The sequence below is a fragment of the Kribbella sp. NPDC048928 genome, assembly GCF_043197975.1.
Taxonomy (GTDB): domain Bacteria; phylum Actinomycetota; class Actinomycetes; order Propionibacteriales; family Kribbellaceae; genus Kribbella.
Genome location: NZ_JBICUC010000002.1, coordinates 114946 through 172036, shown reverse-complemented (window position 1 = coordinate 172036; position 57091 = coordinate 114946). Strand labels below are relative to the sequence as shown.

The window sequence follows — 57091 nt, the reverse complement described above, 5'->3', positions numbered from 1 at the left end:
TGGCGAGCGGGCCCAGACAGGCGCTGCTCGCCGACACGGTCGTCTGCTGGGCGCTGCCGGTCGGCAAGGGCCGGCGCCCGGCGCCGCTGGCCGGTTTCACCACGCAGCGCGAGGACGAGATCGACGGCGTCCTGGTCGACGACCTGGTCGCGGACGTCTTCGGCGACTCCGGCAACCACTACTGCTCGAACCCGGTCTTCGACCGCGGACACGCGCTGGCCGGACGGCAGGAGTGGGCCCGGCGCCGGATCGCCGACGCCGGTGCCGTCGTACTGCGCGGCCCGGACCGCCGCGTACTGGCGCTGGCCGCGATCGACCAGCAGCGCTCCTGGAGCGAGCTCCAACTGGCCGGCGTCGTGCCCGCCGAGCAGGGCCGCGGGCGGTACGGCCACCTGCTGGCCGCCGTCGAGGACGCCTGCTCGACCCGGCGTCTGGTCGTCACCACCCAAGCGCACCAGACCGGAATTCAGCGAATCTGGTCGCGATACGGATTCGAGCCTGTGCATAACCTCATGACGGTGCACCTCGTTGCCGCTACGTAGTGAGTTGACTGCGTAGGGCGTGACTCCTGATCCCACGCCTACTGCGCGGCACTCGGCGGGCACCTCGCCGAGCACCTGCTCGCTACGGCGTGGAATCAGGAGACACACCCTGGCGAGGAGGGCCCACCGGAGTGACGCCGCGGTTGAGCGTTGTGGTGCCCTTCTACGGCGTCGGCGAGTACCTCGGAGACTGCCTGGAGTCGATCGCCCGCCAGGCCTGGCCGGACTTCGAGGCGATCCTCGTCGACGACGGGTCGCCGGACGACAGCGCGGTGGTCGCGAAGCAGTTCTGCGCCCAGGACGCCCGCTTCCGGCTCATCCAGCAGGAGAACGCCGGCCCCGGCCCGGCGCGGGACGCGGGGATCCGGGAGGCGACCGGCGAGTACCTCGCGTTCGTCGACGGCGACGACCTGGTCTCGCGGTACGGGTTCGCCGCCCTGGTCCGGACACTGGACAAGACCGGTTCGGACTTCGCCGGCGGCAACGCGCGGCGGTTCAACAACAGCTTCGGCGTCCGGCCGTCGTGGCTGCACAAGCAGCCGTTCGCCCGGGTCCGGCACGCCACCCATGTCACCGAGTTCCCCGATCTGGTCCTGGACCGGATGCTGTGGAACAAGGTCTACCGGCGCTCGTTCTGGACCGAGTTCGGGTACACCTTCCCCCCGATCCGGTACGAGGACTATCCGGTCGCGCTGAAGGCGCACCTGGACGCGGTCACCGTCGACACGATCCCGCAGGCCGTCTATTACTGGCGCGAGCGCGAGTCCGGCGAGTCGATCACCCAGCAGAAGTTCCAGCTCGGCAACATCCGGGACCGGGTGACCTCGGCCGGCCTGGTCACCGACCTGGTCGCGGACGCCGTCCCGGTGGTCCGCCGGCGCGTGCACGCGCACCTGGCGCAGATCGACGTACTGACCCTGATGTCCGCGTTCGGGTCCGTACCGGCCGAGGACGAGCAGGCGCTGGTCGACCTGTCGCGGGAGCTGCTCGGCCGGCTGGACGAGGACGTCCTGGCCAAGACCCACCGGTACGACCGGATCCAGCACGCGGCGCTCCGGTCCGGGGACGTCGACCTGCTCCGCCGGCTCGCCGTCTTCCGCAACTCGGGCGGTCTGCGCGGCGGCGCACGGGCGGTACCGCGGCCGCGCCGCTCGAAGCAGCTCGAATACAACTACCCGGGCCTCGGCGAATCCGCCGTGCCGCGAGCTCTGTACGGCCTGCGCGAGCAGGATCTGACCCTCGCGACGAGCGTGCGCCAGGTCGGCTGGGTCGACGGCAAGCTGTCGGTCAACGGCACCGCCGAGATCCGCCACCTGGAGACCGGCAGTACGTCTACGCTGGAGATCTCGCTGCTTGTCGGCAAAACCGCGTACCCCCTGGACGTCCGTCGGTACGACGCGCTGGATCTGCACGGGACGAGGACGCTCGTCGGCTTCGAGGTCCTGCTCGACGAGGAGCAGCTCGGCGAGTGCACGGGCGAGCCGGCGCATTTCGAGGTACGGATGCAGTCGGGCCGTCGGGAGCGCAAGGGCATGCTCGGCAGCCAGGGCCCCGGGAGCCCGGGGTGGCCGCCCGGAGCGTGGATCGACGCGACGAACTGGATTCAGCCTGGTCCGGGGAAGCACGGCTGGTTCTCGCTGCGCCGGCTGACGGACCCGTGCCGGCTGACCGCGGTCGAGCAGACCGGCGACGAGCTGGTGCTGCATGGCCGGGCGTCGTTCGACGAGCCGGAGCTGTACCTGAGCCGGCCGATCGTCGGCGGCGAGGAAGCGGTCGCGCTGGCGGTCGACGGGCGCGATTTCACCGCCCGGCTGCCGATCCGGGAGCTGCTCGACGCGGCCAACCCCGACGATCCGTTCGGGCAGCGGACGACCCGGATGTTCCGCGTCCGCGGGCCGCTGCGCCAGGAACGCGTGCTGCTCTGGACCGCCGGCGACGACGCGTTGGCGCGGACCGAGGGCGATCGCGTCCTCACACTGACTCGATCGACCGGCGGGTACGTGAACCTGCACGAGTCGCCGATCCGGACCACGGCTGTCGCGGCAGTTGCTGAGGGCAATCAGTTGGTCGTGCGCGGCTCGGAGGGTGGCGAGCGTACCTTCAGCTGGCGGCGGTACCTGGCCGATTCCGACGACCACCTGGACGTCCCGTGCCGCCGTACGTCGGCCGTGGACGGCTGGTCCGTGACCGTTGATGTGAACGCCCTGATCCCGGTGACCGCAGTACAGGTCTCCGTCGATCCACTGGCCGCGCTGGCCGACTGGATCCTGTTCGCGACCGCCCCCGACGGTACGGCGCATGCCGTGCAGTGCGAGCCGTTCCTGTGCAGCCGGTTGCCCTTGGCAATCACCTCCGGCACCGGAACGCACGCGCTTGCCGTCCGACCCCATGCCGGCACTCTGCACGTCGAGGTGCGCTGATGCATCACCACAACCACTACTACGGCCAGGCGCACATCCTCTCGCGGTACGCCGGCTTCGACTTCGATCACCCGCCGCGGCTGCGCGGGTACCTGCAGCACGGCTGGAACATCGGCTGCGGCTGGAACCCGGTGCACGAGTTCTACGACGGCGCGTGGCGGTTCACCTGGAGCGACGCGCCGCGGCGGCGCGGGCACTCGCTCGGCCGGCGGAACTACCACAGCGTCGGTGCGCCGTTCCTGTACCTGACCGAGCTCGAGCCGGAGCCCACCGTGCAGGACCAAGACGAGCCCGTCGAGCGCGAGGGCACCCTCTGGTTCCTCTTCCATGGTTGGGAGGGCGGCAAGATCCACGGCGACCACCGGCGGCTGATCGACGAGATCCGCGAGACCGAGCCCGGCCCGGTGACGTTCAGCCTGTACTACACCGAGTACGACCGGCCCGAGGTTCGTGGGTTCTACGAGGACGCCGGGTTCCGGGTGGTGTCGTTCGGGCGTCGCGGCTTCTCGTACGAGGGGACCGAGCGGCAGTTCCTGTACCGGCAGCTGGCCGAGCTTCGCAAGCACAAGCGGGTGGCCGCCAACCGGTTGTCGACGGCGATCTTCTACGGCATCGCCGCCGGGTGCGAGCCGGCTGTGTACGGCGACCCGATGGAGATGGACGGCGAGAACCCCCTGTTCGGCGGACAGAGCCGGATCGAGCGGCTCTGGCCGGAGCTGCTCGGCAAATCGATCGACCTCGAGGCCGCCCGGGCGACCACCGACCTCGAGCTCGGCCGCCCCTGGATGATGCCCGCCGCGGAACTCCGCAGCCTGTTCGATTGGAGAGAACGTGTCTGAAGTCCAGGTGGTTCGCGGGGAGATGCAGCCGTGGACGGATCGTACGGTGGCGCGGCCGGCGTTGGCGGCGTTGCTGACCGACGTGATTCCGGCCAATCGGCGGACGTTGGTGCTCGGGCCGCATGCGCCGCAGCTGATCGAGTCCGTGCTTGCGCACTCGGCGGACGTGACGATCCTGGTGCGTTCGGTTGCGGATGCGCAGCAGTTGGGTGACGAGTTCGGTCCGTGTCTGCAGGTGATCGCGGGCGCACTGGACGGGCTGCAGACCTCGCCGTACGACGTGATCATCGCGTCGGACGGTCTGGACCGCGTCCTCGGGTACGACAGCGCGGACCTCTCGTGGACGGAGCGGTTGGCGGCGGTCGGTGCGCTGGCGACTCCGGACGCGGTTGTCGTTCTCGGCCTGGAGAACGAGTTCTCGCTGCTGAACCTGCTCGACAGTCGTCCTGCCGAGGAGCGGCACGGTGACGACGAGTGGCGGCCGGTGCACGACGACCCGACGCGGCCGGTGTCGGTCGACCAGCTCCGTACGGCGCTGCCGTGGGCGGTTGAGGTGTACGCCGACTTCGCGTCGAGCGCCTTCGTTCGCGCGGACGTGGCCGCGGCCGGCCGTCCTGGCGAGCTGCCGACGCGGCTCGCGGTCGGTGCGCTGGAGCCTGCTGACGTACCTCTACTCTCCCCGTCACATGAGGGCATCGACACCGCCGCCCGCGCCGGGCTGCTCGCCGCGGTCCCCACCGGATGGCTGGCGATCGCAGGAGCACCACCCGCACACGACATCTACGCCGAGACCGCCGGCGCAGTCCTCACTGCCAACCAAACCCTCACCGGCTGGGACACCACCATCACCGGCGACCCCACCCCGAACGAGGCGCCCGCCTCCGAGCCCGCGACGGACTCCGCGTCCGAGCCGACGCGTGGGCACTCACTCTCCTTTGACCCCGGCGTTGTTCCTGGTGCGATCTCGTCGGGTGTGGCGGTTGAGAGTGTGTTGTTCCGGCTCGCTGCGGCCGAGGACGTGCCTGGGTTCCGCAAGCTGGCGGCCGACCTCGGTGACTGGGTGAGCGAGACACGGGTGATCGTCCGCTGGGACGACATCATCTACGACGGCGACACCTTCAGCTACGGCGTCTCAGGCTGGACGACCCAGGCGCCCGTACAGAAGGAAGATTTACTGGCGGCAGCCTGGGTACGGTTCCACGACCGCCTGATCGGCCAGCACCGCCGGCACCCCTGGCCGCCGTGGATGCTGGGCGACGATCTCGTCTCCGCCTGGCTCGGGATGTCCGGAGTCGAGCCGCCGGAGCAGATCCAGGCAACCGACCCCGACACTCTCCCCGCCACCTCACAACAAGTTGCCCGTGGCAAAGAACTCGCCACCGCGCTCGCCGCTGTACTGGGAACCGGCCCCGGCACCGTCGACGTCCGGACGGCGCTCGCCGACGCCGAGGCCGCCAAGCACGAGCTGTTCGAGCTGAAGGGCCACGTCTACGGCCTCGAGCGCACGCTCGGGTTCCGCAACAAGGCGATGAAGACCCGCGAGCACCGGATCCGCGAGCTCCGCGGCCAGCTCCAGCGGGTGACCGCCGCGCACGACCGGATCCGCGACTCCCGCACGTACGCCGTCTCCCGCGTGATCTTCCACGCCGCCCAGGTCCGCAAACCGAAGGTGGTCGCCCGGAAGCTGGCCCGCAAGCTTGACCGCCGATTGCGAAGGCGGTGACGGCGCCACGCCTCAGCGTGGTAGTGCCGTTCTACAACGTGGGGGCTTACATCGGGGACTGTCTCGACTCGATCGCGCGGCAGACGTTCGCCGACTTCGAGGCGATCCTGGTCGACGACGGTTCGCCGGACGACAGCGCCGTGGTGGCGAAGGAGTTCTGTGACACCGACGCGCGGTTCCGGATCGTCGAGCAGCAGAACGCCGGGCTCGGTCCGGCGCGCAACACAGGCGTCGAGCACGCCACGGGGGAGTACGTCACGTTCGTCGACAGCGACGACCTGGTCACGCGGCACGGGTTCGGCCTGCTGATCAACTCGCTGGACCGGACCGGGTCGGACTTCGCGGGCGGGAACGCACGGCGGTTCAACAACAGCTACGGCGTACGGCAATCGTGGCTGCACGGGCAGGCGTTCACCGCGGATCGGCCGGCCACGCACATCTCCGAGACGCCGCAGCTCGTGCTGGACCGCATGGTGTGGAACAAGGTCTACCGCCGTTCCTTCTGGGACGAGTACGGCTACCGGTTCCCCGCGATCCGGTACGAGGACTACCCGGTCACGCTGAAGGCCCACCTCGACGCGGTCACCGTCGACACCGTCGCGGCGCCGGTGTACTTCTGGCGCGAGCGTGAGTCCGGCGACTCGATCACGCAGCAGAAGTTCCAGCTCGCGAATATCCGCGACCGCGTGGTCTCGGCCGGCCTGGTGCTGGACGAGATCGAGGACGCGCTGCCGGCGATCCGGCACCGGGTGCACGCGCACTTCCGGCAGATCGACCTGCACGCGATCCTCTCGGCGTTCGGCACCGTCCCGCCGGAGGAGGAGCAGCATCTGGTCGAGCTCACCACGGGGCTCCTGGACCGGCTCGACGAGGAGGTCCTGGCGAACTCGCCGCGCCTCGCCCAGCTCCAGTTCGCGGCTGTGCGCGCGGGCGATCTCGAGCTCCTGCACAAGGTCGCGGTCGATCCGGACGCGGCGGAGAAGCACCTCCCGCGGACGACGGCCGACAGCACCCTTGCGACCAGCGTCCGCGAGGTCTCGTGGATCGACGGTGACCTCTCGATCCGCGGCACCGCCGAACTCCGGCACCTGCAGTCCGAGCCGTCCAGTCTCCGCATCGGCCTGGTGATTGCCGGCCGCAACCATCGTCTCCCGGTACGGCGGTACCCGGCTCCGGACCTCCGCGGCGAGCCGAACCTCGTCGGGTTCGAGGTCCGCGTCCGTCGGGAGCTGCTCGCGAAATGCCCGGCCGGGCCGTCGCACTTCGACGTCCGGCTCCGTGCCGGTGGGATCCGCCGACGCGAGCTGCTGCGGGGGCAGAAGGCAGGCAGTCCCGGCTGGCCGCCGGGGGCATGGATCGACGACCTCAACTGGATCCAGCCCGGTCCGGGCAAGGACGGTGCGTTCGCCGTCCGGCGGCTGTCCGATCCGTGCCGGTTGACGTCGATCGAGCAGACCCCGGACGCGCTGGTGCTGCACGGGCGGTCGGCGTTCGACGAGCCGACGCTGTTCGTGAGCCGGCCGTTGTCTGGTGGGGAGGTGGCGCTGCCGCTCGAGGTGCATGGCCGCGACTTCACCGCCCGGCTGCCGATCCGGCCGATTCTCGAGGAGATCAACCCGGACGACCCGTTCAGCCAGCGCACCACGCGCGCGTTCCGGATGCGTGATCCGGAAGGGCGCGAACAGGTGCTGCTGTGGACGGCGGGCGAGCGCCTCGTCTCCCACGCGGAAGGCGGACGGGTCGTGATGCTGACCCGCTCGACCGGCGGCTATGTGAACCTGCACGAGTCGCCGATCCGCACGACCGCGACGGCTGCCGTTGCTGCGGGCAACATGCTGGTGGTGCGCGGACCGGACTGGGGCGATGTCGACTTCAGCTGGCGGCGGTACCTGCCCGACTCCGACGACCACGTGGACGTCGAGTGCCGCCGTACCGTCTCGGACGACGGCTGGGCGGCCGTGGTCGACCTGGCAGCCCTGGAACCGGCCGACTGGATCCTGTTCGCAACCCTCCCGGACAGCACCTCATTCGCAGTCCAATGCGAACCCTTCCTCTCCAGCCGTCTTCCGTTGACGCTCACCCGAGACGGGCAGACCTTCGCCGTACGCCCACTAGCCGGAACCCTCCACCTAAAGGCCACGTAACCACCCCACCCACCCAGGCCCAGCCCCCCACCCCCGAGCCCGCCCCGAGCGCGCCCCGAGCCACCGCGCATCTGAGGCTCTTGTGTCCGATGTGTGGGTGCCGACCACTCCATACTGAGCTGTGCACCGGGATCGGGCAGCGGGATGGGGTCGGTTCGGTGATGCGGCACGCGAGCCGCGACACCCTTGTCCTACCCTCCAGGCGGGCTCGCGCCGAGTCGTGGCGTCCGGCTGGCCCCCAGGACACCGAGTCGTGGATCGAGGCTGCATTTGCCCCGTATTTCACTACCAAGATTCACGACTCGACGAAACCTGGCGCTCGCGTTGAGGGTTCTCGACCGGTGTGCGAGCAGAGAACCCACACCACGAGTAGATGACCGGCCCTCCTACCTTCTGCGTGTGGTCGGGGGTGGCGGGGCGGACAGTTCGACAGGACATGTCGGTCGGTGGCTGGCCGGTGGGTAGTGCACCTGAGCGTGAAAGTGCGCTGCGCGTACGGTGTCTCAGGGTGCACTACCTGTCGAAATGTCCATGCCGGCCGGTCGGTTGGTCGGTTGGCTGGTGAACTGGGCGGCGTGCGACGGCGGTGGCGGAGGGTTCGGACAAGCAACGGTGGGTTCGGACAAGCAGTGGTGGGGGTGGACAGGCAGCCTGGGGCGTGGAGAGGTCGTGGCCTGTGGGCGGCGCCGGTTACCTGTGCCAGCCCTCCAGTTCCGTCCCGGAATCGCCACGCCCGTCCGCCCTCGGTCCACCCACTCATGCGACAGGAGAGCCGCATTTGATGGGTGAGCCAGGCAAATTGGGAGTTCGGTGTGGTCGGGTCAGGGCCGCATGTGAGCACAGCGTGCGTTAACGGCGCGTCTGTTAGCGGCGGGCAATCAGGAGTTGGTGGGTGACTGGCCAGTCGATCGGTGTGCCATCGCGGGTGGTGATCGAGGCGACCGGCGCGATGCGGTTGTCGATGACCCAGTCGTTGCGCCAGGCCTTCGATGACGGGTCGATGATGAAGCCGGCGCGCTCGGCGACCGCGGACCAGCCGGCGAAGCTGAGGCCGCAGAACTGTTCGTGAGTCTCGCTCAGCCAGTTGTCGACGTAGTCCTTGCGGGTCAGGAAGTCCATCGCGTCGGCCAGCCTGATCACGATCCCGTCGCCGTCCACGGTGTACTCGAACGGCACCTTCGCGTTCCGCCGGAAGTCATGGGCGAACTGGAAGAACCGCGCCCGCGTCGACAACTTCCCGACGTACGCCGCGGGATCGTCGAGCACCTCCAACGAGGACACCTCGTTCGGGTTGATGCCGTCGCTGTCGTCCAGTTGCAGTACGACGGGGTAGTCGGGCTCGTCCGGACCACAGACGTCGGAGTTGATCCAGACGCCGTTCGGGGCCGTATGCGCGTACAGGGCGTCGGCGAATCGCTGGACCGTCTCCGGTCGCGATCCGTTGGCGTACGACCAGATCTCATGCGTGAGCGCGAGCGTCAGCGTGGTGTCGATCGATCGCTTGGGAAAGACCGAGGAGCCCAGCATGTTGCGCTGGTAGAAGTAGACGTTCGGGTTGCTGAAGAGGCCCTGCTCCTTCTTGTGCACGCACTCGGCGTACAGGTGCCGGGCGACCTCGACACCGATCAGATCCGACTCGTGGAAGCGCGGGTCGCGGTCGACGAGCTGCAGCGTCGCGCCGGTCGCGCAACCGATGTCGAGGATGCGTCCGGGACGTACGAAATCCTTGATCTGCAACCACTTCCGGTCCGCGGCGGTCTCGAACGCATCCGCGTACGTCTTGTAGTCGCGGGTCGTGGTCAGCCCGCCGTCGTCGCCGACCACCGGGTCGTTCACGCAGCGCGCGACGTGCGCATCCAGCGCGTACCGTTCGAACACGTCGACGGTCGCCGGGTGCGCGAGCTCCTTCCACTGATCGTTGCCCGCAGCAATCATCAGCAGGACGTCCCACGGCCGCGCCGTACCCTCGGGCTCGACGTCGATCACCTCGTACCCGAGCCGCTCGTAGAGCTTGCTCACCTCAGGCGTGGAACACGCGACGATCGTGTTCGCCGGCGTCAACCGGACGAGATCGTCGGTCCCCGCCTCGATCGCCTTCACCGTCACCTCGGCGAACTCGTCCGTCGGCGGCGTGTCCACCACCCCCACCACCAGCGACCGGATCCCCGTCGCCACACTGAACCGCTCGATCGCCGCCTCCCGCCGATCGAACCCCACCGGATTCCGCTTCGTCGTCCGGTGATTCGCCGACGTCACCGCCCACACCACGGTCCGCTCCGCATGCCGCCGCAGAAATTCCCCCTGAAACCGAGTCAACACATGATGCCGCCCCGGAAACAACAAGTACTCGGTCACTGCAGCCAACCTTTCCTGCGTAGCATGCATCAGACAGGACATGATCCCAGGGGGAGGGGTTCGGTGACTCGCCGGCCGTTGGCGGTCGGCTGCCTGGTGCTGGTGCTCGCCGGTTGTACGACGCGGACCGTCGACATCGCCGTCACCGAGCGCCAGGAAGTCAGTGTGGCCGTCGTCGAGCTGGATCCTGCGCTCGGTGACCGGCTCATCGATCAGCGTCTGCCGACTCCACCCGAGTGTGCGCACATTCTGCTCGACGGCCGGGAGCGCGCCTCGGTGGTCGAGCACGCGCTCCCCGGGTACGGCGTCCGGGCGCGCTACCTCGTCCGCACGTTCCCGGTCGGCGACCAGATCTGCACCGAGCGCACGCTGCAGTACCGCACCGATCGGTACGTCGTAGTTATCCGCCTGGACGCCTTCGCCAACCCGGAGCCCGCGTTCCTCGCCTTCGCGGCGAAAACGCGGGACGGACTCAGATCGCTCTAGAGCAGGTCCCAGGTGAGGGCAGTGCCGGCCTTGGCGGCGATGCGGAACGGCCGACCTTCGACCTGGGTGAACATGTCCGGGGCGAGGCCGCCGGCTGGGCGGATGGAGCGGACGTTCTCGAAGGTGATGAGGTCGCCGGCCTCGACGTCCTGGGTGACGTAGAGGGAACGGCGGAAGCGCAGGACGTTCTGCTCGGCCTGCTTCGGGCCGATCACCGGCTCGCCCAGCGAGAGCTGCGCGACGCGGGTGCTCTCGACGAGCATCTCCAGCTCCCACGGCTCCAGCGAGAACGCCGAGTCGACGCCGCCGTCGATGCGCTTCAGCGTCACGTGCTTCTCGATCACGGTCGCACCGAGCGCGACTGCGGCCACGGCGGCACCGATGCCCATCGTGTGGTCCGAGAGCCCGATCTGTACGCCGAGGGCGTCCCGGAGCACCGGGATGCCGCGGAGGTTCGACTGCTCCGGCGGCGCCGGGTAGCTGGCCGTACAGGACAGCACGATGATCTGCTCGTTGCCTGTGGACCGGGCGGCCCGGACCGCGGCGTCGATGTCCATCAGCGTCGCGGAACCGGTCGAGATGATGATCGGCTTGCCGGTCGCGGCCATCCCGCGGACCAGCGGCAGGTCACCGATCTCGTTCGACGCGACCTTGTACGCGGGGACGTTGAGCTTCTCCAGGAAGTCGATCGCGGTGGCGTCGAACGCGGACGAGAACGCGACCATGCCGAGCGACTTGGCCAGCTCGAAGATCGGCTCGTGCCACGCCCACGGCGTGTGTGCCTCCTCGTAAAGGTCGTAGAGGCGCGCCTCGCTCCACAGCTCGTGCTCGGCCGGCAGCCGGAACGCCGGCAGGTCGAGGTCGAGCGTCATCGTGTCCGCGGTGTACGTCTGCAGCTTGAGCGCCTGCGCGCCCGTCTCCGCGACCGCGCGGACGATGTCGAGCGCCCGCTCCAGGTCGCCGTTGTGGTTCCCGGACATCTCGGCGATCACGAACGGCTGGTGGTCCGGCCCGACCGGCACCCCGCCGATCTCGATAGTGCTCATGCCATGCCTTTCGATTCGCTTCGTTGCTTGCGGCGGTCCTGTTTGCGCAGGCTGATCGGTATCACGATGATCTCGCGCCCGTCGACGGACCGAGTCTCCGGTGTCCCCTCGGCGAACCGGAAGCGCCGGTTCATCTGCCGGACGACGGCGTTGTGCTCGAGCACCTCACCGGTCAGTACGTCGAGACCGAGCTCGTCGAACGCGTATGTGGTGGCCTCGCGCATGATCTCGATCCAGGCCGGCAGCGTCTCGCCGCGCTCGGCCAGCCCGTCCGCGTCCAGGAAGAACCCCCAGGCGCCGGACCTGGCGTCGAGGTCGAAGAAGTTCACCACGCCGGCGGTCGCGCCGTCGCGGGTGTAGATCAGCACCCGCCGGGACGGATCGACCGACGTCTTCGCCCACCACGCTGCGTGTTCGTCCGCGGTGATCTCGTGCGCGGTGATGCTCACGTCCCGGTTCGCCTGCTGATTCCGCAGTTGCCGGATGAGGTCCAGGTCGTCTTCGGTCGCGGCGCGCAGCATGCACCTAACCTAGGTCATGGCTGATAATCCAGCGCCTACTGCGGGGCACTCGGCACGGCACCTCGCCGCACGGGTGCAAAGGCCACGATGCTCCGCATCGAGACCTTCGCCCCCGCACACCGAGCTACCGCACCGAGCACCTCCTCGCTACGGCGCTGGATTATCAGCCATGACCTAGCTCCAACCGATTGAGTGCTGTTCTTCAAGCACCTGGATGTGTAAACATCTTTCGACTTCACCTTGAACGACGGTCGGAGAGTGACATGAGAGTCTGGCGAACCATGGGTGTTCTGGGCGTGACCGCGGGATTGTTGCTGGCCGGGCTCGCGGGTCCGGCGTCCGCCGCGCCCACCCGGTCGGAGCAGCAGTCGGAGCAGCAGCGCTGCGCGCCGAGTACGACCACGCCGCTGCGGCAGTTCCGGGCGAGCTGGATCTCGTCGGTGGTGAACATCGACTGGCCGTCGAAGACCGGGCTGAGCGCCGCGCAGCAGCAGGCCGAGCTGATCGGCTGGCTCGACGACGCGGTCCGCCAGCACCACAACGCGGTCGTCCTCCAGGTACGTCCGACCGCGGACGCGTTCTGGCCGTCGAAGGTGGAGCCCTGGTCGCAGTACCTGACTGGCCACCAGGGCGGCGACCCCGGCTACGACCCGCTGAAGTTCGCGGTCGCCGAGGCGCACAAGCGGAACCTCGAGCTGCACGCCTGGTTCAACCCGTACCGGCTCTCGATGGGCACCGACATCAACGCGCTCGTCCCGACGCACCCGGCGCGCCAGCACCCGGACTGGGTCGTGACGTACGGCGGGAAGCTCTACTACAACCCCGGCATCCCGGCCGCCCGCAAGCTGGTCGAGGACGCGATCATGGACGCGGTCGCGAACTACGACATCGACGGCGTGCACTTCGACGACTACTTCTACCCGTACCCGGTGGCGGGCCAGACGTTCGACGATGCGGCGACGTTCGCGCAGTACGCCGACGGCTACACCGACCTGCAGGCGTGGCGGCGGCACAACATCGACCTGCTGATCCACGAGCTGAGCCAGAAGATGCACGCGATCAAGCCGTGGATCAAGTTCGGCATCTCGCCGTTCGCGGTCTGGCGGAACAAGGCGACCGACCCGGAGGGCACCGACACGACGGCCGGCGTGCAGACGTACGACGACCTCGCGGCCGACACCCGCAAGTGGGTCCGCGACGAATGGATCGACTACATCGTCCCGCAGGTGTACTGGGCCGGCGGGTTCGCACCGGCCGACTACAACAAGATCGTGCCGTGGTGGGCCGACCAGGTCCGCGGGACGCACGTGCACCTCTACATCGGCGAGGCGACCTACAAGGTCGGTACGTCGACGCAGTCGCCGGACTGGGCGGACCCGAAGGAACTGAGCGACCACCTGGCGTTCGACAGCACGATCCCCGAGGTGAAGGGCAACATCTACTTCTCCGCGAAGGACGTCCGCGCTGACCGTCTCGGTGCGACCACGCTGCTCAACGACACCTGGTACACGCGGCCCGCGCTGATCCCGGCGATGCCGGCGCTCGACTCCCGCGCACCGCTGCCGGCGCACGCGGTGCACGCGTCCCGGACCGCGAACGGCGTCCAGGTGAAGTGGTCGCGGACCTCGAAGGACACCACCTCGTACGCGATCTACCGGCGCGAACTCCTGGGCGGCGACCACTGCCCCGACAACGACGCGCGCAACCTGATCGCCACCGTCCGCTCGACCGGCGCGGCCCAGTCGTACGTCGACACCACCGCAACCCCGGGCAAGGCGTACATCTACTCCGTCACCGCCCTGGACCGCCTCGCCAACCAGAGCGTCGCGATCCCGGCCGTCTCGCTCCGCTGAACCTCTACGGGCTCCTGAGTCCCGGCGTGGTCGTCACCTGCGTCGGGACCGGGCCCGTGGGGTAGGTCGGGGACGTCGGGATGCTGGTCGGGAAGGATCCGGTCGGGAACGGCTGCGTCGGCTGGGTCCCGGTCGGGATGCTCGGGGTCGGGAAGCTCTGGGTGGAGCCGCCCGGGGTCGGGAAGCTTGCGGACGGCCCGGTGGGGAACCCGGTCGCCGACGAGGTCGGAAAGGGCGTCGACGGACTCTGTGCGGACGGGTTCTGGGTCGGGAACGTCGGCGTCGGCGACTTCGTCGGGTACGGGTTCGCCGGCGGCGGCGGGTAGATCTGGTACACACGGACCGTCCCGAGCTGGAACCGGAGCTCGGTCAGCTTGTCCAGGTTCTTCGGCGGTGCACTGACCCGTTCGTCGAGCAGCAGCCACTGCACGTCGTACTGCGTCCGCAGGGTCTCGATCGTCTGCCGGGTCGGGTTGCTGAACACCTCGTCGTTCAGCCGGAGCAGGTCCTGGTTCCAGTACGGTCCCTGAACGGCGGCGGGGTACGTGTCGTCGACCCGCGCCTGGTACGACCAGCCCTCGACGAGCACGCGCCGCTCGGCGTACCCGGAGATCCAGTACGAGCCGGCTTGGCAGTGCGACGCCCGCGCCTGATGGCAGTGCACGTTGGTGGCGATCCGGTCGTCCGACCCGGAGTTCCGGCGGATGAAGCCGGCCGCTTCGATGCCGCCCGGCGCGATCGAGTCGTACGAGGTCAGCGGCGGGTTCGCGAACCGCCGGATCGACGCGACCGTCGGCGACACCGTCGTACCGACGAGCACCGCGACCGCGATCAGCGCCCAAGTACGCCGGGAACCGCGCAGAACCAGCCCGAACACACCGATCCCGAGCGCCGCGATCACCAGCGCCACCGCGACGCCCTGACCGAAGCAGGTGGTCGACGTGCACGAGCGCGGCGTCTGGTGCCGGCCCCAGTAGATCGCGGCGACGCCGATCGCGATCGCGACGCCGGCGATCCAGTACTGCCGCCGCTCGAGCGACCCGAGACCCCAGGTCGCGAGCAGTACGCCGAGCACAAAGCCCGTACGGACGAAGAACAATTGGGTGTCCCCACGATCGGCGAGCAGCGTCGCGCCGAGCACCGCGGCCGCGAAGCCGGCCAGCAGGAACAACACCATCGGATCACGGGGGATCCGCCGCTTGATCAGCAGCGCGCCGACCAGCGGCATCGCCCAGCCGGCCACGACCACCGCAGCGATCACGGTGACCGCGGACCCGCCACCCATCCGGTCCGCCAGGCTCCGGAACGTCGCTCCGGGGTCGATGCGCACGGTCGACGCCGCGCCCCGCAGCACCAGGAAGAAGACCAACGCGTAGGCGGCCGCGACGCCGACGCCGAGCACCAGGGCGCGCAGGTTCAGCCGCCCGCGCCGCACCGTCAGGTAGATCCAGGCGACCGCGAGACCCGTCGCGTACACAGGCAGCGTCGTCGACTTGGTCAGCGCCAGCGCGGCGACCAGGACCCCTGCCACGACGAAGAGCCGGAACAGTTGGCTGCGTGTCGTCCCCGGCTTCCGCCGCAGCAGCAAGGCGGTGACCGCGATCAGCGGAAGTAGCAAGACCGTCGAGAACGCCTGCGGCGGGTTCGTCAGCTCGCCGAGCGAGAACGGCCCGTCCGCGAAGACGCGGTCCGAGACCGCCCACGGCCAAGCGACCAGGTCGCCGCCGGCCACCACGAGCCCGGCGCCGATCGGAGCGGCCACCGCGCGACCCGTCAGCACCATTCCCACCGCGGCCGCGCCGAGCACGGTCAGCAGGATCCAGGCGAACGGCACCATGCGGTGCGTCAGGACGTCGAGCGGCACGCTGGTGATCCAGTGCGCGGACGCGATGTGCTCGTACGCCGCCCAGTGGCTCGTGAGCCACTTGCCGTCGGCGTACGGGATCCGCGGCGGCACATGGTGAGTCAGCTCACCTGCCAGCGCGAGATTGTGCGGGGCGTCCGAGCCCGGCCGGAGCGCGTCCGGGCCGTTGAGTGGGATCAGTTGCGAGCCGACGCGGACGAACCAGGCCGCCGCAACCCCGACCGCGACCATCGCTCCGGCCATCGACCACCACGGGGTCGGCCGTTCGACCGGTCGGTGCCGCGGGAGCGTCCGCCACACCCCGAACGCCAGCGCGGGCATCAGGAGCGCCGCGAACGGCATCTTGAAGAGCATCCCGATCGGGTAGAGCAGCGCCTCGACGGCCATTCCGAACGCCGTACCGAGGACGACGTCCGCGGACAGCCACCCCACGCCGCCGGTCAGCCGCCGCCAGAACATGGTGCCTGGTACGACGATCACGACCAGCAGATAGCCGAGATAGGCGGCCGGCATCCACGGCGGATGCTCCTGCAACGCCACGAACCAGGCGAGCGGAAGGACCGGAAGACTGACCAGCGCTGCGGCCCGCTTGCCACGCGCCGTGCGGGCTCCTGCGGCTACGCGCTGTCCCCGGCCCGCTCTGATCATCGGGGAAGTCTATGGGTCGGGCCGGGTGGCGTGACGAGGTCGGTGTGGGAACCATTGGTGAGTGGTGGGGGTCCGAGGCTAGGCTTCGGGACTATGAGTTCGGTGGATCGGAGTCGGGTCAGGGAGTTGATGGGTGAGGTGATGACGGCCCAGGGCCGTGCATTGCCCGCCGAGGACACGGCGGATCTCCGCGAGATCGGGTTCCGCTCGCTGGACTTCTCCGAGCTGGCTCTCCGGGTGGAGGACGAGCTCGGTGACGAGTTGAACTTCGATGCCCCTGGGCTGCGCCGGATCGCGACGGTCGGCGACGTACTGGACTTCATCGAGCAACTCCAGTCGGCGTGAGCGGCCGCCGCAGCACCGCGCTGATCGGCGACGACAACACCGTCGTCGTCGCCGGGCAGCGCCTGACCTGGCGGACCCTGCGTAAGCTGCCCCAGCTGCCGTCCCCCGCGGCCGTGCTCGTCGGCAACGGCGCGGACGCGCTCGCGGCGGTCCGGCACCATGCCGTCCACGGCACCGAGCTGCTCGTCGCGACCGAGGCTCGCGTCGACGAGCTGATGCGCGAGGAGCTCGGCGAGTCCGGGTTCGCGATCGTTCTGCCCGACGGAACGGTCACACCGGCCCGGCTGAAGCGCGTCGAGGAGTCCGGCCGCGCCTGGCTGCTCACCTCCGGCTCCACCGGCCGTCCGAAGCGCATCGGTCACACCCTGGAGTCGCTGACCACCGTCACTGCCGACCAGCCCCCGCGCACCTGGCTGCTGCCGTACTCGCCCGGGACGTACGCCTGGTGGCAGGTCGTCACGCTCTCACTGACCCAGGCCGACCAGGGTCTGGTCGTCATCGAGCCGCACGAGCTGGAGGACTGGCCCGCGATCGCCACCGAGCACGGCGTCACGGCCGCCTCCGGTACGCCGACGTTCTGGCGGCAGGCGATCTACCGCGACGCCGAGGCGCTGGCCGGCGTTCCGCTGGAGCAGATCACGCTCGGCGGCGAGCCGGTCGACCAGGCGATCCTCGACCAGCTGCGGGAGATCTTCCCGGCCGCGCGGATCTCCTGGATCTACGCCTCCTCCGAGGTCGGCGCGTCGATCGTGGTGCACGACGGCAAGGCGGGCTTCCCGAAGGCCTGGCTGGACCGGCCGGCCGAGCCCGAGCGTCCGGCGCTGAGCGTCGAGGGCGATGAGCTGGTGATCCGCTCTCCGCATCACGGCGCCGGCCAGATCGGTGCGGTCCGCACCGGCGACCGGGTCGAGTACGACGGCGATCGCGTCCTGATCACCGGCCGCCTGGACAGCGACGAGATCAACGTCGGCGGGTCCAAGGTGTCGGCCGGTGTGGTCCGCAACGTACTGATGGGCCATCCGGGCGTCTCGTGGGCCCGGGTGTTCGCCCGCAAGGCGCCGCTGGTCGGCCGGATGGTCGCGGCCGAAGTGGTGCCGAACCGTTCGCTCGGCCCGATCACCGACGCCGACCTGGTCCAATGGTGCTCGAACCGGCTGCCGGACTACGGCGTTCCGCGGCGGATCAAGTTCCTCGACGAGATCCCGCAGAAGGAAAGCCTGAAGAGTGATGTCTGAGACTCCCGCTGTCGTCCCGCCCGCGTCGGTCGTCCTGGTCTCGGGCGGGTCTCGCGGCCTCGGCCTGGCGATCGTCACCGACCTGCTCGCCGCGGGCGTGAAGGTCGCCGCGTTCGCCCGTACTGTCACACCTGAACTCGGCGCCCTCGCGGAGAAGTACCCGGACCACCTGCACCACGGCTCCGTCGACATCAACGACAGCGCCGCCACGCAGGCGTTCGTCAAGGCGGTCGAGGCGAAGCTCGGCCCGATCGATGCCCTGGTCAACAATGCGGCGATCGGTCAGGACTCGTTGCACGTCCATACCTCCGCGGAGCACCTGGCCGAGATCATCCAGACCAACCTGACGGCGCCGCTGGTGCTGACCCGGTACGTGCTGCGCCGGATGCTCGCGAAGGGCTTGAAGGGCCGGATCGTCAACATCACCTCGATCTGCGCCCAGCGCGGCTACCCGGGCCTGGTCGCGTACTCCGCCACCAAGGGCGGCATGGACGCGGCCACCCGTTCGCTCGCCCGCGAACTCGGCGGCCGCATCCTCGCCAACGCCATCGCCCCCGGCTTCTTCGCCTCCGAGATGTCCGCGGTCCTGGGCCAGACCCAACTCGACCAGATCACCCGCCGGACCCCCACCGGCCGCCTGACCGAACCCGAAGACGTACTACCCCTGGTCCGCCTGCTCCTCCTGGAGAACACCAACCTCAACGGCCAGGTCCTGGTCGTCGACGGCGCCGCCTCGATCTAGGGCGTGCGCCGCACGGTGACAAAGAAGTCGGTGGCGGCCTCGGTCGCGGCTTCGTTGGTGTCTTCGTCGACCATGGCGGCCACGTGCAGCCCGGCCTCCGCGCACAGGCGGCGGAACGAAGCCGGGGTGTGCCAGTGGATGATCCACTCCCGGTCGGCAACCTCCGTACCGTCGGGAGTGATTCGCTCGTACCGCGAAGTGGTGATGCGCGTGCGCTGCTCCCGGTCGTAGCTCTCCGACAGCGGCGTGTACCGGAGCTCGACACCCGGTCCGTCGTCCGTCGTGCGGCTGACCCCGAGCTCGTCGGCCGGCGTGGGGTCGGGCACCCAGAGCGGGATCAGCGCTGCGCCGTCGTCCGTGAGCTGTGCGCGGATCGCGACCAGCGCCCGCAAGGCAGTCTCGTCGTCCGCCAGGAGGTTGAAGGTCGGTCCGGCGAGGTAGATCGACGCGTACCGCCGGTCCAGACTCAGGTCTTCCATCCGCTGATGGAAGACCTGGGTCCGAACCCCGCGTTCGGTGGCATTGCGGCGGCACCGCTCGACCATGTCGAGGGACGAGTCGACTCCGTCCACGTCGAGCCCGGCCGCGCACAGCTCGAGCAGCGGCACCCCGTCGCCGCAGCCGATCTCCAGCCCGGGCTCGCCCTGCGCCCGGACGAACTCCAGGTACGGCCCGGCCTCGAAGGTCTCCGATTTCAACTTGCTGTACGCGTCGACCACGATGCCGGAGTAGAAGTCAGCAGGATCCATGCGTCGCACCGTTTCACGCCGAGCAGGCCGGCTGCGAGGCAATTATCCGCGGCTCCTGACGGCCGCGGATCCGGTGCGGAACCAGGTCCAGGGGCGGACGGTGAGGGTGATGATGGTGAGGCTCACGGCCGCGTAGATCAGGGAACCGACGAAGGCTGCGTGGACGCCGTCGGCGAGGACCTCGCGCGGGACGGTCGAGGTGGAGTTGCGGCTTGCGGTGCCGAAGATGGTGACCAGGATGCCCAGGCCCAGCGCGCCGCCGACCTGTTGTACGACGTTCAGCATGCCGGAGGCTGCGCCCGAGTCTTCCGGTGCGACGCCGGCGATGGCGCGGCCGACGAGCGGGATGAAGATCATCCCGGCGCCCGCTCCGAACAGCAGCAGCGGACCGACCACGTCGTGCAGGTAAGTGCTGTCCGGCCCCAGCCGAGTCAGCCAGATCGTGCCGAGCGTGACCAGGGTCGATCCGGCCAGCAGCAGCTTGCCGCCGTCGATCCGGGCGATCAGCTTCGGTACGACGCGCGACGCGGTGAACAGCAGCCCCGTCATCGGCAGGAACGCGAGCCCGGCCGCCAGCGGGTTGAGCGCAAGCACACCCTGCAGGTACTGCGTGAGGAAGAAGAACATCCCGAACATCGTCCCGACCACGAGCAGCATCGTCAGGTACGACGCCGAGCGCACCGGTGACCGGAACAGCCGCAGCGGAACGATCGGGTGGCTCACCCGCCGCTCGACCAGCACGAACGTGACGAGCAGCGCCACCCCGACGGCGAACGAGACGAGCACCTCGGGTGACGACCAGCCCTTCTCGGCGACCCGGATGAACCCGAACACCAGCGACGTGATGCCGAGTGTCGAGGTGAACGCGCCGGCCAGGTCGAACCGGCCGGTCTCCCGCTCGGTCTCGGTCAGCACGCGGCGCGCGGTGATCACCAGCGCGATCCCGATCGGGACGTTGATGAACAGGCCCCAGCGCCACGACGCCCAGTCGGTGAGCATGCCGCCGAGCACCAGGCCGAGGCTGCCACCACCGGACGACACCAGGCTGTAGTACCCGAGGGCCTTCATCCGGTCGGGACCTTCGCGGTACGTGAGCATCAGCAGCGTCAGCGCCGCCGGAGCCGCGATCGCACCACCGATGCCCTGCAGGACGCGGGCGGCGAGCAGCAGCTCGGCGTTCGGTGCGAGACCGCCGAGCAGCGAGGCGAGCGTGAAGATGCTGATCCCGGTGACGAACACCCGGCGGCGGCCGAGCAGGTCGCCGGCCCGCGCGCCGAGCAGCAGCAGACCGCCGAACGCGAGCGCGTAGGCGTTCTGTACCCAGGACAGGCTGGACGGGCTGAAGTGCAACGCCTGCTGGATGTGTGGCATCGCGATGTTCACCACGGTGCCGTCCAGGATCACCATCAGCTGGGTGACCAGGATGACTGCGAGTACTACCCCCGGGCGCCGGGCAGGCGTGGCCGGAGCGGCGCCGGGCGGCGCCGTGGATGTTGCCGACATAGTGCTCCTCAGCCCAACGGGCTACAGTTGTGAGAGAAAGCGGAGAGTTCCTCCGGATACGATACGGAGGCATCCTCCGCTTTGCAAGGGATATTCTGGGCCGACCCGCGAGGAGGGCTGGATGGCGCCACAACCACTGCCGTGTACGCGGCCGACCCGCGCGGACGCGGCCCGGAACTACGACCGCCTGGTGACGGCCGCCCGGGAGACGTTCGCCGAGCACGGGACCGACACCTCCCTGGAGGAGATCGCCCGCCGGGCCGGCGTCGGCATCGGCACGCTCTACCGCCGCTTCCCGCACCGGACCGCGCTGCTCGAGGCCGTCTACGTCGACGAGATCCAGACCGTCGTGGACCGTGCCTACGAGTTCGACCGCGAGCTGGAGCCGTTCGACGCGCTGGCCACCTGGTTGCGCAGCTTCGTCGGGTACGGGCTGTCCAAGAAGAGCCTGTCCCACGAGTTGACGCTTGCCATCGGCGCGGAGTCGCCGTTCTTCCAGGCCTGCAAGACGAACGTACAGGCAGCCGGGAATCTCCTGCTGGACAAGGCGAAAGCGGCCGGTGCGGTGCGACCCGAGCTGGAGCTGATGGACGTGTTGCGGCTGGTCGGGGGCATCACGCACTCACCGGACACCCCGCCTGAGCAGGCGCACCGCCTGCTCGACATCGTGCTCTGCGGACTCAGGCCGGCCGGCGCACCCGCGCAAGCGAAGGGTTAGCCGCGTCCCGCTCGGTGTACTTCAGCTGCTCGACCGGCCACTCGATCGCCAGCTCCGGGTCGAACAGGTCGACAGCGACCCGCTCCGGCGACCAGTGCTCGTTCACCAGGAAGTTGTACGTCGTGTGCGGCGTCAGCGTGCAGAACGAGTTCCCCACGCCGCGCGGTACGTAGAGCGCGTCCGACGTACCGAGCTCGAAGGTCTCGACGCGGCCGAACTCGGCGGTGTCGCGCAGCTCCACGAGCGCGACGAACACCCGTCCCGACGACGGCGACAGGTACTTGTCCCACGGCTCCGCGTGGATCCCGCGGACGACGCCCGCATCCTCGAAGTACAAGACGTTGTGCTGGACGACGTCCATCCCGAGGTCGGCGAGCTTCGCGCGGTGGAAGTTCTCCTTGAACCAGCCGTCGTCGTTCGGCTTGACCTCGAGCTCGATCCGCAGCACGCCGTCGATCGACGTCGGGTGGGCCCTCACCGGCGGACCTGCCGACGGGCGTCGAGCTGGGCCTGGTCCGCGGCGGTCAGGCCCGCCTCCCAGCCTTCGCCGTTGGTGATCCGTGTCCGCCGGGTCGTCGTGTTCGGGAACAGCCTGGTGTACAAGGCCTCGACCTGCTCCTCGCGTTTCGCCAGCACCGGCAACAACCGCTGCGCATCGGACTCCGGTACGGCGGCCTCGGCTGCGGAGGCGGTCGCCTGCAGCCGCTCACCGATCCGCATCGCGTACGCCATCAGGAACGACTGCCGGAACGATCGGGTCCGGGACTCCCCGCGCCGCCCGATCTGCTTGCCCGAGGCAAGCATCGCCCGGTTCGCCTGCACCAGCAGGGAGGTGCTGAGGATCTCGGTGTGTTGCAGATCCAGCTCGGCGCCCACGATCGTCACGACAGCCAGCGTCTCGATCACGACCGTACGGCACCGGTTCGCGGCGGCGACCGCACCGACGAGCTGCGCCTTGGCCGACACGTACGGCGTCTCCACCCACAGGCGTCGCGCGGCCGAGTCGTCCGGGATTTCCACGTCCGCCTCGACCAGCGCGCTGTCGAGGGAGAACTTGGCCATCAGCTCCTGCGCCTTGCCCGACAGGGCTTCGGCCTCGTCCGGGAACTCGGTCGCCTCCGCCTTCGCGAGCAGCGCCCGGATCCGCGCGAGCATCTTCCCGTTCGCCGGTGCGACGGCGTGCTGCTGACGGGCCGGCGCACCGGGCAGCGGGAACAGCTTGGCCATGATCGGCAACGTCTGCAGGAATCCCGCGACGGCGAGCGCGTGATGCAGAACAAGGTAACGGCCGACCCGGGCGCCGGCGGCCCAGGAAGTGAGGCTCAGGGGTGTGAAAGGCTGCGCGACGCCGACGTCGGTGAGCTGGTCGAGCCAGCGCGGATCGATCGTCCCGGCGGGATAGGTCTGATGCTCCGCGGAGATCGCCGCGAGCAGCAGCGGCTCGGTTGCGGCGTCCAGCTCGCGACGACCGTACTGAACGACGTCGGCCGGCGCCCAACCACGCTCCCAGGCGCCGCGGATCAGCCCGCCGAGGAACCCCTGCACACAACGATCCACCTGCGCCCGGTCGCGCTCGTCATACGCACCGAGGCGCGCCAGGGCAGCGTCTGCCCGATCGTCGCTGCCGGCAACGCTCGCAGCCGCAATCGGTAACAAATGCAGGATTTCCTCGTCACTCACGCGGCAGAGTCTGGCACCGGGAGTATTTCCCACCAAACCAGGACTCCGTTCCCTTGTGGATAACCGACCGGCTCTGGATGCTGTTGCGCGGGGATCAGGCATTCGGCCTGATGGCAACACATCGGGGAGGGCCAGTCATGACGCAGCTTGCGGAGGGATTCGACGGCCTGCGGGCGGGACTGCGAGGAGCAGTACTTGCACCAGGCGACGAGGGGTACGACAACGCGCGGCGATTGTGGAACGCCGAGCACGTCAAGGAACCGGCGGTGATCGTCCAGGTACGGTCGGCCGGGGACGTCCAGGCCGCACTCCGGTACGCGGTCGCCGAGGGGCTCGAGATCGCGGTTCGCGGCGGCGCACACCACATCGCCGGGCTGTCGTCGGTGGACGGCGGACTGATGATCGACCTGAGCCGGCTGAACCAGGTCACGGTCGATCCGGAGGCGCGGCGCGCGCGGGTCGGTGGCGGCGCGCTGCTCCGGGACCTCGACGCGGCCACCCAGGAGCACGGCCTCGCGGTTCCGGCCGGCATCGTCAGCCACACCGGCGTCGGCGGTCTGACCCTCGGCGGCGGGATGGGACTACTGACCCGGTTGCACGGCCTCAGCATCGACAACCTGGAGTCGGTCCAGGTGGTCACCGCGGACGGCAGCATCCTGCGCGCCGCCGAGGACGAGAACACCGACCTGTTCTGGGCGATCCGCGGTGGTGGCGGCAACTTCGGTGTGGTCACCGAGTTCGAGTTCCGCCTGCACCAGGTCAGCCCGATGGTGAACTACGGCATCGTGTTCTGGGGACAGGAGCAGGGCGCGCAGATGCTCCGCGCGGCCCGGGAACTGATCCCGGCGTTGCCGCGCGAGGTCAACGTGGTGATCGCCTGCCTGAACGCGCCGCCGGCGCCGTTCGTCCCGCCGGAGCACCACTTCAAGCTCGGCTACGCGCTGCTGATCGTGGGCTTCGGGTCCGCCGAGCAGCACGCCGAGGCGATGGCACAGGTCCGGGGCCTGCTGCCACCGCTGTTCGAGTTCGCCACGCCGATGCCGTACGTCGCCGTACAGCAACTGCAGGACGAGCCGAACGCGTGGGGGACGTACCACTACGAGAAGGGGACGTACCTCGACGACCTGTCCGACGAGGCGATCGACACGATCACGGAGTACCTGCCGCGCAAGACGTCACCGCTGTCGGTCGCGATGTTCTACCACCTCGACCACGGCTACCTCGAGACCGCGGACGACGCGACCGCGTTCAGCGGGCAGCGCACCGAGCGGTACATGATGTTCGTCATCGCGACCACGCCGGTCCTGGAGGCGCTGGACGCCGAACGCGTCTGGGTGCGGTCGTTCTGGGACGCCCTGCAGCCGCACGCGGCGAACATCGGCAGCTACGTGAACGGCATGGCCGACGCGGACGAGGTGCGGCTGCGGGCGTCGTACGGCGACAAGTACGACCGGCTCGCTCAGATCAAGCGGAGGTACGACCCGGACAACGTGTTCCACCGCAATCTGAACATCAAGCCAGCGGCCGCTGGTAGTTGACGAACTTCTGATGGGTGGTGAAGCCGAGGCTCTCGTACAGGCCGAGCGCACCGGTCGGGTTCTCGGCGTCGACGCCGAGCGACACCCGCTGGTAGCCGGCCTGTGCAGCCGCGGCGAGGACCTTCGCCAGCGCCGCACGGGCGAGCCCGCGGCCGCGGTACGCGCGCCGGGAGCCGACCTGGCCGACGTACAGCTCCCGGATGCCGGTCGCCTCGGTGTCGGCCGGGTACTCGTACCCGTTCACGTACGCCGCCACGGTCCCGCCGTCGAGGACCACGTACGACTGTGAGCCGCGGAACGCCCGCGACCCGACGTTGCGGGCGCGCCACGTCTCCACGGTGGGACGCGTCCACCCCCAGTGGTCGGAGAACGCCTCGAAATGCGCCTCGCGCAGCTCGTCCTCGTAGGACGGGTCGTACGCGCTCAGCTGGAGCCCGTCTGCCAGCGGTGTATCTGGCACCGGCTCGTCGAGCGGGCGGCGCATGTCGAAGAAGTACCGCACCTCCTCGAAGCCGAGGCTCCGCATCAGGGCGGTCGCACCGTCGTTCGTACTTACCGCGCCGGAGCTCACGTACCCGGGGGCCTCGGGGTGCTTGGCAGCGTGCAGCTCGCCGGCCCGGTTGATGAGCCACTGCATCAGCTGCGTTCCGAGACCACGCCGACGCCACTCGGGGTCGATGGTTCCCTCGGTCCGCACCCGGTCGACGTCGACGACCGAGTGCGAGACCTGCGTGAAGCCGTACCCGATCAGCCGGCTGTCGACCCACAGACCCATGCTGTCCGTGGAGAGGTCGACGCCGGGCACCTGCATGTCCTCGGCAAGATCCCCGGCGTCGAAGTTCTCGCCCTCCTGGTCGACCTTCTCCTTGGCGGCCAGCAGGGCCACCAATGCGTCGACGTCGTCCAGCGTCAGCGGACGCGCCTCGATCCCATCCGGCCAGTTCATGGGTCGAAGGTACGACGTCCGCCCGGACACCGGCACGTCAATTTGCGGTGAGTTGCTCCGCGAGCCACTTCACCGCCATCGGGTAGCGGTACTCGATCCCGCCGTGCGTCCCCTCGAACAGCTCGAAATGCAGCCGCGCGTCCGGCACGCCGGCCTGCTGCGCCGCCTGGTGGAACGCCGTCGCGCCCAGATCGAGGTAGTACTCGTCCTGCCGTCCGGCGTCTATCCACACCGCGCGCAGGGAGCCCAGCGCGTCGGCGTACTGCGGTTGCTTGGCCATCTCGACCGGGTCGCGGGACATCCAGCGCGCCCAGATGTCCGGGATGATCGACCCGAGCTCGTCGAACGGCAGCAGCACAGTGCCGTCGGGCTCCGCGGAGTACGCCGACGCGTACCCGTAGATCTCCAGCAGGTGCAGGTCCTCCATCGTTGTCCGCCCGGCCTTGGTCTCCAGCACCTCGAAGTACTTCTCGTAGCTGCCCTCGTACTTGTCCCGCAGCGTCCGCGCCCGCTCCGGGAACTCCGGCCGGTAACAGACGTCGAACAGCGCGTCACCCGCGTGCGTAGCAAGCGCCCCGAACACGTCCGGCCGCATCAGCGGCGTCACCATCGCCGTGTAGCCACCACTCGACTTGCCGGTGACGGCGCGGTGGTCGCGGTCGGCGATGGTCCGGTACGTCGCGTCAACCCACGGCACGATCTCGTCGCACAGGTACGACTGGTACTGCCCGGTGCCCGGGGAGTCGAGGCACTGGCTGCCGCCGTACCGCGTCCAGGAGTCGACGAACACCACGATCGCCCGCGGCACGCTCTCGTCTTGGAACATCGCGTCCAGCAACTCCGGGTACGGCTGACGGAACGGGGCCCGGTTGAACCACATGCCGAGGTGACCGGTGTACCCCATCGTCACGTAGATCGACGGGTAGCGGTCCGTCGAGTCGTCGTAGCCGGGTGGCACGTAGACCAGCACAGGGCGCTCATGCGGGTCGCCGAGCGGGTTGCCGCGCAGCAGTTCGCTTGTGTACGTCGTCTGATCCAGGCGTCCCTTGTACTCGGCCGACCACGGCAGCATGCGGTACCTCCAGGTGAGTCACATCGCGTCGGGGGCCTCGAGACCCAGCAGGCCGAGTCCATCCTGCAACACCTTCCGCGTTGCTGTGCAGAGGGCAACCCGGCTTGCCCTGGTCGCACCTGTACTGCTCAGCACCGGACACTGCTCGTAGAACGTGGAGAGGGCGGATGCGACGTCGTACAGGTAGGTACAGAGCCGGTGCGGTTGCAGCGTCTCTGCGACCTGCTCCACGGTGGCGGCGAAGCCGGTGAGGAGGAGCGCGAGCCGCTGCTCGGCCGGGTCGCGGAGCTCAGTCACCTTGCCGCTCGGTTCCCCGGCCTTGGTGAGCAGCCGGGTGAGCCGGGCGTGCGCGTACTGCAGGTACGGTCCGGTGTTGCCCGTCATCGCGACCATCCGGTCCAGGTCGAACATGTAGTCGTTGCCGCGGTCGCCGGCCAGGTCGGCGTACTTGACCGCGCCGATTCCGACCGCCCGCGCGGTCGCCTCCCTGTCGACGCCCTCCCGTCCGGCCAGCAACGCGTCCGCCCGTGCGACCGCGCTGTCGAGCAGCTCGACAAGCTTGACCGTGCCGCCTTCCCTTGTTTTGAAGGGCTTTCCGTTCGGCCCGAGTACGGTGCCGAACGAGACGTGTTCTGCCGGTACGTCCTCGGGCAGCCAGCCGGCAGCCCGCGCGAGCGTGAAGATCATGTCGAAGTGCAGCGCCTGCCGGTGGTCGACCACGTACACGATCCGGTCGGCATGCAACGTGCCCACCCGATGACGTACGGCGGCCAGATCCGTTGCGCTGTAGCCGAAACCACCGTCCGACTTCCGCACGATCACGGGCAGCGGCGCGCCGTCCCGTCCCGCGTACCCGGGCAGGAACGCACACATCGCGCCGTCCGACTCGGTCAGCAGTCCCTGCTGCTCGAGCTCGTCGACGACCCGCGGCAGATCGTCGTTGTACGCACTCTCGCCGACCACGTCCGCGCGCTGCAGATTCGTACCGAGCAGCGCGTACACCTTGTCGAAATCGTCCAGCGACACGTCGACCATGTGCCGCCACATCGCCCGCGTCTCCGGATCACCCGACTGCAGCGCGACAACTCTCAACCGGGCCTTGTCCGCAAAGGTGCCATCGGCATCGAAATTCCTCCTGCTCCGCTCGTACAGATGCTGCAATCCCTCCAGATCAAGGGACTCCGCGGCTAGGCCCTCCTCGAGCAGCTGCTCGATCATCATCCCGTACTGGGTGCCCCAGTCGCCGACATGGTTCTGCCGGATCACGTCGTACCCGGCGAATGTCAGTACGTTGCAGACCGCGTCGCCGATCACCGTGGACCGCAGATGGCCGACGTGCATCTGCTTTGCGACGTTGGGTTGCGAGTAGTCGACGACGACCCGTAGACCATTGTTTTCGAACGTCTGCGGCGCATTGACCGCGTCGGCCAATGCCTTGGGCAACAGTGTCAGGTTGATGAAGCCGGGGCCGGCGATCTGTGGCAGCTCGCACAGATCGGCGAGCTGGAGCTCGGCGACCAGGCGTGCGGCAACGGACCGCGGTGATTCGCCGAGTGCGTTGCTGATCCGGAGCGCGACATTGCTCTGGTAGTGGCCGAACTCGGGCTTGGTCGCCGACCGGAGCTCCGGATCGTACGGCGCACCGAAGACGGCCTCCGCGGCAGCGGTGATTCTGGCAGACAGGACAGGCAGCAATGCGGACATGACAGAGTCCTTTTAAGGAGACGCGACTGGAACAGGTTGGGGTGTTCAGACAGTGCGTCGTCGTCGCAGGCTGAAGCGCACGCGAAGGGCGTGGGACGGCTTCAGGCTGATCGACATGTCAGCCATTATGCACGAAGTACGCCGACGGCGCCGGGGTCCGGTCGGCCAGCGGCACGATCGCCGGTACGTCGGTCTCGCCCAGGAACACCCGCCGGACGACCCGTTCGGCCGCGTGCCCGTCGTCGAACTCGCAGAACTTCTCCCGGAACAGCTGCCGGTGCTTGGCCGCCTCGGGAGCGGCGAACGTACCGTTCCGGAGCACGGCGAGCAGCTCCTCGGTGGAGTGCGCGACCACCCCCGGCGGGAACTCGGTGACGTCGAAGTACGTGTTGTGCCGGTCGTGGTCGGGCTGCAGGACGATCGGCCGGTCGAGGTTCGCATAGTCGAAGGTGATCGGCGAGCAGCCGGCGATCAGGACGTCGGCGGCCAGCATCAGCTCCTCGACCGGTGCCTCCGGCAACAGTACGCGCGTGTTGCCGCCCGCCACGGCGGCCAGCTGGCCCGGGTCGGCGCCGCCGTCGTCCGGCGCGACGTACAAGATCACCAGGTGCGAGTCGTCGAACCCCAGGCCGGCGCGGATCGCGCGGACCTGGTCGAGGGTGGTGGTCAGCAGCCGGTCGTTGCGCGGATACCCGTACTCGAGCTCCTCGAAGTAGGCCGGGTAGGTGCGCTCCCAGATCTCCGAGGAGTACCGGTTCGCGGACAGGTTGAAATCCCAGCGGTCGACCTCGCGCATGAACTCGTCCTTGCCCTCTTCGGGAAGGTTCAGCGTGGTCAGCGGCGTACCGTGCTGGGTCTGCAGGTGGATCTGGCCCTCGCGCTTGTCCAGCTCCTTCGGCCAGTTGGTGTTGCTGACGAAGTACGTCGCCTTGCTGAGCAGCTTCTCGTACGCGGGGGACTCGGCGACGACGTACTCGACGCCCTCCGGGATCGCGCTCAGGTGCTCGCCGTCGACGACCCAGACGCCGCGCAGGTGCGGCGCCAGCTCGGCCGCCTTCTCATAGATTGCCCGCGGGTTGCCGGCGTACTGCGTGAACCGGCCGGCCGCGTACGTGACCAGGTTCGGATCGAGCTTGCCGCGACGCAGCAGCTTGCCGACCGTCTTGCGCGGGCTCGGCACCTGCAGCATCCGCTTGCTGAGCTTGAGCGTCGAGTAGGTCGCGTAGTCGTCGTGCATGATCAGCCACCGCTTGAACCCACGGGCCGTCCGGTCGGTGCTGTAGCCGTCGGGCTTCCAGCGCTTGGCGAACGCGTACGCGGCGTGGAAGAACTCGGCCCGGTCGTCGGGGTCGATCCGCTCGGGCTTGGCCAGCACGGCGAGGATGTGGTCCACCGACCGGTCGAACGCGAACCGGCGCCAGCCGGCCAGCTCCGGGTCGGACTGGATGAACGCGTGCACCCGGTCGTACTGGTCGAAGATGTCCCACTGCCGGCGGCCGCTGGTGGCGTGGATGTTGCCGCCGGTGCGGTGCTGGCGGTAGTGCACGACGATCCGGTCGAGCGTCGCGATCCGCTCGGCGGTGAGCATCGTCGAGTACGTCCACGGGGCGTCCTCGTAGAAGCCGCCGGTGAACGCGAACCCGTGCCGGGTCAGGAAGGCCCGCCGGTACGCCTTGTTCCAGACGACCTCGAGGAAGGTCAGGAAGATCGGCCGCTCGGCCGCCGTGAACATCCCGGCGCCCTCGCGCGCGAACGCGTCGTGGCGCTGACTGCCGAGCACCCGGCCGTCCCAGAAGATCCGCTCGTAGTCGAACATCACGATGTCCGGCTGGCCCCGGAAGGTCGTCGCGTCGTCGATCCGGGTGGCGATCGCCTCCAGCGAGCCCTGCGTGTAGCTGTCGTCGGCGTCCAGGAACAGCACGTACTCGCCGCGGCACTCCCTGAGCCCCGCGTTCCGCGCCGGGCCGAGGCCGACGTTCTCGTCCAGGTGCAGCGCCCGCACCCGCGGGTCCGCGGCGGCGTACTCGTCCAGGATCCGGCCGGAGCCGCCCGGGTCGGCGTCGTCCACGCCGATCACCTCGAAGTCGGTGAACGACTGACCGAGCACCGAGTCCAGGCACGGCCGCAGCCACGCCCGCGAGGCATGGCAGGGGACCACGATGCTGAACCTGGGGACGGTGCCGAGCGCCATACCGCGTCATCCTAGGCTGCGGTCATGAGTGATGACGTGTTCGCGCCGTTGGCGGGGCTGGAAGGGGTCGGGTCCGCGGCACAGGCGGCTCGGGACGCGGTCGACGTACTGCTCCGGGATCGTGGCCTGCGGCGGGTCGGTTCGGACATGACTGCCGAGGCGTTGCTGCGCGGTGCGCATGCGTCCGCCGCGCTGGCCGGCAGCACGTCGGCGGTGGAGGACGTACGGGCAGGTAACGCGGACGGACTCGCCTCCGGCGCCGTACGGATCACCGGTGAGCTGATGGCGCTGGCGTCCCAGGTGGACAAGGCGCCGGTGCAGGTCTGGACCAGACTGCACCAGTTGGCCGCCGCCGACCTCGGGCCCGACGCCGAGCTCGGGCACCTGCGAACCGCCGCCGAGCCGATCCCCGACGACATCCCGGGCCTGCCGCCCGCGCCGCCGGCCGGCGAGATGTGGGAGCGGCTGAGCGCGCTCGCGCAGAACCTCACCCGCCCGACGAAGGCACCCGGTCTGGTGGTCGCCGCGATCGTGCACGCCGAGCTGGCCGTACTGCGGCCGTTCCCGACCGCCAACGGACTCGTCGCCCGGGCCGCCGAACGCTGCCTGTTGGTTGCCCGAGGCATCGACCCGGTCGCGGTCACGGTGCCGGAAGGCGGTCACTATGTGTTGCAGGCGACCTATGTGCCGGGGCTCGTCGACTACACAGCGCGAGGTTTGACCGGAGTTCGTGATTGGTTGCTGCGGTCCTGCGAGGTTGTGACAAAAGGTGCCGAGCTGTCGCCGCTCGCCCCCTGAACGTGCGAACGGCGCTCTCACGGGGAGAACGCCGTCGCTGACACGTCACCCTGGTTACCATGCGTGCACCGGTATGCCGCCACAGGACGAAGCCTGGGTCGCGCTGCCCCTTTGGGATGGGCTGGTCGCCGCGTGGGTGCCTGGGTTCTCGTGCAATCTCTACCGGACCCGAAGGTCCTTTGTTGATTCCTTTGTACTCCTGAAACCCCTTTCTGTGAAGGGGATACGCCGTCTTCATGGAGTTGAGAACAATGAAGCTATCTTCAGCTTTCAGTCTTGGTGGGAGCGCCGGCGGGAGGCCAGGAACAGTGCTCCGGCGGCCACGGCGGCGACCGCGACGGCGGCTACAGCGGGTCGCCGTACGGCCGGGAATCCCTTGCGTTCCGAGGGCTCCGCGAACTCCAGCACGGGCCAGCCGCGCTCGATCGCGATCCGGCGCAGCGCCTTGTCCGGGTTGACCGCGTACGGGTGCCCGACCGCCGCCAGCAACGGCTCGTCGGTGATCGAGTCCGAGTAACCGTAGGAGGTCGCCAGGTCGTAACCCTCGGCCGCGGCCAGGGCCTCGATCGCGGTCACCTTGTGCGGACCGTACGCATACTCGGCGATCTCGCCCGTGTACTTGCCATCGGCAACGACCATTCGGGTGGCGATCACCCGGTCGGCACCGAGCATCTCGCCGATCGGCTCCACCACCTCGGCGCCGGACGAGGAGACGATCACCACGTCCCGGCCGGCCCGGTGGTGCTGCTCGATCAGTTCGACGGCCTCGGTGTGGATCATCGGCCGGACGATGTGGTCGAGGGTGTCGGCGACGATCGCCTTCACGGTCGAGACGTCCCAGCCGGTGCACATCGCGGAGATGTACTCGCGCATCCGCTCCATCTGGTCGTGGTCCGCGCCGCCGAGCAGATAGACGAACTGCGCGTACGCGCTCCGCAGTACCGTCCGGCGATTGATCAGTCCGCCGGCGTAGAACGGCCGGGAGAACGCCAGGGTGCTCGAGCGCGCCAAAATGGTCTTGTCCAGATCGAAGAAGGCCGCCGATCGAGGTGTCCCGGAGTGCGCCATGCAGTCGAGGATAGGAGCTACGGCGAAACGCCGGGGGACCCGGGCTTTTGTGTGGGCCGGTATCCCGTTAGACTGGTTCGTAGTGTGACAGTGACACTGGCTCGAAGCGCCCGATCGGGTGTGAACAGCACCCGGGTGACACGCCGTCGGTCGAAATCGAACCGAGATGTGTGAAGCCTGGACTTGGGGGGTACATACCCCCTGACAGTGGCAGACTGTCGCCTCCTGAACGGCCCCCGGCTCCTCCCCCCGAGCCCGTGGCCGAAGACGGCCCCCGGTCACCCCCCCGCCGGGGGCCGTCGCCTTTCTCCCTCCAGCCAAGTAAGCGTAAAGATTTTCGCTTTTCTGTGCGTGGGAGCGTTCCCACTTTATGTAGGGTCTTGACAATGTAATTGCCTGGTCACAGGTTGTAAGGCATGAAACCGCCTGCACACCGCCCCCAGGCAGCGGTCGTCATCAGCCTGCTCGCCGTAGTCATGGCCTTCCTGGTCCCCGGTTCCGCTACCGCATCCACCAATCCCGTCGCCGAAGCCGGCAACCTCGTCACGAACGCCGGCTTCGAGTCCGGCTCGCTCTCCGGATGGTCATGTCCGGCCGGCGGCGTCACCACCTCCGCGCCGCACTCCGGCTCGTACGCCCTGTCGGCGACACCGAGTTCGAGCGACATTGCCCAGTGCTCACAGTCGATTGCGGTCCAGCCCAATACGGCGTACACGCTGTCGGCCTGGGTCAAGGGATCGAACGTGTACCTCGGCGTGGACGGTGGTGGCTCGACGTGGACGACCAGCTCAGGTTGGTCTCAGCTGACCGTCCCGTTCACCACGGGCAACGTCTCGTCGGTGACGATCTACGTGCACAGTTGGTACGCGCTACCGGCGTACCAGGTCGACGACGTCGTACTGGACGGACCGGGCGGGGCTGTGGACACGACACCGCCCTCGACGCCGGGTGGTCTGGCCGTCGGCAACCCGACGTCCAGTTCACTGAAGCTGACCTGGTCGGCCGCGTCGGACGCGAGCGGCATCGACCACTACGACGTCGTCCGGGGAACCGGTGCGGCGCAGAGCGTCGGCAACGTCACCAGTTGGACCGCGACCGGTCTGGCTGCCGCGACGACGTACTCGTTCAAGGTGCGGGCGTGTGATCCGAGCGGCAACTGTTCGCCGTACGGCGCCGCGGTCTCGGGAACCACGTCCGACGGCGGGACGAACCCGCCGGTCAGCAATCTGCCGGCGCACGTGCTCACCGGGTACTGGCAGAACTTCAACAACGGCGCGACGGTCCAGAAGATCTCCGACGTCCCGGCGGCGTACGACCTGATCGCGGTGGCCTTCGCGGACGCCGACGCGTCGAAGCCGGGGGCGATCACGTTCAACCTGGACAGCGCCGGGCTCGGCGGGTACACCGTCGACCAGTTCAAGGCGGACATCGCGGCGAAGCAGGCGGCCGGTAAGAAGGTCATCCTGTCCGTCGGCGGTCAGAACGGCACCGTCTCGGTCGCCGACCCGACGGCCGCGGCCAACTTCGCAGCGAGCGCGCTGTCGGTGCTGCGTACCTACGGGTTCGACGGGATCGACATCGACCTCGAGAACGGGGTCAACGCGCAGTACCTGGGTCAGGCGTTGCAGAGCCTGCAGAGCCAGTTCGGCAGCGGCCTGGTGATCACCATGGCGCCGCAGACGATCGACATGCAGAGCACCTCGACGGAGTACTTCAAGCTGGCGCTGGCGATCAAGGACATCCTGACCATCGTCAACGTGCAGTACTACAACTCCGGTTCCATGAACGGCTGCAACGGACAGGTGTACTCGCAAGGCTCGGTCGACTTCATCACCGCGCAGGCGTGCATCATGCTGCAGGGCGGCCTGCGACCCGACCAGGTCGGACTGGGCCTGCCGGCGTCGTCCCGGGCGGCCGGCAGCGGGTACGTCGACCCGGCCGTCGTCAACAACGCACTCGACTGCCTTACGAAGGCCACCGGGTGCGGCAACTACAAGGCGAGCTCGCCGTGGCCGTCGCTGCGTGGGGCGATGACCTGGTCGACCAACTGGGACGCCGCGAACGGGAACCAGTTCGCCTCACAGGTCGGCGGCCATGTGCACAGTCTGCCCTGATCATGCACAACTATCGTCCGGCTCCCCTTCTGGAGGCGCTCGGTGTCTGCTCGGAGGACGAGCAGCTCTACCGGGTGCTTCTGGCCCGCCCGGAGTCCACTGCGACTGACCTCGCTGCATCCGTCGACTGGCCCGCCAATCGGGTCAGCCGGCACCTACGCTCGCTGTTGTCGCTCGGCCTGGCGTCCCGTACGCCAGGCCGACCGGCCCGCTACCTCCCCGCCGTACCGGAGGCTGCGGTCGAGCTGCTCGCGCTCCGGAAGCAGGCCGCGATCGTGGAGGCCCGGCTGGGCGCTGCGGTGCTGACTGCCGAGTTCCGGCAGCCGGATGCGTTCACGGTGATCCGTGGGACCGAGGCGATCGCGCAGCGGTTCTACCAGGCTCAACAGTGCGCCCAGGACGAAGTACTCGTGCTGGATCAGCTGTTGCTGTCGCGCCGTCCTGGGGTGACCTATCGAACGATCTACGACATGGCGTCGCTGTCGTCGCCGGGCGATCTGGTTGCTGCTCGTTCGGCGGGCTGTTGCCGGATGCTTCGTGACGTACCGCTCAAGCTGGTCGTCGTCGACCGTCGAACTGCGTTGCTGCCGACGGGTACGGATGTCGTCGTGGAGCTAGGTCCTTCGAGCCTGCTGGATGCTCTGCTGCGTTTGTTCGACCTCCTGTGGCAGCAGTCCAGCCCGCTGGCACCGTCTGGCTCTGAGGGGCCGTTGACCGCCGAGGACCAGCAACTGCTGTCGCTGGCGGCCGCGGGGCTCACGGACCAGGCGATCGCTCGCCGGTTGGGAGTGGCTCAACGAACCGTGGAGCGCCGAATGCAGCGCATCCTGAAGACTCTCGACGCCACAACCCGCTTCCAAGCAGGCCTGCGAGCCGGTCAGCAGGGCCTGCTCGTCTAGTCGGTCACGTCCGCAACGGTGGCGCTCAGGGCCTTGGTGAGGGCTTGGGCGTCCACCGTGATGCCGACGCCGTGGTCGCCGCCGCCGATCGAGATGGTGCCGGTGATCCGCTCGTCCGCGATCACCGGCCAGTTGTGCGTACTGCCGAGCGGTGTGATCGTGCCGCGCACGTACCCGGTCACGTCGAACGCGGTGTCCTTGTCGGGCATCGAGATCCGGTTCACGCCGAGCAGCCCCCGCAGCTTCGGCCACGCGATCTCGCGATCGCCCGGCACCAGGACGAACCGGTAGTCGTCGTCCGACAGCCGCACCACGATCGTCTTGATCAGCCGGGACGGCTCGATACCGCGGGCGGCCGCGGCCTCCTCCAGGGAATTCACCCGGCCGTGCTTGGTCACCTCGTAGCTGAGCCCCAGCTGATCGGCGGCATCGGTAGCTTTCGTCACGTGGCTAGTTTGGCACTCTGCTGGGAACGTTCCGCAGGAGCAGAGCGAGAACCAAAGCCACCACGAACAGCACACCGGCCTCTCCTGCCACCCCGATCCATTGCGCGCGGCTCCATGCCGTGCCTGCCAGTCCTCCGAACACCGAGGAGCCCAGGTAGAAGAAGAAGAGATACATGCTCGAGGCCTGGCCGGTTCCGACGCCGCTGGCATGCGCCCGGGCCGGCACCCACCCGCTGGCTACGCCGTGGACCGCGAAGAACCCGGCCGTCATCACAGCCAGCCCCAGCACGATGAGGGGCAGCGGGGCGGCCAGAGTGATCGCGACACCGGCCAGTGTGATCAGGCAGCCGATCGGAACGACGGCCCGCCGCCCGTACCTGTCTGCCAGTGTTCCCGCGGTGGCTGAGCCCGCGGACCCGAGCAGGTAGACACAGAACACCAGTCCGGCGGCTCCTGCGCTCAATGCGTACGGCGAGCCGGACAACCGGAACACTGCGCCGTTGTAGACGGCTACGAAGGCGCCCACCGCCGTCGCGGCGATCCCGTACAGGGCGATCAGCGCAGGGTCCCGCAGTACGCGGAACAGGTCGCGCGGCTGCGCAGCACTCGGGTGGAAGTTGCGCGACTGGGGGAGCAGGAGCCAGACGACGACCGCGCACAGTACGCCGACCACGGCGATCCCGCCGGTGGCGAAGCGCCAGCCGCCGAGGTCTGACAATCCGCCCGCGATCAAGCGGCCCGCCATACCGCCGACCGCCGTACCCGCGATGTAGAGGCCGCTGGCGCGTGCATGGCTGTCCTGGTGCACCTCTTCACGCAGGTAGGCCATGGCCACCGCCGGGAGCCCAGCCATCGCGATCCCCTGCAGACCGCGCAGCGCGAGCAGCAGGTGCCAGGTCGGCGCGAACGCGCTGAGCAGTGCGAAGACAGAGGTCGCCGCCACCGACCAGCGCATCAGGTTGGTCCGGCCGAGGACCTCGGACGCCGGACCGGCGACCAGCAGCGCCAGACCGAGGCCGAAGGTGGCGAACGAGACGCTGAACGCACTCTGACTCGGCGATACGTGGAAGGCATCGACCAGCTGCGGCAGCAGCGGCTGGGTGCTGTAGAGCAGGGCGAACGTCGCGAGACCGGCCGCGAACAGGGCGACGGAGAGCTTGCGGTACTCCGGGGATCCGGGCAGGTACCCGGTCTGCTGCGCGGCCGATTGGTGCATGTCTTCGACAGTCGCACGCCTGGGACGATACGTAAAATGTCGACCTCAGCGACAACCGATACGCTTTTAGCATGCATGTCGAGGATCTGCGGTGGTTCGTCGTCCTCGCGGAGACCGAGCACCTCACCGAGGCGGCCGCCGCGCTCGGCACCAGTCAGCCGAATCTGTCCCGGTCACTGCAGCGCGTGGAGCGGGCGTTCGGCGTGCCGTTGTTCGAACGAGAGCGGCGCGGCGTACGGCTCAATCCGTACGGACGGCTGGTGCTCGAGGCAGCGCGGGCCAGTACGGCGGCGGTCGACCTCTCCCAGCGCCGGATCGACGCGCTGCTCGACCCGGACTCCGGCACGGTGCGGCTCGCGTTCCTGCATTCGGTGGCGACCACGCTGATGCCGGACCTGCTGAAGGCGTTTCGCGCAGTGGCGCCGCACGTGGAGTTCGAGCTGCGGCAGGAGCCGGCGCACGACATCGTCCAGGACCTGGAGAGCGGCGAGGCGGAGATCGCGATCATCGCGCCGCGGCCGGACCCCGAGCGCTTCGGCTGGCACCTGCTGGAGCGGCAGCGCGTCTGCCTGTACGTACCGCCGGGCCATCCGCTGGCGTCCCGGCGGCAGGTCGAGTTGGAGGCGGCGCGGGACGAGGCGTTCGTCGGGCTGCAGCCGGGGTTCGGATTTCGGCGGGTGACCGATCGGTTGTGCCGCGAGGCCGGGTTCAGCCCCCAGTTGGCGTTCGAGGCGACCGACCTGGCGACGATCGACAGCATGGTCGGTGCGGGGCTCGGCGTGGCGATCCTGCCGGCCGGGGCGGTCCGTGGCAGCGACAGCGGGGCGGTGTCCGTCCCGCTGGCCGGCGTCCGGGCGCGTCGGGAGATCGGCATCTCGTGGCGGCTGGGGACGCCGTTGACGCCCGCTGCGGAGCGATTCCGGACGTTCGTCCGGTCCCGGCCCGTGACGGCCACTTGACCGTTCGGAGGCCGACTTCTGTAGCGTTCGTCCCATTTTCGCGGTGTCGACTTGCGAGCAGGGGGCATTCCGCCGCACTCTTTCCTCCGTGAGGAAGCGTCTGGGTGGGTTTCGGCCGAGTCGCCGGCTGCTGTTCGCGGCCGGGACCGCGGCGGCTGCGTCGACGGTCGCCGTCACCACTGCCGAGGCGGCGTCGGGATCCCCGGCGGTCGCGGGCGCTCCGCGCGTGTCGCTCGGGGCCTACGGTTCCGGCGTGCTCAGCGACTGGGAGCGGTTCGCCCACGCGACCTCGAACGAAGCTCAGATCCGCAAGGCGCGGGAGACCGACGGCGTCTTCATGTTCGGCGACAGCATCGGCGTCCAGGACGCCCCGCCGTTGGCCCGGCAGCTGGCCCAGCTGGGGATCAGCATGGCCGTCAACAACTGGGCGGGCCGCCCGGTGGAGCCGGCCGTGGACGTGCTCGACGCCTGGGCACAGGAGTACGGCCTGCCGCACCGGATCCTGATGTCGGTCGGTTCCAACGACATCTTCGCGCCGCCCGCCGTCCAGGAGCAGGTCGACCGGACCATGCAGATCGTCGGCGACGAGCGGACCGTGTACTGGGTAAACGTCCAGGCGGCGCGGACCGGCGTCATCCCGGAGGTCAAGGTCGCGGACCAGCGCAACAGCGCGTGGATCAACCTGCAGCTGGCCGAGGCGCAGAGGCGCTACGACAACCTGCGGATCGTGCACTGGGCCGAGCACCTCGCCTCCAGCCCGAACCGGCTCTCCCGGCTGCTCCGCGACGGCCTGCACCCGTCGGTCACGCTCGGCCAGAACGCCCGCAACGGCCTGATAATCTCCGCCCTCAAAGCCGGCTGAGCACGGCCCCCCACGCCGCACCCAGCCGACCACCGTTCGCAAACCTCTTAGAAGCCTGCGGCCTCAGCTTCCCGACCTTCTCAGAAGCCTGCGGCCTCCCCACCTCACCTTCTTTTTCTTCTTTTTCTCAGAAGCCTGCTGTGATCCGGGTGAAGTCCCAGTCGCCCTGGGCGATTCCACTGCAGTTCGACACCACGCCACCCCCGGCGCAACCGCGATCGCGGTTCACCGACCAGAACGCCAGCCGGGCGAGCCCGTTGCTCTTCGCCCAGTTCGTGATGTTCTGCCAGGTCGCGGTCGTCGTCATCTCCTGCTGATCGGACAGACCGTTCATCCCGGAGATCCCCTGATGCGCGTACGCCTCCGCGGCGGACCACCCGAACGTCGCCTTCAGCTTGTTGTTCAGCCCCTGCGACGCCCCGACCGTGTCGTTGTAGATGTTCGAGCTGCCGAAGTCGAACGGCATCAGTGTGAAGATGTCGATGTTCGCGCCGAGCTCCTTCGACCGGTCGATCAGCCGGTTGCCGTAGTAGTTCGGCCCGGTCGTCGACGTACCGAACGTCAGGATCGTCTGGATCCCCGGGTTGTTCTGCTTGACGATCTTCAGCGCGTTCAGGATCCGGTCCTGTACGGCCTCGTTCTCGAACTCGTCGGAGTTCTCGATGTCGACGTCGATCGCCTTCAGGTTGTAGGCGTTGATCACCTGCTGGTACGCGCCGGCGAGTGCTTCCGGCGTACTGCAGTTCGGCCCGAGCTTGTTGCCGCTCCACCCGCCGATCGACGGTACGACGTCACCGCCGGCCGCGCGGATCGCGGCGATCGCGTTCGCGTCCGTACCGCCCTGCAGCGGACGGCTGCCGTCCCACGCCGGGTTGCAACCACCGGAGGCGAGGACGAACGCCATCGTGAACCACTTGATCCCGGTCGCGTTCATCACGGTCGCCGGGTTCGGCGGGTCGCCCCAGCCCATGTAGAGGTACGGCGCGGCCTGCTTGGTTCCGGTGTTCCCGCCACCGGTGCCGGTCTTGACCGAGATGGTGCCGCTCTTCGGCCCCTCACCGGCGCTGTTGGACGCGCTGACCTGGTAGCTGTACGAGGTGTTCGCGGACATCCCGGAGTCGGTGTACGACGTACCGGTCGGACTGCCGACCTTGCTGCCGTTCCGGTAGACGTTGTAGCTGGTCGCACCGGAGGCGGCCGACCATGTGAGGCTCACCGACGACGCTGATGCCGTACCGGAGAGACCGGTCGGCGCACCAGGGACGGTGCCGCCACCGCCGCCCGAGCACGAGCCGCCGTTCAGACGGCAGGCGGCGAGGCCCGGGAAGTTGCCGGGGCTGCCGTTGAAGCCGAAGGTGACAGTCGCGCCGGGGGCGAGCGGACCGGCCCAGCTCGGCGGGGTGAATGTGTGCGTCTGTCCACTGCTGGTGTGGTTGGCGTCCCAGGCGGAGCTGACGCTGTAGCCGGACGGGAAGTCGAGTGCGACCGACCAGGTGCTGAGGGAGCTGGTGGTGCCGTTCGTGACGGTCACCTTCCCCTCGAAGCCACTGCCCCAGTCGGACACTTTGGTGAAGCCGGCAGTGACGCCTGCCGCGCTGGCCGCCTGTGCGGTCAACAGAGCGACGACCACCGCGGTGATGGCGGCTATCGCCAGAGAGATGCGTTTCATGATGCTCCGATCAGTGGGCGGTACGTGATCAGACCCGTCCCCAGAGTGCGGGGACGTTCGGCGGTTCCCAGCCGGTCAGGGAGGTGTGCCCCTGGATGCACTTGTAGGTGACGCCGTCGTACGTCACGAGCGCACCGGTCGCGTACGCCGTGTTCGGCGCCCACGGCGACGCCTGCCCCGGAGGTGTGGTCGGGGGAGTCGTGGGAGGTGTGGTTGGCGGAGTAGTAGGCGGTGTGGTCGGCGGCGTCGTGGGAGGCGTCGTCGGCGGTGTGGTGGGCGGGCCGCTGCAACCTGCGGTGCCAGCGTTGACCGAGTCGACCACGTTGTTGAAGAGGGTGACTCCTGGGTCCAGTGCCTCGAGCGAGTACATCATCGCGCCGGCCAGCCCGTTGCAGTGCTGGTAGTCGGCCTTCGCCTTGATCGACTGGGCGTTGTCACCGGACCAGAAGGTGCCGTTGCTGTAGAACCAGCTCGACTTGGTGGTGTCGTCGAAGAACGTGGCGGACGGGTTGTCGACGAAGCCGGTGAGCTCCTTGTAGAACGACACTCCCGGCACGTTGCCACTCAGCGCGTGTCCGTCGGCCGGCCCGGTCGCCGTCTGGTACTTGCCGTTGTCGGTGGCGGGTACGCCCTTCCATCCCCTGTAGTAGAAGGGATATCCGATACTCAGCTTGTTCGCCGGGAAGCCGCCGGGAATGCCGTACGCCGGGTCGCCCGTCGTCCACGCCTTCACTGCGGCGTCGACCGAGTACTTGCCCTGACCAGGTGGGATGGGGTTGCTGGGATCGTTCGGTGCCGTGTACAGCGGGTCCTGGAAGTTCGTCGGACCCGTGGCCTCCCAGCCGCCGTGCATGTCGTACGTCATCACGTTGTTGTAGTCGAGGTACTGCCCGATCTTGTCGGTCTCGATCGTGGCGATCTTGTCCTGGCCGGCCGGGGTGGCAGCGGTCAGGTAGTACTTCCTGCCGGTCTGGCCGCCGTACGCGTCGAGTTGCGCACGGAACTCGGCCAGCAGCAGCGTGAAGTTCTGCTTGTCCGCGGCGCTGTAGTGGTTGCCGACGTGACCGTTGGGCGAGCCAGGGTACTCCCAGTCGATGTCGACGCCGTCGAAGATTCCGGCCGCCGAGCCGGCACCGCCGAAGCCGTCGATGACCGGCAGGTCGCCCTTCAGGAACATGTTCACGCAGGAGCTCACGAAGGCCTTGCGCTTGGCGTCGGTGGAGGCGGCGTCGGAGAAGTACTTCGAGTACGTCCAGCCGCCGATCGAGATCAGGATCTTCAGGTTCGGGGACTTCGCCTTGAGCTTCTTGAGCTGGTTGAAGTTGCCCTGGATCGGCTGGTTCCAGACGTCACCGACACCGTCGACGCTGATGTCCGCGCCGTACGACTTGCCGTAGTCGGCGAACGCATCGCCGGCCCCGTCACCTGCGTTCGGGTTGTTCTCGTCCTGGGACGCGGCCTTGTTGGCCATGAAGCAGGTGTGGTTCACCGGATCGATGTTCGCGAAGGCGTAGTTCAGGATGTCGAGCTTCCCGGCGGCACCGGTGGTGACGAGGTTCTTCGGGTAGAAGGCGTTGGCGTAGATCCCCCATTGGGTGAAGTACGCCGTCTTGACACCACCGGTGGTCGCCTGAGGCGCCGCGGTGGCTGCGTTGGCCGTCGTGGCGTCCGGGGTCGCGAGAGAGACGCCGGCGGCGGTGATCAGGGCGGTGGCCGCGACGGCGGCGGTGGCTGCGAGCGTGCGTAATCGACTCATCTGGTTCCTCCGGAGCATGGGACGGAAGCGGTCCGGTGAAATTTAGTTAAAGACGCTTCGAAAGGAACCGTAACCGTTCCCGGCGGGTTGGTCGCGGGCTCGTCGTGGCGGGTTCCCGCTGCTGACGGGAATCCGACAGCCCTTTGTCCACAGGGATCCGATGCCGTGTCGGGAACGACCCGAACAACGGCATGTTCTAGGCATGGACACGAACTCACCAAGCTCATCGGTGCTGATGGCAACCACCAACGACGATCTCCTCGACGACTTCCTCCGGCTGGCGGCGGCCGCGTCCGTCACGCCCCAGGTCGTGGCAGACCTGGTCGATCTGCGGCGTTTCTGGCACACCGGCTCGCTGGTCGTGGTCGGCCGCGACCTGGCCGAGCGGCTGGCGCGCGTGCAACCCGCACACCGGCCGAATGTCGTCGTGGTCGGTTCGGCCGCCGACGGCGACGACCTCTACCGCTCCGCCTTCGACATCGGTGCCGACGTGGTCTGCCGGTTGCCGGCCGACGAGCCCTTGCTGGCCGGCAAACTCGCCGACGCCCTCGACGGTTCCCCGCGCACCGCCGTCACGCTGGCCTTCGTCGGTGGCTGCGGGGGAGCGGGCTCGACCACGCTGGCCGCCGCGGTCGCCGTCGTGGGCAACCGTCGCGGCTTCCGGACGACCCTCATCGACGGCGACCCGCTCGGTGGCGGCATCGAGCTTGCCCTCGGCCTCGAACGCGATCCCGGCGACCGCTGGCCCAAACTGCTGAACGCTTCGGGCCGGGTCGGCGCCGCCGCGCTCCGCTCCGCCCTGCCGTCGGTCGACGGCCTCGCGGTCCTGTCCTGGGACCAGTCCGACGTCACGGTCCTGCCACCGGACACGATGAGTTCGGTGATCGGCGCGGCCCAGCGCAGCGCCGACCTGGTCGTCCTCGACCTTCCGAGACGCGCTGATCCCACCGTCGAGGAGGGCTTCATCCGCGCCACAGCCACGCTCCTCGTCGTCCCGTGCGACGTCCGCTCGGTGGCCGCCGCCAAACGCCTGTCCGGCCCGCTCCGCTCTGTCGCCGGAGACCTCCGCGTCGTCGCCCGCGAATCCCGCCCGGGCCTCGCCGCCGACGACATCGCCGCGCACCTCTCGTTGCCCTTAGCAACAAAACTCGCGATCGACCCGCAAATCCCCACCGCCATGGACCAAGGCCGCTTCGCCCTCCGCCGCCGAAGCCCCCTGACCCGAGCCGCCACCAATATCCTCACCCTCTTCACCCCCACCACCCCGCAACCACCTCACCCCGCCCACCCATCTGACCCCGCTGCCCCGCGCACACACCTGACCGCGACGCCTGCCCAGCCACCTGACAGGACGCCCCGCCCACGCACCTGATCACGACGCCCCGCGCATCTCGGCCCGCCATTTCCGGAGCCCGCATGACTACTACTGCTGTTCCCACTGACCTTCTCGACCGCGTCCGCGGCACGCTCGCCCTCACCGGCGCCGAACCGACACCCGTGCACGTCGCAGCAGCGCTCCGTGCCGATGGCACGATCTGCGGCGACGCGATGGTCCTCGCCGTCGTCACCGCCCTCCGCCGCGAAGCCCTCGGCGCCGGACCCCTCGACAGCCTCCTCGCCGAGCCCGGCGTCACCGACATCCTGGTCAACGGCCCCGACGAGGTCTACATCGACCGCGGCAACGGCCTCGAGTTCATCGCCATCCGCACCGGAGACGAACAAGCCATCCGCCGGCTGGCCACCCGCCTCGCCGCCGCAGCCGGCCGCCGCCTGGACGACTCCACTCCGTACGTCGACGTACGCCTCTCGGACGGCACCCGCTTCCACGCCGTCCTCGCCCCGATCGCCGCCCCCGGCACCTGCCTGTCCCTCCGCGTCCCGTCCCGCAAAGTCTTCACCCTCGACGACCTGATCGCCCTCGGTGCCTTGCCGCCCGCAGGCGCAGAGATCCTCCACGACCTCCTCGACTCCCGACTGGCCTTCCTGATCAGCGGCGGCACCGGCACCGGCAAGACCACCCTGCTCAATTCTCTGCTCTCATTGGCAAATCCCGCCGAACGCCTCGTCCTCGTCGAGGACGCCAACGAGCTCCGCCCCAACCACCCCCACGTGGTACGCCTCGAGGCCCGCCCACCCAACGTCGAAGGCGCCGGCGAGATCTCCCTCCGCGACCTCGTCCGCCAAGCCCTCCGCATGCGCCCCGACCGGCTGGTCGTGGGCGAAGTCCGCGGCGCCGAGGTGGTAGATCTCCTGACCGCCCTGAACACCGGCCACGAAGGCGGCTGCGGCACCATCCACGCCAACTCAGCCTCCGACGTCCCCGCCCGTCTGGAAGCTCTCGGCGCCCTGGCCGGCCTGTCCCAAGCCGCCGTCCACAGCCAGGCAGCCTCTGCCTTGCACGCCGTCGTCCACCTGACTCGAACACCCGCAGGTCACCGCCGCATAGCCGAGATCCACACTCTCACCAAGCCCTCGGACGGCCCGCTGACCACCTACCCCGCGGTGACGTTCCACCCCGACAACACGCACACCCTCCACCCCTCAGCCCAGCGCTTCACGTCCAGAGCCGGTGCCGCATGACCCCAGCCGTCCTCGCCGCACTCCTTGCACTCGTGGCCTGCACCCTCGCCCTCCCACTCCCATCGCCCGGCCTGCACCGCCTGACACCCCAACCGTCACAACGCGAACACCCACCAACGAATCCCGACCCATCCAACTCCTCCTCAAGCAGCCGAAACTCGGCATACGTCGGTGGCAAGCCCGCACCGCGCTGGAAACGCCATCTCGGCCGCCGCCCCACCCGAGCCTGGCTGCTGATCCCCCCGGCCGTCGTATCCACGGCCTTCTTCGGCATCCAAGCTCTGGTCTCGACCCTCGCCATCACCGTCGTACTCGCCCTCATCGCCAACCAGCGAACCCATCACCAACAGCAGAAGGAAATCGCAGCCCGCCGCGCCACCATCATCGAGGCCCTCGACGTACTGTCCGCCGATCTCTCCGCCGGCCGCCCGCCCATCGCCGCCTTGGAAGGCGCCGCCTCGATCAGCCCCGACTTCGCACTTGCGCACGCCGCCGCCAAACTCGGCGCCGACGTCCCCGCCGTCCTGACCCGTTCCGCAAACACCCCAGGCGCGTCCAGCCTCCGCGCCCTGGCCGCTGTCTGGCGCGTCACCGAACAGTCCGGCGCAGCCTTCGCCACCCTCACCGAACGCCTCGCCAACGCCCTCCGCGCAGACGAAGCCATCCACCGCCAAACCGAAGCCAGCCTCGCCGGCGCCCGCTCCACCGCTCGAATCCTCGCCACCCTCCCCATCGCAGGCATCGCCCTCGGCTACGCCCTAGGAGCCCACCCCCTCACCTTCCTCACCACCACCCCACCCGGCTGGCTCTGCCTGACAACAGGCCTCTCCCTGACCGCCCTAGGCCTCCACTGGACCACCCACCTAGCCACTCCCCACCCCTAACCCACCCCGATCCCACCTGCACCTGTGTACGTGTCCACCACTCATGAGGCTCCGCATGCCCCACGCCGTAGCCGCCGCAGCAGCCATTGCCCTCAGCACCTATTTCCTGCTTCCCGCCCACCCGAATCTCCGCCGCCTCACCCGGCCCCAATCACCCACCAAGCCGCGCACCCCACGCGCCCATCGCCTGGCCGCGACCGCCGTCGCCCTGTCTGCCTTCGTCCTGATCGGCGTCCCGTGGGGCCTGATCCCAGCACTCATCGCGTACTACGCCATCCCCCGAGCAACAGCACGCCTGGAACCGGCCGCCACCAAACAACGCAACCACCGAATCGCCCACGATCTCCCCCTGGCGATCGACCTCCTGACCGCCTGCCTCCGCGCAGGCCGCCCGCCCCAACACGCCCTGGCCCTCGTAGCAGAAGCCCTCCCAGGCCCTCTCGCCGACATCTTCACCAGGATCGCCCACCACCTCGCCCTCGGCGCCGACCCGACCACCGCTTGGTCCCACCTACAAGCCGAATCGTCCTGCGCCCCCATGTCCCGAGCCATCACCCGTTCCCTCCGCTCCGGAGCCCCCCTCTCCAAAACCCTCGAACACCTCGCAGACGAAACCCGCCGCTCCCACCACCACGCCGCCGACCAACAAGCCCGAGCCGCCGAGTCCCGAGCCACCCTCCCGCTAGGCCTCTGTTTCCTCCCCGCCTTCGTCCTCCTCTCGATCGTCCCCACAATCGCCGACTCGCTGATCCCCTACCTCCTCCACCCCTGACCGCACCAAACAAGCACCCACCACCACACCAAGCCCCAAGCCCACCGCCGAACCGCGCCGTACCCGCAGGAGGCCAGATGCCCAAGACAGCAACAGCCACCAGCAACCTTCCGACCCTCCCCCCGACCACTCGCCGCGCCCTCAGCCAGCGCCTGTACGCGAAATGTCTCCAGCGCGTACGCCGAGCCTGTCACAGAGGCATCACCCGCAGACGTGCACGAACACAACTCGGAGCCATCACCGCCGAGTACGCGATCATGATCGTCGGCGCCTGCGCGATCGGCGGCGTTCTGGTCTCTCTCCTGAGATCACCCGCCATGCAGAACGCCCTCAAGGCGATCATCAACTACGGCCTCAAACTCGCCGGCGTAGAAGGCGTCCACCTTTAACCGCCCGGCTCGCACCCGACCCTCGATCCGGCGGCCGGCTGGTTCCCCCTCCCCGGCCGGCCGCCACCTCCAAGGAGCCGAATGCCCCTTCACCCGTTCTCCAGAACACCACCCGCCCTCACGTCGTCCCGACCCACCCGAAGACGCGTACCTCACCACCGCCGCACAAGCCGGAGACGTGCGGAGCGCGGGGCTGTAACGGCGGAGATGGCCTTCGCGCTTCCGGTTCTGATTTCCGTTCTGCTGTTGGGGATGTGGTCCATCGGTCTCGTCGTACTGAACATCCGCTGTATCGACGCCGCCCGAGATGTGGCCCGCGCAGTAGCCCGCGGCGAGTCCGTCGACCAAGCGAAAGCCATCGGTCAACACACAGTCCCATCCGGCACGATCACCATCACTCGCGACGGCTCAGACATCCACGTGACTGTGTCCAGCCCGCCTGCCCACAATGCGCCGCTCCTGACCTTCATCACCCCGACACGCCTCACCGCAACCGCCACCGTTCAAGCCGAGCCGGAGGTCCCATGAGCCGTTCCGAACGAGGCAGCGCCACCCTGCACGTGCTGTTCGCCGCAGTACTCCTCTTCACAACGTTTGCCGGCGCCATCCTCTGGTCAGCCATCTCCACGACCCGCCACAAACTCGCCGCCGCAGCCGACCTCACCGCCCTCAGCGCAGTCCAATCCCTCGGCGCCGCCCAATCCCTCGGTGCCTCCCACCCCGTGACCGCGTGCGGCGGCGCGGCTCGGGCGGCGGCGCTCAACCATGTTCAGTTGAGAGCGTGCGAAGTAACTTCCACGGCAGTGACCGTGGAGGTTTCGCTCGAGCTCGACCTCCGGTTGGCTCGCCCGACACTGACTGCGATCGCGCGCGCCGGGCCGGTGTGACGTTGTGGAGTCAGGCATCCGCACCGACCCGGGTGCACCTGTGGTCGCGATCTGGTCGCAATCTGATAGAGATGCCGCGTTGATGTGGACGGCGCGCGCGGCGGCGCTCCATCATCGGGAACCGAGTACTGCTCATTTCCCCGGACGTACTTCCCCGGCGCCCGGAACGGTTACCTCGGAGGCTCGCTTGCCCGACCCGATTCGGCTGCTGCTGGTCGACGACCAGATCCTCAGCCGAGGCTTGCTTCGCAGCGGACTGGAGCGTGAGCGCGATCTGGAGATCGTTGCCGAGCTCAACCGTTCTGACGACGTCGTGGGTGCCGCAAAACGGCACCGGGCGAACGTCGCGCTGCTCGACGCCGCCGGTCCGGGCAATGACAGCATCACGGTCACCACCAGGTTGCGTACGTCGATGCCGGAGTGCCGGGTCGTGATGCTCACGACGTACGGCAGGCCGGTGCACATGCGCCGCGGGCTCGATGCCGGCGCGAAGGGGTTCGCGTTGAAGGGCTGTCCGGCGCCGCAGCTGGCGGATGCGGTGCGACGCGTGCACCTGGGGCTGCGGGTGGTCGATGCCAATCTCGCGGCGGAGAACCTGATGTACTCGGAGACTCCGCTGAGTGACGACGAGACGGACACACTCCGTGCCGCACGTGACGGTGGATCGGTGTCGCTGATGGCGCGGAAGCTCGACGTGTCGGAGCGGGTGGTGCGTACGCGCCTCTGGTCTGCGATCGGGAAGACCGGAGCACGGACCCGCTCGGACGCCGTCCAGATCGCCGACCGGAACGGCTGGCTGCTCGACTAGCGCCTGGCTCCCTTGGGCAGACGCATGTCGACGCTCGCCACGAGGCGTGTCCGACCGGTGTCACCGCCGACCGGTGTCGGTGCCGAGTGGGTTCGGTGCGGAGCGGCTCAGCCGACGATTGCCGCGATGACTTCCTGCACGACTTCGTCGACGGCCTTGTGCGTCGTGTCGAGGATCAGCTCGTCGGGGAAGCCGGCTTGGTCCAGGATGCTTGCCAGTACGGGGTGACGCTGCACGTGCCATTGCAGCCCCGCCTCATCGTCGTCGTGTCGCCTCGCCAGGCGGGACCGTATTGCGTCGGACGCTGCAGTCAACCGAACGTGCAGCAGACGGTTGGATCCGAGCGCGGTTGCGTTGCGCTGCAGTTCGTCGAGGGTTTCGACGACGGTGGCCGCGACGAGCACGCGGGCGCCGGCGCGCCGGAAGTTCGAGGCGATCGTCTGCAGGTTTTCCAGCGCCAGTGTCGTCTGGAATGGATCGTCAGCGGGCGCCGGCCACGCCCGACGCAGCCAGTCGACGTCGATGACCGCGCCAGCGACACCACGCCGCTCCAACTCGTCCCCGAGCCTCTCAGCGGTCGTCGTCTTCCCAGTACCGACGCTTCCGTTGATCAAAACGGCGTCGAACCTCAGGTCAGGCATTACCCGATGCTACCGACCGCCAGGCGATGCGGACGCTCGTCGCGATGGAGATGCGGACGTTCGTCGGGACGGGGATGCAGACGGTGGTCGGGAAGGGGATGCGGAGGTTCGTCGGGACGGGGATGCGGACGGTGGTCGGGAGGGGGATGTTGGGGAGTTTGGTGTTCGGGGCGTGCAGACTGGGGTGGTGGATGGTGGGCGGAGTCGAGTGGTTGTCGTTGATGCTGCGAATGTTGTTGGGTCGCGGCCGGATGGGTGGTGGCGGGATCGCGTGGGGGCGGCTCGGCGGTTGCTGGTCCGGTTGGCTGCTTTGCAGGAGCAGTTGACTGACACGGACGTCGTTGTGGTGCTGGAGGGTGCCGCATGCCGGGCGGTGTCGGGGGCGGATGCGCCGGAGGTCGGTGGTGTGCGAGTGGTTCTGGCGCCGGGGTCCGGGGACGACACGATCGTGAGCGTGACAACGGAAGTCGTTGCCCAGTCGCATCATCCGGCCGTCACAGTCGTCACCGCAGACCGCGGCCTCCGCCAACGAGTAGAACCCACCGGCGCAGTCACCACCGGCCCCCGCTGGCTCCTCGACCAACTCGACGCCCTACCCCAGTAACCACCCCCTAACGACCTCTCAACCCCATCCACGACAACGCCCCCAAGAGTGCAGGCCGTGGGCGCACGCCGGGCGGCACTGCGGGCGGTGGTGTGGGCGGTCGACCGGGGCGGGCGGTGGTGTGGGCGGTGGTCTGGGCGGTGGCGCGGGCGGCCGACCGGGGCGGCGGGCGCTCGCCGGGTGGGGCAGTGGGGCGGCGGGTGGTTAGTTGCAGGCTGATAGGAGCTTGCCGGTGTGGGTTATGAGGAGGTGCGGGCCTTTGGTGGCGGGGAGGCGCGCGACTGCGGTGCGGACGGGGTGGCGGGTGCCGTCGGGGGAGATGACGAGGGTATTTGGGGCGTCGATGGCGATGAGTTCGTCGTCGGCGCGGACCAGTACCGGTGCCGTGTAGGACCAAGAGAGTGCGGTGCGGCCGGCGGCGAGGCCTTCGAGGGTGGCTGCGGGGAGTTCGTCGGGGCCTTCGGCTGCGGCGTCGACGGCGATCCAGGTGGTGGGGCTGCCGGGCGGGGTGATGGAGGTCGGGTTGTGCCAGTCGCTGCCGCCGATGGGGATGGTGCCTTCGAGGCCCCACGCCTGCCACCAGGCGATCGGTCCGCCCCAGGTGTGGTCGAGCCAGGACGAATGCCAGATCTCGGCGAGCGGCGGGTGTTCTGGGAGCGGGTGGCGCCAGGAGCAGTCGCCGCCGAGCGGATGGTTGATCGACAGCAGGCCGCCGCGGCGCGCGACCTCCGAGACCCAGGTGGCGGCGGGGCGGCGGAAGTCGATGAAGCCGATCTCGCCGAACGCATTCGCATGGCCGGTGTCGGTGGTGACTTCCTGGCCGGGGATCAGACCGAGGCCGAAACGACTGCCGACGCCCGGGAGTTCGGCGTGGTGGGCGACGGTGTTGTGGTCGGTGACGGCGAGTACGTCGAGGCCGGCCGAGACGCCCAGCGCGGCCAGGTTGGCGATCGGAGTGGAGCCGTCGGAGTGCAGTGAATGAGCATGGAAGTCGCCGGCGATCCACTTCAGCCCTGACGAAGCGGGCAGCGTACGGCGAGGTGGTCGCGGCGGTACGGCGATTGCGGCCGATGCGTCGGCGTACTCGGTCAGACCGGGGATGGAGTCGACCGGGCCGGTGACCGCTTCGACCAGGAGTTCGACGCCTTCGACGGGTACTCGGTGAAGGCCCAGGACGACCCACCAGGTGCCCGGTTCGAGTTCGCCGGGGAGGTAGCCGGGGGTGGCGGCGTCGGGGGTGATCGCGAACGTCTGGCGGGCGCCGCCGGACCAGCCGCGCCAGCCCGCCGCACCTTCGCAGCCGAGGTCGATGACGGCACCTTCGGCCGGTGGGACGGTCAGCGTGACGAGCAGACCGGGGCAGTCCGCCGGGATGTCGACGGGCAGTGAGTGCCAGACGGACTCGGCGCGGTCGTCGAGCGTCCAGGTGCGGCGGTACGACGTAACTGCCATCAGTTCGCGTTCTCCAGGCGTGGGGATCGGTCGGTCGCGGGAACAGACAACGCCGGTGGTCAGCCGACGCGGGCCGGTTGGCGGGTGAGGAGTTCGCCGGATTCACGGTCGTAGAGCAGGACTCGCGAGCGTGGCGCAGTCAGGGATACCGCGGTGCCGGGAGCAGGTTCGTCTTCCTCGGGGACGGTGACGCCGACGAGGGTTCCGTCGCAGTCGACCGTGACCAGCGACTGGGTGCCGAGGTTCTCGGCGACGACGACCGTGCCGCGCAGGGCGGGACCGGTGGCGTCGCCGGACGTGAGGGTCAGGTACTCCGGGCGGATCCCGACGGTCACCTCGGCGTCGGCCGGCGTCGAGACGGTTGTCGCGGGCAACGAACCTCCTGTGACCGACACCACCCCGACAGCGTCGTCCACGCCACCCGGTGCGGCGGTCACCTTGCCGGGGAGCAGGTTCATCGGCGTGGAGCCGATGAAGTTGGCGACGAAGGTGTTGGCGGGGCGGGCGAAGACCTCGCGTGGGGAGCCGAGCTGGCGAAGCCGTCCGGATTCCATCACGGCGATCCGGTCGGCGAGGGCGAGCGCCTCGGCCTGGTCGTGGGTGACGAAGACGGTGGTGATCCCCAGGTCCCGCTGCAGCTTCTTCAGGAACGTACGCGCCTCGAGCCGCAGACGGGCGTCGAGGTTCGACAGCGGCTCGTCGAGCAGCAGGACCTTGCCTTCGGAGGCGATCGCGCGCGCCAAGGCGACCCGCTGCTGCTGGCCGCCGGACAGCTGGGCCGGCTTTCGTTCGAGAAGTCCGTCCAAAGACAGTTCGCCCGCGGTACGAGACGCAACTGAAGCGCGCGTGGCCGCAGCAACCCGCCGTACCTTCAACGGGTAGGTGATGTTCTCGGCGACGCTCATGTGTGGGAAGAGCGCGTAGTCCTGGAACACCATCGCGACGCCCCGCTTGCCCGGCTCGGTGCGGGTGACGTCCGCGGCGTCGATGCGGACCGTGCCTTCGGTCGCCGCCTCCAGCCCGGCGATCGTTCGCAGCAGTGTGGTCTTGCCGCAACCGGACGGGCCGAGGAGAGCGAAGAACTCGCCGTCGGCCACGTGCAGGTCCAGCCCGTCGACGGCGCGGACGCCGTTCGGGTAGACGGTTGCGAGGCCTTCGATGTCGATGCCCGCCATCAGCTCTTGATCCCTCCATGGAAGCGGAACCCGTAACGCGAGTTCACCAGCAGGTACAGCACGACGACCGGGATCGAGAACAGCAGCGAGAAGACCGGCAGCACCTGCAGGTTCACGCTGCCGCCTTCGTCGGTGAGGGTCTGCATCAGCACCGCACCGGGCTGTTTGTCGATCGACCGGATGAGCAGGAAGGGCACCAGGAAGTTGCCCCAGGAGTTCACGAACGCCCAGACCATGATGGTGGCCAGGCCGGGACGGGCGACCGGGAGTACGACGTCACGCAGGATCTGCAGCGTGGACGCGCCGAAGACCCGCGCCGACTCCTCGTACGACTTCGGGACCGCGTCGACGAAGTCCTTCAGGATGAAGATCGCCGCCGGCAACAGTCCGCCGGTCATCACCAGCGCGACGCCGAACCGCGAGTCGATCAGCCCGAGCTGGAACATCATCACGAAGATCGGCACCATCGCCGCCGTACCGGTGACCACCGACGACAGCAGCAGCAACCCGTACAGCAACGCGTCCCGCCCCGGGATCCGTACCCGCGACAGCGCGTACGAGGCGAGCGCCGCGAAGGCAGTCACCGCCAGTGCGGTGGTGATGCAGATCAGCAGCGAGTTGACCATCGAGTGCATCGCATAGGGATGCGCGAAGGTCTTCCGGAAGTTGTCCAGCGTCCAGTCCGGCCAGTGCACGCCCAGACCGGGGGAGGAGTCGAACGGTGCCGACGCGATCCACAGCATCGGTACGGCGAAGAACAGCGTGATCGCACAGATCAGCACGTAGAAGCCGATCCGGCGCACGACATATGCCCCAGTCATGAGCGCCTCCGTAGCAGCCGCAGATAGACCAAGGAGACGAGCAGGTTCGCGATCAGCAGCAGGAACGAGATCGCCGACGAGTACCCGAGCTCACCGCCCTGCAGCGCCACGTTGTAGATGTAGACCGGTACGGTCTCGGACTCGTGGTTCGGCCCGCCCTTGGTGAGCAGGAACGGCGAGAAGTCGTTCGCCGTCCACAGCGAGATCAGCAGCGTGTTCGTCAGCACGTGCCCGCGGATGTGCGGGAACACCACGTCCCGCAGCGTCTGCCAGCCGGACGCCCCGACCATCCGCGCCGACTCGAGCTGCGACGGCGGAACGGCCTGCAGCGCCGACGAGTAGAGCATCATCGAGAACGCCGTACCGCGCCACGTGTTGAACACCACGAGACAAGCCATCGGGTAGTCGATCAGCCACGCCGTTCCGGGTGTGCCCAGCAGACCGTTCAAAGTCCCGCCGTCGCGATCGTAGAACGCGACCCACAGGTACGCGACCACTGTCGACGGCAGGATCCACGCGAGCAGCGTGAGCGCCTCGACCGTGCGCCGGACCGCCGGGCGGGCGCGCCGCAGTACCCAGGCCAGTGTGAAGCCGAGGATGTTCTGCCCGATGATGGCCGACCCGAGTACGAACAGCAGCGTCAGCCACAACGCGTTGTGGAACAGGGCGTCGTTCAGGGCGCGGGTGTAGTTCGACAGCCCGACCATGGACGGCGACACGGCTTCGACGCCGGTCAGCCGGTAGTTCGTGATGCCGATGTAGATGGTCCAGACGGCCGGGAAGATCAGGAACGCGCCGATCAGCAGCAGCGCGGGCGCCAGGAAGCCCAGAGCCCGGCCGACGCCGAGGCCCGCGACATCGCTCGCGGGTCCTCGGGAGCCGGCCGATCCACGTCCCGGCGCCGGTTCGGCGGGCACCGGAGGTGCGGAAGCAGACGTCATCAGTTGCTGGTGACCTTGTCCTTGCCGCCGGCCGCGGCCTCGACCGCCTTCTCGTACGCCGTCGCGGCGGCGTCGGTGCTCTTGCCACCGACCACGTCCGCGGTCGCCTGCTGCAGCGCAGCCGAGACCTTCGGGTACTCCGCGAGGCCCGGACGGAACTGCGTGATCGGCAGCACCTTGTCGGCGATGAACGTCAGCATCGGATCACTCTTCAGTACTTCACTGTTGACGTCGGACCGCTGCGTGATCTTGGCCGCGCCGGCCAGCGACTCCTTGACCATCTCCTGGGAGTTCATGAACTGCAGCAACTCCCACGCCTGCTGCGGGAACTTGGTGTTCGGGTTGATCACGGTCGCGCCGCCACCGGACATCGAGACGAAGTCCTGGCCCTTCACGCCACCGCCCGGCTTGCTGGCCGGGATCAGCGCCCAGCCGACCGCCGAGTCCCGGTCGGCCATCTTCGCGACGCCTTCCTTGGGCTCGACGACGCTGCGCCAGAAGTAGTCGCTCTCCAGCAGGATGCCGATCTTGTTCGCGGCGAACTCGGCGAACGACTTGTCCCGGCCCTTGGCCTCACGCTGCAGCACCGGGTCGCCGAGGCCGGTCGAGTAGATCTGGTGGTAGAAGTCGAGCATCTGCCGCAGTTGCGGCGTGTTGCCGAGCCACTTGCCGTCGGTGTTCACGGCGGCGCCGGTGCCGACCAGCAGCGGCAGTACGCCCTGCATGGTGGTCGCCTCGCCCATCGCGGTGCCGGCGTTGATCTGGATCGGCGTCACCCCGGCGATCTTCTTCAGCGCCTGACCTGCGGAGATGATGTCGTCCCAGGACTTCGGCTGCCAGTCCGCGGGCAGCCCGGCCTGCTGGAACAGCTTCTTGTTGAAGTACAGCACCCGGCCGTCGGTGCCACCCGGTACGCCGTATCGCTGGCCGTTGTAGCTGCCGAGCGCCTGGACCGACTCCGGGATCTGTTTCCAGCCGTCCCAGTCGTTCACCTTGGCGGCGTCGCCGACGGTGTCGGTGAGCGGCTTGATGTAGTTCGCCTGGGCGAACTCGCCGACCCAGATGCCGTCGATGCTGAACAGGTCCGGTCCGGCCTTGTTCGACAGGTCGAGGGACAGCTTCTGCTTGTAGACCTCGTCGTCGGAGCCGTCGCCCTGGAACTTGACGGTGACGTCGACGCCCTTGCCCTTCTGCTCGGCGACGAACTTCGGGATCAGAACGTCCTCGGTGAAGGTCGCGCCGGCGCTGCTCTTGCCGCCCTTGACCGAGTTCGCGCCGATGGTCAGCGTGACCTGCTTGGCCTCGGCGTTCCGGTTCGCGTCCGGCGCGTCGCTGCTCCCGGAGCCGGACGAGCCGAGGCATCCGGTCAGCAGCGCAAGGGTCGCGGCGCCGAGGACGCCGGCGGTGGTCAACCGCGAGAGAGATCGCATCAGGGCTCCTAGCAGAGTGGTCCAGCGAGAGTGCGGTCAAACATTGGCACTCATCCGCGACTTTGTGAAGACTTTTACCCAACGCTCGGGAGAACGTTGTCAGGTGCTGTAGGCAACCAACCGCGGACTGTCAAGCCGGGATCCCGCGGGACGCATTGCGAAACAGTTAAAGGTCACTCAAGGTTCTGTGGCAACAGGTAGTTGACTAGATACAGACGGTGATCAGTGGAGCTACTGTCATGCCGATCGGTTCGAACGGATCGGAGGTGAATGACGTGAGACTGCTCCACGGAGTCGCTTGCCTTGTCGACGACCTGCTCGGGCATTGCTGGTGCTGGTGGTGACCAGCCGGCCGCGCGGTGACGAACCCGGCCACCCGCTGACGCGCAAGCAGCGGGCAATCCGGTACTCATCCCCGAGCACCGCCTGGCTCCCCAACAGACACTGAGAGACGCTGAGAGACAAGGAGAGAAAAACGGCCGGCCCCGACGATGTCGGGGCCGGCTGTCCTCTCGTTGGCTGGTTGGTTCGGGATCAGCTCTGGGCCAGTTCCATCATCTGCTTCGGCAGCGTCTCCATCTGCGCCGGAATCGGTACCTGTGGCCGGACCAGCGTCAGCAGACTCGCGGCCGCACCTGCGATCGGCAGGGGCAGCGCCAGGCCCAGCGACGACAGCAGGGCGTTCACGAGTGCCAGTACGGCGCCCAGGATGTCCAGGCTCGGCACCGGGAGCCCGGCCCAGGCCTGGATCGGCGTGCCGGCAGTGCTCATGCTGCCGGTCGGTTGTGCTTGCTTGGCCTTCCCCTTGCCAAGCAGCGACGTCAGGGCGAGCCCACTGGCCGCGTTCACGAACGTGCCGGTGCCCTTGTCGTAGCTCCATTTCTGTCCGCTGCCGTCACGGCAGGGCAGCACCAGGAGCGGCGCCGAGGACGGGACCTTGGCGAGGTCCGCACCGCTGTCCAGGCAGGCGCCGGTCGTTGCAAGGGCGCCACCGACGCTCTTGCTCATTGCGACCTGCAGCTGGCCGGACTCGGTGTAGATCCACTCCTGGGTCTT

General features: G+C 68.6%; 50 protein-coding genes (2 of these 50 running past the window's edge). 26 read left to right on the top strand and 24 right to left on the bottom strand.

What is annotated here, in order from left to right:
- The 5 genes from ACGFI6_RS07580 to ACGFI6_RS07560 all read left to right on the top strand — a co-directional run.
- Positions 1-542, top strand: the 3' portion of a protein-coding gene (locus ACGFI6_RS07580) for an N-acetyltransferase (protein ID WP_393116019.1). It extends 211 nt beyond the left edge of the window; the window shows 542 of its 753 coding nt (coding positions 212-753); its start codon lies beyond the left edge, outside the window; it ends in the stop codon at positions 540-542.
- Positions 543-673: 131 nt separating this feature from the next.
- Complete coding sequence (locus ACGFI6_RS07575) at positions 674-2962, top strand: glycosyltransferase family 2 protein (RefSeq protein WP_393116017.1); 2289 nt, start codon at positions 674-676, stop codon at positions 2960-2962.
- Entirely contained in the window at positions 2962-3801 is an 840-nt protein-coding gene (locus ACGFI6_RS07570) for a hypothetical protein (RefSeq protein ID WP_393116015.1), read from the top strand. The genes ACGFI6_RS07575 and ACGFI6_RS07570 overlap by 1 nt, the downstream gene beginning before the upstream one ends.
- A complete protein-coding gene (locus ACGFI6_RS07565; RefSeq protein WP_393116013.1) occupies positions 3794-5524 on the top strand; it encodes a hypothetical protein in 1731 nt (576 codons plus the stop codon). Before ACGFI6_RS07570 ends, ACGFI6_RS07565 begins: the two co-directional genes overlap by 8 nt.
- Positions 5521-7668: a glycosyltransferase family 2 protein gene (locus ACGFI6_RS07560; protein ID WP_393116011.1), complete on the top strand. Its 2148-nt coding sequence runs from the start codon at positions 5521-5523 to the stop codon at positions 7666-7668. Before ACGFI6_RS07565 ends, ACGFI6_RS07560 begins: the two co-directional genes overlap by 4 nt.
- Positions 7669-8532: 864 nt before the next feature.
- On the opposite strand, the gene ACGFI6_RS07555 is transcribed toward ACGFI6_RS07560, so the two are convergent.
- Positions 8533-9924 carry a class I SAM-dependent methyltransferase gene (locus tag ACGFI6_RS07555; protein WP_393116009.1) on the bottom strand — a complete coding sequence of 464 codons (1392 nt, stop codon included), beginning with the start codon at positions 9922-9924 and terminating at the stop codon, positions 8533-8535.
- A gap of 162 nt (positions 9925-10086) precedes the next feature.
- Here ACGFI6_RS07555 and ACGFI6_RS07550 point away from each other — a divergent pair, with 162 nt between their 5' ends.
- Positions 10087-10509: a hypothetical protein gene (locus ACGFI6_RS07550; protein ID WP_393116007.1), complete on the top strand. Its 423-nt coding sequence runs from the start codon at positions 10087-10089 to the stop codon at positions 10507-10509.
- On the opposite strand, the gene pseI is transcribed toward ACGFI6_RS07550, so the two are convergent.
- On the bottom strand, positions 10506-11555 hold the full coding sequence (gene pseI, locus ACGFI6_RS07545; protein WP_393116005.1) for a pseudaminic acid synthase: 1050 nt from the start codon (positions 11553-11555) through the stop codon (positions 10506-10508). The two genes, ACGFI6_RS07550 and pseI, sit on opposite strands and share 4 nt — an antisense overlap.
- Positions 11552-12076 carry a GNAT family N-acetyltransferase gene (locus ACGFI6_RS07540; protein ID WP_393116003.1) on the bottom strand — a complete coding sequence of 175 codons (525 nt, stop codon included), beginning with the start codon at positions 12074-12076 and terminating at the stop codon, positions 11552-11554. The genes pseI and ACGFI6_RS07540 overlap by 4 nt, the downstream gene beginning before the upstream one ends.
- Before the next feature lie 263 nt (positions 12077-12339).
- Between ACGFI6_RS07540 and ACGFI6_RS07535 the strand changes: the two genes are divergently transcribed.
- On the top strand, positions 12340-13929 hold the full coding sequence (locus ACGFI6_RS07535) for a glycoside hydrolase family 10 protein (RefSeq protein ID WP_393116001.1): 1590 nt from the start codon (positions 12340-12342) through the stop codon (positions 13927-13929).
- A gap of 4 nt (positions 13930-13933) precedes the next feature.
- Here the strand turns inward: ACGFI6_RS07535 and ACGFI6_RS07530 are convergent, their stop codons facing one another.
- Entirely contained in the window at positions 13934-16441 is a 2508-nt protein-coding gene (locus ACGFI6_RS07530) for a hypothetical protein (RefSeq protein ID WP_393115999.1), read from the bottom strand.
- Positions 16442-16534: 93 nt separating this feature from the next.
- Between ACGFI6_RS07530 and ACGFI6_RS07525 the strand changes: the two genes are divergently transcribed.
- Genes ACGFI6_RS07525 through ACGFI6_RS07515 form a run of 3 tightly spaced genes read left to right on the top strand, consistent with a single transcriptional unit; the run spans position 16535 to position 18763 of the window.
- A complete protein-coding gene (locus ACGFI6_RS07525; RefSeq protein ID WP_130387009.1) occupies positions 16535-16786 on the top strand; it encodes a phosphopantetheine-binding protein in 252 nt (83 codons plus the stop codon).
- The gene (locus ACGFI6_RS07520) at positions 16783-18021 is read left to right on the top strand and encodes an AMP-binding protein (protein WP_393115997.1); all 1239 of its coding nucleotides are present in this window, start codon (positions 16783-16785) and stop codon (positions 18019-18021) included. The genes ACGFI6_RS07525 and ACGFI6_RS07520 overlap by 4 nt, the downstream gene beginning before the upstream one ends.
- Complete coding sequence (locus ACGFI6_RS07515) at positions 18014-18763, top strand: SDR family NAD(P)-dependent oxidoreductase (protein WP_393115995.1); 750 nt, start codon at positions 18014-18016, stop codon at positions 18761-18763. Before ACGFI6_RS07520 ends, ACGFI6_RS07515 begins: the two co-directional genes overlap by 8 nt.
- Here the strand turns inward: ACGFI6_RS07515 and ACGFI6_RS07510 are convergent.
- Both ACGFI6_RS07510 and ACGFI6_RS07505 read right to left on the bottom strand, forming a co-directional pair.
- Entirely contained in the window at positions 18760-19512 is a 753-nt protein-coding gene (locus ACGFI6_RS07510; protein WP_393115993.1) for a class I SAM-dependent methyltransferase, read from the bottom strand. The two genes, ACGFI6_RS07515 and ACGFI6_RS07510, sit on opposite strands and share 4 nt — an antisense overlap.
- Before the next feature lie 42 nt (positions 19513-19554).
- Positions 19555-21015, bottom strand: coding sequence for an MFS transporter (locus ACGFI6_RS07505; protein ID WP_393115991.1), 1461 nt, complete (start codon positions 21013-21015; stop codon positions 19555-19557).
- Between the two features lie 121 nt (positions 21016-21136).
- Between ACGFI6_RS07505 and ACGFI6_RS07500 the strand changes: the two genes are divergently transcribed.
- On the top strand, positions 21137-21733 hold the full coding sequence (locus ACGFI6_RS07500; RefSeq protein WP_393115989.1) for a TetR/AcrR family transcriptional regulator: 597 nt from the start codon (positions 21137-21139) through the stop codon (positions 21731-21733).
- Here ACGFI6_RS07500 and ACGFI6_RS07495 read toward each other — a convergent pair.
- Both ACGFI6_RS07495 and ACGFI6_RS07490 read right to left on the bottom strand, forming a co-directional pair.
- Positions 21696-22211, bottom strand: a complete 516-nt coding sequence (locus ACGFI6_RS07495) for a dTDP-4-dehydrorhamnose 3,5-epimerase family protein (RefSeq protein ID WP_393115987.1) — start codon at positions 22209-22211, stop codon at positions 21696-21698. The two genes, ACGFI6_RS07500 and ACGFI6_RS07495, sit on opposite strands and share 38 nt — an antisense overlap.
- Positions 22208-23413: a DUF2786 domain-containing protein gene (locus ACGFI6_RS07490; protein WP_393115985.1), complete on the bottom strand. Its 1206-nt coding sequence runs from the start codon at positions 23411-23413 to the stop codon at positions 22208-22210. The genes ACGFI6_RS07495 and ACGFI6_RS07490 overlap by 4 nt, the downstream gene beginning before the upstream one ends.
- Positions 23414-23550: 137 nt before the next feature.
- On the opposite strand from ACGFI6_RS07490, the gene ACGFI6_RS07485 reads away from it, so the two are divergent.
- Positions 23551-24951 (top strand): FAD-binding oxidoreductase, encoded by a 1401-nt coding sequence (locus tag ACGFI6_RS07485; RefSeq protein ID WP_393115983.1) that lies wholly within the window; start codon positions 23551-23553, stop codon positions 24949-24951.
- On the opposite strand, the gene ACGFI6_RS07480 is transcribed toward ACGFI6_RS07485, so the two are convergent.
- The 4 genes from ACGFI6_RS07480 to ACGFI6_RS07465 form a co-directional block, all read right to left on the bottom strand.
- A complete protein-coding gene (locus tag ACGFI6_RS07480; RefSeq protein ID WP_393115981.1) occupies positions 24926-25897 on the bottom strand; it encodes a GNAT family N-acetyltransferase in 972 nt (323 codons plus the stop codon). The genes ACGFI6_RS07485 and ACGFI6_RS07480 overlap by 26 nt on opposite strands.
- Before the next feature lie 37 nt (positions 25898-25934).
- A complete protein-coding gene (locus tag ACGFI6_RS07475) occupies positions 25935-26969 on the bottom strand; it encodes an alpha/beta hydrolase-fold protein (RefSeq protein ID WP_393115979.1) in 1035 nt (344 codons plus the stop codon).
- A gap of 18 nt (positions 26970-26987) precedes the next feature.
- Positions 26988-28673: an arginine--tRNA ligase gene (argS, locus tag ACGFI6_RS07470; protein WP_393115977.1), complete on the bottom strand. Its 1686-nt coding sequence runs from the start codon at positions 28671-28673 to the stop codon at positions 26988-26990.
- Between the two features lie 118 nt (positions 28674-28791).
- Entirely contained in the window at positions 28792-30864 is a 2073-nt protein-coding gene (locus tag ACGFI6_RS07465) for a CDP-glycerol glycerophosphotransferase family protein (RefSeq protein WP_393115975.1), read from the bottom strand.
- Positions 30865-30888: 24 nt separating this feature from the next.
- Between ACGFI6_RS07465 and ACGFI6_RS07460 the strand changes: the two genes are divergently transcribed.
- Positions 30889-31662 carry a Fic family protein gene (locus ACGFI6_RS07460; RefSeq protein ID WP_393115973.1) on the top strand — a complete coding sequence of 258 codons (774 nt, stop codon included), beginning with the start codon at positions 30889-30891 and terminating at the stop codon, positions 31660-31662.
- 270 nt (positions 31663-31932) lie between these two features.
- Here the strand turns inward: ACGFI6_RS07460 and ACGFI6_RS07455 are convergent, their stop codons facing one another.
- Positions 31933-32730: an HAD family hydrolase gene (locus ACGFI6_RS07455; protein ID WP_393115971.1), complete on the bottom strand. Its 798-nt coding sequence runs from the start codon at positions 32728-32730 to the stop codon at positions 31933-31935.
- A 416-nt stretch (positions 32731-33146) separates the two neighbouring features.
- On the opposite strand from ACGFI6_RS07455, the gene ACGFI6_RS07450 reads away from it, so the two are divergent.
- Together ACGFI6_RS07450 and ACGFI6_RS07445 are read left to right on the top strand one after the other, a co-directional pair.
- Complete coding sequence (locus ACGFI6_RS07450; protein WP_393115970.1) at positions 33147-34844, top strand: chitinase; 1698 nt, start codon at positions 33147-33149, stop codon at positions 34842-34844.
- Positions 34845-34846: 2 nt separating this feature from the next.
- A complete protein-coding gene (locus ACGFI6_RS07445; RefSeq protein WP_393115968.1) occupies positions 34847-35743 on the top strand; it encodes a helix-turn-helix domain-containing protein in 897 nt (298 codons plus the stop codon).
- Here ACGFI6_RS07445 and ACGFI6_RS07440 read toward each other — a convergent pair.
- Together ACGFI6_RS07440 and ACGFI6_RS07435 are read right to left on the bottom strand one after the other, a co-directional pair.
- A complete protein-coding gene (locus ACGFI6_RS07440; protein ID WP_393115966.1) occupies positions 35740-36189 on the bottom strand; it encodes an aminoacyl-tRNA deacylase in 450 nt (149 codons plus the stop codon). The genes ACGFI6_RS07445 and ACGFI6_RS07440 overlap by 4 nt on opposite strands.
- Positions 36190-36193: 4 nt before the next feature.
- Positions 36194-37405, bottom strand: a complete 1212-nt coding sequence (locus ACGFI6_RS07435; protein ID WP_393115964.1) for an MFS transporter — start codon at positions 37403-37405, stop codon at positions 36194-36196.
- A 71-nt stretch (positions 37406-37476) separates the two neighbouring features.
- Between ACGFI6_RS07435 and ACGFI6_RS07430 the strand changes: the two genes are divergently transcribed.
- Both ACGFI6_RS07430 and ACGFI6_RS07425 read left to right on the top strand, forming a co-directional pair.
- A complete protein-coding gene (locus ACGFI6_RS07430; RefSeq protein WP_393115962.1) occupies positions 37477-38364 on the top strand; it encodes a LysR family transcriptional regulator in 888 nt (295 codons plus the stop codon).
- An 88-nt stretch (positions 38365-38452) separates the two neighbouring features.
- A complete protein-coding gene (locus tag ACGFI6_RS07425; protein ID WP_393115960.1) occupies positions 38453-39226 on the top strand; it encodes a hypothetical protein in 774 nt (257 codons plus the stop codon).
- A gap of 127 nt (positions 39227-39353) precedes the next feature.
- Here the strand turns inward: ACGFI6_RS07425 and ACGFI6_RS07420 are convergent, their stop codons facing one another.
- Together ACGFI6_RS07420 and ACGFI6_RS07415 are read right to left on the bottom strand one after the other, a co-directional pair.
- Entirely contained in the window at positions 39354-40895 is a 1542-nt protein-coding gene (locus tag ACGFI6_RS07420; protein WP_393115958.1) for a cellulose binding domain-containing protein, read from the bottom strand.
- Positions 40896-40923: 28 nt separating this feature from the next.
- Positions 40924-42651 (bottom strand): glycosyl hydrolase family 18 protein, encoded by a 1728-nt coding sequence (locus ACGFI6_RS07415; protein ID WP_393115956.1) that lies wholly within the window; start codon positions 42649-42651, stop codon positions 40924-40926.
- 202 nt (positions 42652-42853) lie between these two features.
- Here ACGFI6_RS07415 and ssd point away from each other — a divergent pair, with 202 nt between their 5' ends.
- The 8 genes from ssd to ACGFI6_RS07375 all read left to right on the top strand — a co-directional run bounded on the left by ssd (position 42854) and on the right by ACGFI6_RS07375 (position 48971).
- Complete coding sequence (gene ssd / locus ACGFI6_RS07410; RefSeq protein ID WP_393115954.1) at positions 42854-44023, top strand: septum site-determining protein Ssd; 1170 nt, start codon at positions 42854-42856, stop codon at positions 44021-44023.
- A gap of 44 nt (positions 44024-44067) precedes the next feature.
- Positions 44068-45231, top strand: a complete 1164-nt coding sequence (locus ACGFI6_RS07405; protein WP_393115952.1) for a TadA family conjugal transfer-associated ATPase — start codon at positions 44068-44070, stop codon at positions 45229-45231.
- Positions 45228-46115 (top strand): type II secretion system F family protein, encoded by an 888-nt coding sequence (locus ACGFI6_RS07400; RefSeq protein WP_393115950.1) that lies wholly within the window; start codon positions 45228-45230, stop codon positions 46113-46115. The genes ACGFI6_RS07405 and ACGFI6_RS07400 overlap by 4 nt, the downstream gene beginning before the upstream one ends.
- A 55-nt stretch (positions 46116-46170) precedes the next feature.
- Positions 46171-46887, top strand: a complete 717-nt coding sequence (locus ACGFI6_RS07395; RefSeq protein WP_393115948.1) for a type II secretion system F family protein — start codon at positions 46171-46173, stop codon at positions 46885-46887.
- Between the two features lie 77 nt (positions 46888-46964).
- Positions 46965-47276, top strand: a complete 312-nt coding sequence (locus ACGFI6_RS07390; RefSeq protein WP_393115947.1) for a DUF4244 domain-containing protein — start codon at positions 46965-46967, stop codon at positions 47274-47276.
- Positions 47277-47357: 81 nt separating this feature from the next.
- Positions 47358-47804 carry a TadE family type IV pilus minor pilin gene (locus ACGFI6_RS07385; RefSeq protein WP_393115946.1) on the top strand — a complete coding sequence of 149 codons (447 nt, stop codon included), beginning with the start codon at positions 47358-47360 and terminating at the stop codon, positions 47802-47804.
- The gene (locus ACGFI6_RS07380; RefSeq protein ID WP_393115944.1) at positions 47801-48163 is read left to right on the top strand and encodes an Rv3654c family TadE-like protein; all 363 of its coding nucleotides are present in this window, start codon (positions 47801-47803) and stop codon (positions 48161-48163) included. Before ACGFI6_RS07385 ends, ACGFI6_RS07380 begins: the two co-directional genes overlap by 4 nt.
- Positions 48164-48350: 187 nt before the next feature.
- Positions 48351-48971 carry a response regulator gene (locus ACGFI6_RS07375; protein WP_393115942.1) on the top strand — a complete coding sequence of 207 codons (621 nt, stop codon included), beginning with the start codon at positions 48351-48353 and terminating at the stop codon, positions 48969-48971.
- 107 nt (positions 48972-49078) lie between these two features.
- Here the strand turns inward: ACGFI6_RS07375 and ACGFI6_RS07370 are convergent, their stop codons facing one another.
- Positions 49079-49612: an AAA family ATPase gene (locus tag ACGFI6_RS07370; protein WP_393115940.1), complete on the bottom strand. Its 534-nt coding sequence runs from the start codon at positions 49610-49612 to the stop codon at positions 49079-49081.
- Positions 49613-50066: 454 nt separating this feature from the next.
- Between ACGFI6_RS07370 and ACGFI6_RS07365 the strand changes: the two genes are divergently transcribed.
- Positions 50067-50216: a hypothetical protein gene (locus ACGFI6_RS07365; protein WP_393115938.1), complete on the top strand. Its 150-nt coding sequence runs from the start codon at positions 50067-50069 to the stop codon at positions 50214-50216.
- Between the two features lie 204 nt (positions 50217-50420).
- Here the strand turns inward: ACGFI6_RS07365 and ACGFI6_RS07360 are convergent, their stop codons facing one another.
- The 6 genes from ACGFI6_RS07360 to ACGFI6_RS07335 all read right to left on the bottom strand — a co-directional run.
- Positions 50421-51668: a CehA/McbA family metallohydrolase gene (locus ACGFI6_RS07360; protein ID WP_393115936.1), complete on the bottom strand. Its 1248-nt coding sequence runs from the start codon at positions 51666-51668 to the stop codon at positions 50421-50423.
- A gap of 59 nt (positions 51669-51727) precedes the next feature.
- Positions 51728-52843 (bottom strand): ABC transporter ATP-binding protein, encoded by a 1116-nt coding sequence (locus ACGFI6_RS07355; protein ID WP_393115934.1) that lies wholly within the window; start codon positions 52841-52843, stop codon positions 51728-51730.
- Positions 52843-53664 carry a carbohydrate ABC transporter permease gene (locus tag ACGFI6_RS07350; protein ID WP_393115932.1) on the bottom strand — a complete coding sequence of 274 codons (822 nt, stop codon included), beginning with the start codon at positions 53662-53664 and terminating at the stop codon, positions 52843-52845. Before ACGFI6_RS07350 ends, ACGFI6_RS07355 begins: the two co-directional genes overlap by 1 nt.
- Positions 53661-54605 (bottom strand): carbohydrate ABC transporter permease, encoded by a 945-nt coding sequence (locus tag ACGFI6_RS07345; RefSeq protein WP_393115930.1) that lies wholly within the window; start codon positions 54603-54605, stop codon positions 53661-53663. The genes ACGFI6_RS07350 and ACGFI6_RS07345 overlap by 4 nt, the downstream gene beginning before the upstream one ends.
- Complete coding sequence (locus ACGFI6_RS07340; RefSeq protein WP_393115928.1) at positions 54605-56035, bottom strand: extracellular solute-binding protein; 1431 nt, start codon at positions 56033-56035, stop codon at positions 54605-54607. The genes ACGFI6_RS07345 and ACGFI6_RS07340 overlap by 1 nt, the downstream gene beginning before the upstream one ends.
- 534 nt (positions 56036-56569) lie before the next feature.
- Positions 56570-57091, bottom strand: partial view of a ricin-type beta-trefoil lectin domain protein gene (locus ACGFI6_RS07335; protein WP_393115926.1) — the 3' portion only. Its footprint extends 246 nt past the window's final position; the window shows 522 of its 768 coding nt (coding positions 247-768); its start codon lies beyond the right edge, outside the window; it ends in the stop codon at positions 56570-56572.

Bases quoted from the DNA above. Each gene is read 5' to 3' on its own strand.
- ACGFI6_RS07570 (WP_393116015.1), top strand. From the start codon at position 2,962: ATGCATCACCACAACCACTACTACGGCCAGGCGCACATCCTCTCGCGG.
- pseI (WP_393116005.1), bottom strand. From the start codon at position 11,555: ATGAGCACTATCGAGATCGGCGGGGTGCCGGTCGGGCCGGACCACCAG.
- ACGFI6_RS07540 (WP_393116003.1), bottom strand. From the start codon at position 12,076: ATGCTGCGCGCCGCGACCGAAGACGACCTGGACCTCATCCGGCAACTG.
- ACGFI6_RS07535 (WP_393116001.1), top strand. From the start codon at position 12,340: ATGAGAGTCTGGCGAACCATGGGTGTTCTGGGCGTGACCGCGGGATTG.
- ACGFI6_RS07530 (WP_393115999.1), bottom strand. From the start codon at position 16,441: ATGATCAGAGCGGGCCGGGGACAGCGCGTAGCCGCAGGAGCCCGCACG.
- ACGFI6_RS07525 (WP_130387009.1), top strand. From the start codon at position 16,535: ATGAGTTCGGTGGATCGGAGTCGGGTCAGGGAGTTGATGGGTGAGGTG.
- ACGFI6_RS07515 (WP_393115995.1), top strand. From the start codon at position 18,014: ATGTCTGAGACTCCCGCTGTCGTCCCGCCCGCGTCGGTCGTCCTGGTC.
- ACGFI6_RS07510 (WP_393115993.1), bottom strand. From the start codon at position 19,512: ATGGATCCTGCTGACTTCTACTCCGGCATCGTGGTCGACGCGTACAGC.
- ACGFI6_RS07505 (WP_393115991.1), bottom strand. From the start codon at position 21,015: ATGTCGGCAACATCCACGGCGCCGCCCGGCGCCGCTCCGGCCACGCCT.
- ACGFI6_RS07500 (WP_393115989.1), top strand. From the start codon at position 21,137: ATGGCGCCACAACCACTGCCGTGTACGCGGCCGACCCGCGCGGACGCG.
- ACGFI6_RS07485 (WP_393115983.1), top strand. From the start codon at position 23,551: ATGACGCAGCTTGCGGAGGGATTCGACGGCCTGCGGGCGGGACTGCGA.
- ACGFI6_RS07480 (WP_393115981.1), bottom strand. From the start codon at position 25,897: ATGAACTGGCCGGATGGGATCGAGGCGCGTCCGCTGACGCTGGACGAC.
- ACGFI6_RS07475 (WP_393115979.1), bottom strand. From the start codon at position 26,969: ATGCTGCCGTGGTCGGCCGAGTACAAGGGACGCCTGGATCAGACGACG.
- argS (WP_393115977.1), bottom strand. From the start codon at position 28,673: ATGTCCGCATTGCTGCCTGTCCTGTCTGCCAGAATCACCGCTGCCGCG.
- ACGFI6_RS07465 (WP_393115975.1), bottom strand. From the start codon at position 30,864: ATGGCGCTCGGCACCGTCCCCAGGTTCAGCATCGTGGTCCCCTGCCAT.
- ACGFI6_RS07460 (WP_393115973.1), top strand. From the start codon at position 30,889: ATGAGTGATGACGTGTTCGCGCCGTTGGCGGGGCTGGAAGGGGTCGGG.
- ACGFI6_RS07455 (WP_393115971.1), bottom strand. From the start codon at position 32,730: ATGGCGCACTCCGGGACACCTCGATCGGCGGCCTTCTTCGATCTGGAC.
- ACGFI6_RS07450 (WP_393115970.1), top strand. From the start codon at position 33,147: ATGAAACCGCCTGCACACCGCCCCCAGGCAGCGGTCGTCATCAGCCTG.
- ACGFI6_RS07445 (WP_393115968.1), top strand. From the start codon at position 34,847: ATGCACAACTATCGTCCGGCTCCCCTTCTGGAGGCGCTCGGTGTCTGC.
- ACGFI6_RS07435 (WP_393115964.1), bottom strand. From the start codon at position 37,405: ATGCACCAATCGGCCGCGCAGCAGACCGGGTACCTGCCCGGATCCCCG.
- ACGFI6_RS07430 (WP_393115962.1), top strand. From the start codon at position 37,477: ATGCATGTCGAGGATCTGCGGTGGTTCGTCGTCCTCGCGGAGACCGAG.
- ACGFI6_RS07420 (WP_393115958.1), bottom strand. From the start codon at position 40,895: ATGAAACGCATCTCTCTGGCGATAGCCGCCATCACCGCGGTGGTCGTC.
- ACGFI6_RS07415 (WP_393115956.1), bottom strand. From the start codon at position 42,651: ATGAGTCGATTACGCACGCTCGCAGCCACCGCCGCCGTCGCGGCCACC.
- ssd (WP_393115954.1), top strand. From the start codon at position 42,854: ATGGACACGAACTCACCAAGCTCATCGGTGCTGATGGCAACCACCAAC.
- ACGFI6_RS07405 (WP_393115952.1), top strand. From the start codon at position 44,068: ATGACTACTACTGCTGTTCCCACTGACCTTCTCGACCGCGTCCGCGGC.
- ACGFI6_RS07400 (WP_393115950.1), top strand. From the start codon at position 45,228: ATGACCCCAGCCGTCCTCGCCGCACTCCTTGCACTCGTGGCCTGCACC.
- ACGFI6_RS07395 (WP_393115948.1), top strand. From the start codon at position 46,171: ATGCCCCACGCCGTAGCCGCCGCAGCAGCCATTGCCCTCAGCACCTAT.
- ACGFI6_RS07390 (WP_393115947.1), top strand. From the start codon at position 46,965: ATGCCCAAGACAGCAACAGCCACCAGCAACCTTCCGACCCTCCCCCCG.
- ACGFI6_RS07385 (WP_393115946.1), top strand. From the start codon at position 47,358: ATGCCCCTTCACCCGTTCTCCAGAACACCACCCGCCCTCACGTCGTCC.
- ACGFI6_RS07380 (WP_393115944.1), top strand. From the start codon at position 47,801: ATGAGCCGTTCCGAACGAGGCAGCGCCACCCTGCACGTGCTGTTCGCC.
- ACGFI6_RS07370 (WP_393115940.1), bottom strand. From the start codon at position 49,612: ATGCCTGACCTGAGGTTCGACGCCGTTTTGATCAACGGAAGCGTCGGT.
- ACGFI6_RS07360 (WP_393115936.1), bottom strand. From the start codon at position 51,668: ATGGCAGTTACGTCGTACCGCCGCACCTGGACGCTCGACGACCGCGCC.
- ACGFI6_RS07355 (WP_393115934.1), bottom strand. From the start codon at position 52,843: ATGGCGGGCATCGACATCGAAGGCCTCGCAACCGTCTACCCGAACGGC.
- ACGFI6_RS07350 (WP_393115932.1), bottom strand. From the start codon at position 53,664: ATGACTGGGGCATATGTCGTGCGCCGGATCGGCTTCTACGTGCTGATC.
- ACGFI6_RS07345 (WP_393115930.1), bottom strand. From the start codon at position 54,605: ATGACGTCTGCTTCCGCACCTCCGGTGCCCGCCGAACCGGCGCCGGGA.
- ACGFI6_RS07340 (WP_393115928.1), bottom strand. From the start codon at position 56,035: ATGCGATCTCTCTCGCGGTTGACCACCGCCGGCGTCCTCGGCGCCGCG.